The following is a 56,685-nucleotide window of genomic DNA, read 5'->3' on the forward strand; positions in this document are numbered from 1 at the left end:
CATCGAGCGGTAGGCCATCGGGCGAAGGGAGCCCTAAACCCCTCCCCTCGAATCTCCCCTCCCCTCTGCGAATGAACTACAGATCCTTTGGCATGTAGAGATCGCCGCCAGCACGATATCTGACTGCCATCGCCTCCATGCCCTCTTGACGAGCAGCGTCGCGGATATCGTGGGAAATCCGCATGGAGCAGAATTTCGGACCGCACATGGAGCAGAAGTGCGCGACCTTGTGGGCTTCCTTCGGCAAGGTCTCGTCATGCATCGAACGGGCCGTTTCCGGATCGAGCGCGAGGTTGAACTGGTCCTCCCAGCGGAACTCGAAACGGGCGCGCGACAGGGCGTCGTCGCGGACCTTCGCTGCCGGATGACCCTTGGCGAGGTCGGCGGCATGGGCGGCGATCTTGTAGGTTATGACACCGGTCTTCACATCATTGCGGTCGGGAAGGCCGAGGTGTTCCTTCGGCGTGACGTAGCAGAGCATCGCCGTGCCGAACCAGCCAATCATCGCGGCACCGATGCCCGAGGTGATATGGTCGTAACCCGGCGCGATGTCGGTCGTCAGCGGTCCGAGCGTGTAGAACGGCGCCTCGCCGCAGACCGCAAGCTGCTTGTCCATGTTCTCCTTGATCTTGTGCATCGGCACATGACCAGGGCCTTCGATCATGACCTGGCAGTCTTTCGCCCAGGCGATCTTCGTCAGCTCTCCGAGCGTTTCCAGTTCGGCGAACTGCGCTGCGTCGTTGGCGTCGGCAATCGAGCCCGGACGCAAGCCGTCACCAAGTGAAAAGGAAACGTCGTAGGCACGGCAAATGTCGCAGATCTCCTCGAAATGCTCGTAAAGGAAGCTCTCCTTGTGATGATGCAGGCACCACTTGGCCATAATCGAACCGCCGCGCGATACGATGCCGGTAACGCGGTTGACGGTGAGCGGAATGTAGGAGAGCCGGACACCGGCATGGATGGTGAAATAGTCGACGCCCTGTTCGGCCTGCTCGATCAGCGTGTCGCGGAAGACTTCCCAGGTAAGGTCCTCGGCAATGCCGCCAACCTTTTCCAGCGCCTGGTAGAGCGGCACCGAGCCGATCGGAACCGGCGAATTCCGGATGATCCATTCACGAATGTTGTGGATGTTGCGCCCGGTCGATAGGTCCATGACGGTGTCGGCGCCCCAGCGAGTCGCCCAGACCATTTTCTCGACTTCCTCCGCCATCGACGAGGTGACGGCAGAGTTGCCGATATTGGCGTTGATCTTCACCAGGAAGTTCCGGCCAATGATCATCGGCTCCGCTTCCGGATGGTTGATATTGGCTGGGATGATCGCGCGCCCGCGGGCGACTTCCTCGCGGACGAAGTCCGGTGTAACAAAATCCGGGATCGCCGCGCCGAAGCTCTCTCCATCACGGGGAAGCTTTTCGTTTGCAGCCTTGCGACCAAGGTTTTCCCGGATGGCGATGAATTCCATCTCTGGCGTGATGATGCCGGCGCGGGCATAGGCGATCTGGGTGACGGTCTTGCCGTCTTTGGCGCGGCGCGGTTTCTGCAGGTTAGGGAATTGCAGTGTCAGGCGCTCGCCGGTGGCAAAGCCGTTGTCTTCCGGCTTGACCATGCGGCCCTCATATTCCTCCGTGTCACCGCGGGCGGCGATCCACTCGGCGCGAAGGCGCGGCAGTCCCATTTCAATATCGATCGCCTGGGTCGGGTCGGTATAGGGACCGGAGGCATCATAGACCGTGACGGGCGGTTCGCCGGCGGCCGGATGGACTGCGATCTCGCGCACTGGTACGCGGATATCGGGATGAATTTCGCCCGGCTTGTAAACCTTTGTAGAGGCAGGCAGCGGCCCCTTGGTGATTTCGGGCGTAATAGTCTTGGTGGCAATGTTCATTCTGAGGCTCCAATCTTTCAAGTTGGAGACCCAGTTCGAAGCCGGAATGATGGAAAGACGCCATGACGCTCCGGATTCTGGGCAACGTCGTACTGCAGCGCTTGCACCGTCCCTACGCCAGTATGAACTGGATCAGGTTCAACGGGTCACTGCGCTGCCATCAATCAACGGCCCAGCAGTATCTCAGCCCCTTGCCGGGGCACCCCTGGTAACGTTGCCATCGGCCATCATCCACGTGCGTTTGTCAATACAGAGATGCTTGGCTCGACGAGGAAGTGCTGTCACTTTGGCGGCAAAAGGTTGAAGGAAATGTGCCGGGTGACTCCAAAAAGTTGTCCGCGGACAACAATGCGAAGTTCTTGTCGAAACTAGGCTGAAAAATGCACTTGGTTAAGCGTTTGTAAATTGGTAACGAATCGGAGCATATTGTAACAGCGCAGTTTGAGGCGTAGTTTTCAAAAATGCGCAGTTCGAGGATTTTTCGAGATGGACACCAATCTTCTGGTTGAAGGTGCTGCTGAACACCTGCCAACGACACTTTCGGCGGACGCGAATGAGCTCGCTCATCAATTGCAGATACATCAACGAAAAATCTTTCCACCTGCTTCTCAAAAGACTATCCGAAGATTTTCGCCTGCAGAAGCAGCTAAATTGATTGGCATTAAGGAAGGCTATTTACGTCAGGTCGCCGCTGATGGGCATGGCCCCGAACCAAACGAGAACGGTAGGCGCACATATTCTGTCGAGGACATGGATCATATACGTCAGGTCTTGGACGAGAAAAATGGCACGCCAAAATATGTGCCGATCCGTCGGGGAGATGAAAAGCTTCAGGTTATCACTGTAATGAACTTCAAAGGTGGTTCCGGAAAAACCACCACATCTGCTCATTTGGCTCAGTTCTTGGCGTTGCGTGGATACCGCGTTTTAACAATTGACCTTGATCCACAAGCATCATTGTCAGCGATGTTCGGACATCAACCCGAACTAGATGTCGACGAGGGAGAAACGCTTTACGGTGCTATCCGTTATGAAGACCCTCGAGCCTTAAGCGAAATCATTCGATCCACATATACGCCAAACCTCCATATTGTTCCAGGCAATCTTGAATTGATGGAATTCGAGCATGAAACGCCCAAAGCAATGTCTGAAGGACGTTCAGCGTCCATGTTTTTCGCCCGAATAGGGGAGGTGCTGACAAGCGTTGAAAGCTATTACGACGTTGTAGTCATTGATTGCCCACCTCAGCTTGGCTTTCTAACGATGTCGGCCTTAAGTGCGGCCACAGGAGTATTGATCACCGTACATCCACAGATGTTGGACGTTATGTCTATGTCCCAATTTCTTTCTATGACAGCTGAATTGATGAGTGTTGTCGAAAAGGCCGGAGGGCGTACCAGCTATGATTGGATGCGTTACTTGGTTACTCGCTTCGAACCAAACGATGGACCACAAAGCCAGATGACCGGGTTTATGCGTTCAATATTTGGAAATCGCATGCTTCAACATGCGATGCTTAAATCTACTGCTATTTCTGATGCCGGTGTTACCAAGCAAACTTTGTATGAAGTCGAAAGAAGCCAATTTGTGCGCGGTACTTATGATCGCGCAATGGAATCTATGTCTCTCGTGAACCAGGAAATCGAAGACCTCTTAAACGTGACTTGGGGACGGAGGTAAGGGATGGCACGCAAAGACCTGATCAGTTTTTCGTCGGACGAGGATGGTGAAATCCAAGGGGATCCAAATAAATCGGATCGCCCACTGGCGGGCATCACGCCAAATAGACGGTCAAGTTCACCGGTTGGAGGCATCGCAAAAACTCTTGGCTCACTCTCAAGTCAGATGGACCGTGCTAGTGAATTAGAACGGCAACTGTTGGAAGGACAAAAGGTCGTTGAACTGGATCCCTCTCAAATAGACGATTCATTTGTTCGCGACCGTTTGGAAGCGGACCCGGAAGTCGAGAGGGACTTTGTTCAACAAATCGATGAGCACGGGCAATTAGTACCAATCCTTGTTCGTCCAAACCCGGCTCAAAAGGGTCGCATGCAGGTGGCATTCGGCCATCGTAGACTTCGGGCGGCCAGAAGCCTCAATCGAAAGGTCAAGGCTGTCGTTCGGGAGTTGAACGATGAGCAACTGGTCGTTCTTCAAGGGCAGGAAAACAGTGCCAGAACCAATCTTTCCTATATAGAACGTGCGTTGTTTGCAGCGCGATTGGAAGACCAAAAGTTCAAGCGGAATGTCATTATATCTGCGCTCAAAGTGGACAGAGCGGCTGTATCAAAAATGATCAAGCTGATCAGAGAATTGCCCGTCGAATTGATTGTTGCGATTGGCGCCGCTCCTGGTACAGGGCGACGAAAATGGATGGAACTTGCTGAGTTAGCAAAATTGGTTGATTGGAAGCCACTTCGAGAAATGTTGTCCGCGGACAACATCGCAGAGCTGACTTCGGACGAGCGTTTCGAATTCGTGCTTCGCAGCGCGAAGAAAGCAATAAAGCCGAAAAAACCAAAGATGGTGGTCCAACATGTTGAGCACGTACCGGTGACGATCAGATCGACCAAAAGCGGCACTACGTTCACCGTAAATGGAGCTAAAGCTCCAGGATTCGATGAGTTTTTGAAGGCTCAACTGAACAGTCTCTATGCGGATTACATGAAAGAGAGGGGGGAGTAAATGAGGCTCTAAACGAAAGAACCCGCCACAAGGGCGGGTCCAAACTTGAGATAAGCACGAGTGCCTATGCTCTATGTGTAGCAGCTAAAATCATAGAATCACTTGTAGCGCAACGCAAGTTCTGTCTTTGAGCAGAGCACGATTTCTTGCGTCTTTTTGCTTGTCTCGCATCTGAACACTCAGTGTCCGGTCGCGTTTATGCGCTTCCGGCAAAGGAGGACTTATGTCTTCGTCTCAGCAGATTGCGAGTTTTCGCAAGGTGTCTGCCGGGATCCTTGCGAGCGCGCATCTGGCGTCCCAGGAGGATCGGCCGAAGGTCACCAAAAAGGAAATCTCCCTGGTTCTGAAACGCGTCGCGCCGGCGCTTGGTATTGATGGCACGGCCTACCATGTCCTGGATATTCTCCTGGGCCTCGTCCAGGCGGACGACTTCCAGACAGGGAAACGGCCGGTGGTGGCGATCTCAAATCAACGGCTCGCCGAATACACACGGCGCACCACACGCACCGTCACCCGCTGCCTGAAGAAGCTCGTCGAAGCCGGAGTGCTTGCCTATCGGGACAGCCCGACTGGGCGCCGTTATATGTACCGCGGTTCAGACGGAGATTTCGCGCAGGCCTACGGGCTCGACTTCACGCCTGCATGCTTCAACTTGGAAGCCTTCAAGGCTCAGGCGGATGCGTTCCAGCGCCGGATTAAGGCAGAGCAGGAAGCCAAGCGGGCCGTCACGCGCTTTTCACGGGCGATCGCCGACGTGGTCGAATTGGAGCCTGCGGAGTTTCACGGCTTTGCAGCACGGGCCCATTCAGTTGTGAACCGGGATGAACTGACTGTCGTGGAAAAGGCGGGGATCCTGGAAACGATCTACACGGAAATTCTGGCTCTCCATGACGCCCACTCGTTGGAAATAAAGGATAAATTGTCATCCGCGGGTGACATTGATGTCAGCCCTTTATCTATTACAACCCAAACCGACTCTCTTAGAAGTAATTCTCAGCGGACTTGCTCTAACGAGCAAGACACTAAGTTTCCTTCTGACAACGGCTTCGCCGTTGAAATGGCTCTTGAAAAAGAGCCTTGCGGCGGTCGCTCGGAAACACAACGGCCGAAATCGCAAGCGGGCAGGGCAGGACCAAGCAAATTACCCGAAACCAACCTGGATGGCGTTTCCATAGGACTCATCCAGTCGGCATGTTCATCGGTACAGGCAGAAACCGGGATCAACTTGAACAGTTGGCCAGCCCTTTGTGGAGCTGCTGAACAGTTGCGCCTGCTGATCGGCCTAAGTCCAGCCGGATATCAGCTCGCTGTCGAGCGGCAAGGCAGATATCTGGCCGCGGCCTGCCTTGTGGTTGTCGCAGAGAAGGCGCTGCGGGATCCGGAGCACATTGCTTCGCCCGGCGGGTATTTCCGCGCCATGATTGACAGGGCAGGGGAGGGCAAACTCCACCTTCACAAGTCTCTGCATGGGCTGGTGTGAGGCGGTGGACGCGCGGACCGGGCGGCGAAAACTTGCGCTGACCACACGATAGACTTGGAAATCGATGAAGAAAATGCTATCTAGCTAGATAGCTAGCCAGTTAGTGAGGGCGAGATGATTTCTCTTCAAGATGCAAAGAACAGATTCAGCGCTGTGGTTGAAGCCGCAATGGCTGGCCGGCCTCAGGAAGTGTCCCGCAGAGGCAAACCAGCTGTCGTCGTTATTTCCTCGGAAGAGTATCGCCGGCTTCTCAGAGAAGCGAAGGGGCGGCGCGAGAGCTTTGCAGACCATGTCCTCAGCTTCCCGGGAGAGGGCATTGAGCGATCAAAGGTAACGCCCCGGGATGTCGAATTTTGATCTATGTTCTGGATACAAACGTGATTACTGCCGCAAGGCGTGCGGAAAGAGCGCCCAAGGTCGCTGCCTGGTTGTCGGATAAGCCGGAGGAAACGCTCTATGTGAGCGTTGTCACGCTTGGCGAAATTGAAAGAGGAATCCGGCTTCAGGAACGGCGGAATATGGATTTTGCCAAGCATCTTCGTCAGTGGTTGGACCGGACGGTTTCAATGTTTGGAGACCGGTTGTTGGAGTTTACCGCATCAGATGCCTTATGTTGGGGTGAGCTCTCCGCGAGAATTGGTCACAACGGCGCTGATCTGATGATTGCTGCTCAGGCTTTGACCCGTAACGGATGGGTCGTTACCGGGAACGCGTCTGATTTTGAACCGACAGGCGTGCAACTTGTCGATCCATTCGTTTGATTGGAAGTCTTGATTGCCAGATCCGCGTTCGGTGACGAAATCCGGGATAAGCTTTGCCGATCGCTCGCTTGCAAGGCCGGACCTTCGGTAGATGAACGGCAAACACGCTCGGCATTCGCCTTCGACAGCCAAAAATGCTATTATAGGTTAGAGAGTTAGGAACTTTTCCCGGTTCAGGCTCTCTATGGCGTCAGTTGCTAGGTCCGTAGTTTGGAGACTACCCCATGAACGTTCATTCCTCCCGTCCAGATCGTTCCCCGGAAGCCGTGGAACAGCGCCGCAGAGCCATTGAGCAAGCCACCGCAGCGAACAAACGGCAGGGCTATGTTCATGATCCGGTTCTGGAAAACGCCAACGCTCGCTATGTCGCCGGCGACATAACGATTGAAGAGCACCGCGCCGAGATGATGGCCCGCTTTCAAAAGTCCTGAATTCCCTTCAGAGAAGGTCCAGGCCGCCCCGGAATGGGCGGCTTATTTTTGTGAGGAATTCTGTTTGAGCAACGAACAAAAAGGCTCTTACACCTATCCGGACGTTCCAGGGGATCCGGAGCGCTCAGGCGTCCTGCGGAACAAGTTGAACCTCAGAACCCGAAGTGATCTGACGACCGCCGAATACGCGCTAACGACCTCGCGGATGGCAGAAGTCGTTCAAGGCCGTGGCCCCTCGGGCAACTTCGACGCTGCTCACTTAAAAGCCATACACCGCTTCATTTTTCAGGATGTCTACGAGTGGGCAGGGCATACCCGGAACGAATGCCCTGTCATTGATGGCGAGCGCGTTGAGCCGATCGGCGTCATATCGAAAGGCGGAACGTCCTTTTTGCACGGTTCCCGTCTGGAATTGGGCTTGAACGAAGCCTTGAAGCCGATTCAAGACCAGAGTGTCATGAAATCGGCCACCCCGGAAGAATTCGCCAGACGGGCGGCCCTGGCGCTGTCGGAGCTCAACTACGTTCACCCCTTTCGGGAAGGCAATGGCCGCGCCCAGGAAGCCTTCATTACGATGCTCGGTCAGCACTATGGCCGCGAGGTGGATTTATCCGTCATCACCAAGGCACGCATGATCGAGGCCTCCATCGAGACGACCCACGATCCGAAAAGCCCGTTGATGCAACATCTCCTCGAGGACTCCCTAAATCCCAATCGGCGGGAGGCCATCCGGGGCGCACTCTCGGATCTGGAACGGCTTGGAGAGAACCCGTTCGACTACAATGTACGCGCATCCCGTCCAGGCGAAACCCTGACCGGTCAAATCCTGGGACACAGCGACCGCGTTGCCAGCCTGTTGACCGAAAAGGGCATCGTCGCGCTGGACCGGGCGGACCTTCCTGTCAGGTTGCCGGCAGGCGATGCAGAAATCACGATCACGGTCCAATCGGATTTTTCCATTCTGGGCCAGCCGCCGGCACAGAATGCCGAACGTGTTCTTAGCTCCACCAAGGAGCGCCTTGAATCTCTCGTTTATGAAGCCGCCGGCGTCATGGTGCCGGAAAAGGTGCTCAGCCCCGAGGTGACGAGAGAGGAGCTGCAGGACCGGCTTGCGGTTTCAAAAGCTGCCATCAAATCGACCGAGAGCCTGGAGCGCCATCTCAAGGTCGTCTTCGCGGATCCTCAAAAGGTTATCAATCGGGTGAAAGACGCCGCAGAACTGGGCAAACTTGGCGATGCCTCGCTGGCTTATGAATTGAAGGACGGTCCCGAGAAATTCGGCAAACTCGCAGGGCGAGGCGGCATAACTTCCAGCCGCGAAGAGCGGCTTGCGCGCCGGAATGCCCTTGCCGGTACCGTGAACCTGCGTGCCATCGTGGAAACCCACATCAACGTGGTGCACGGGATCCGCAAGACGATGGCCCAGGAGCGCCGCGCCGTTGTCGACCAGGCGCGGGTTGAGGTCAGCGCGCCAAGCCAATCGCTGATGAAAGCCATTCAGGAAACCATGCCGTTGACCGAGGCGCACAAGGCCGAGCTCCGGCAGGTGATGGCCACGCTGGAAAAACGCTTCGGCACGGACTTGAGGGAGATCCGTGCGCACATGAAGCCTGAAAGGCATGCGGAGCTCTCCCAGAAACACGGCCTCGATCCCAAACAGATAGAGCGGGTGAAGAGCACCTTGAAAGTGCTGGACAAGGGGCAGGTTCGTGTTCGACAGGAAGCCCGCAAGCTGGAACAAGCGAAGTCGGCGGAGCGAGGCAAGGGCGGGCCAGTCCGCTAGCCAGGCGAAACAGATTGCGGAGAGGGCAGGGGGCCGGTCATCTTCCGGTTCCCATTGGAGCTATCCGAATATGCCGACGATTGGACAATACGGCCTTGAGCTCGTCCTCAACCTTGGGCGCAAAGAATTTCCCCGCCGGTTCCCGGCTCCTCGCTACCCAAATTCTTCCCGCCCTGCGGTCCTGCACTGGCGTTGCGGTCCCTTCGGGGTGCGGCCCGCGCTCTTGGCGGCCGTTCTTTTTGTCCATCGGCAATTCGAACAAAAGGAACCGGAAGATGACCGACAACCTCACCAACTACATCCAGTTCGCCGGTGACAAGCTCACAGGCAACATTGCAACTCTGGCCTTCGACGTCGATGTGACCGGCGAAGCCTTGCACAGCGACAACGAGAAAGCCCCCAAGTTCCGGCTCTATGCCAAGAGCCCAGCCGGCAAGCGCATCGATATCGGTGGCATCTGGGAGCGAAACAACGCCAACGGCGATCCGTACTTTTCGCTCACCATCAACACGGGCCACTCGAAGTTCTACGCGAACCTCGGCCGGTATCCGGATCAGGATGACGATGCACTTCAGGCCGTCATTCCGAATGACTATCTGAACAGCGATCGCCGGGGTTAATCCCCCGGCCTTCGGGCCGATGAAAGGCCCAATTGATCTCCGGGCTTCGCCCTGCGCGCTCCGCTTGCCGATGAGGCATCACCCAGCCGGGAGGTTTATGCTTCTTCTGTGAAAGCCCATCGTACTCCAACTCCTCACGAGTAAAGGATGAGCGGTTCCCCCAATTTTCACGCGGCCACGCTGCGCGCGTCCACGAGAAAATCGGCTCCCCCACTCACCGGCTCCGCCGGCCGCTGCGCGGTCCTTGACTCCCTCGTCGTGCAGAAGTGGGGACCTTTCGTCAGAAAAACGAAAGGACAAATCAATGATCAATCAAGTCAACACCATCGACGGCGGCAGTGCAGCTTACTGGGCCGAGCTCCGCGAGGCTTATCAAGTGATCGCCAGCGTGCAGTTTCGACTAGACGCTCTTAAAACGGAACCGCAGTACTGCGGATTTGTCGATGCTTACGGCGAACAGGAAGTCTTTGAAAACGTTGAACCGTGGGATCGTCTAGCCGCCGCTCAAGAGGCACTGAAGGCCAACCCGCGCGCCCTTGCCATTCTGGAGGCGTCAGGCCGGACAGCCGCATTTCTCGATATTGGCTTTTGAAACGTTCAATCGCGAGAGGGCGAAAGCCCTCTCGCAGTCTTCATCATGGTGACAGCCTGGCGCGCATCGAGCGCGCCAGACCGTCTTGGTAGGGTATCGCCGAACTTCTATCCCCAGGGACCTACCCCGATAGGACGTTTGATAATCCTGCTTTTCATCAGTTCTTCGCCTGGCTTGAGTTGCCAAACCGGGACGCGCCGACTTTCTCGGTCATGTCGTTCCGTCGGAAGAACATGGCCCGGCCGCAACGCAGTGGTTCGTTGCCGCTGGTGAAGATGATCTGTTCGTCGGATCGCATTTGCAGAACTTCATGCGGCTGGATGAGAGGACGCTGAGAGAGCTGGCGGGACCGGTTACGGGTGACATGACCACCGCGCGAGGAGCGGCTGACCTGTTCCACCTCGATTGTCGTCATGCCGCAGCGGTCGGAAATGTACCGGGCCGTGTCCGGATCGTTGATCGCGGAGAAGGAGACCCAGGACGCGGATTCGAACCACTTGGACGTGGCATCTTTCCCGCCGAAGGCTTCCCGCATCTGTCCGAGAGACTGAAATAGCATCAAGAGCGAGATGCAGTATTTGCGACCGGCATCACGGGCCGTCTCGATGATGCGCATGTAGCCGAGGCGCGCAGCCTCATCCAGCATGAAGAGCACCCGGCCGTTGACGTTGCCGTCCCGGTTATAGACAGCCTTCAAGAACGCACCGATGATCACACGGGCCATGCCGGGATGATTTTCCAGAGTGGACAGATCGATGTTGAGAAAGATCGTCGTCCGACCGTTGGTAATCGTATCCGTTCCAAACGTGTTGCCGGATACCAGCGCCGCATAGTTGTCATAGGAAAGCCAGTGCGTTTCCTTGGCCGCGGTCGCATAGACGCCCGAGAAGGTCTGAGGCGTCATGTTGATGAACGGACCGACAAGCTCTTTCACGAACTCGGTCGGAGCCGTGTCGTGGATGTCGGCCAGGAACTCTTTCAGGTTCTCCTCCGGTTTCGTCAGAATGCTCCGCACGGCGCGCAGCGACCGACTTCCCGTGGCGTTCTCTTGATCGGAAAAGACCACATGCGCGATTACGCTGGTAATGAGCTGTTCCGCATTGGTGCGGAAGAAGTCATCGGCGCCGGATGCAAGCCGCGGCTTTTCCGACATGAGCCAGGCCGCGACCGTCGCAATGTCCTCTTCGATTGACGAGCCGAACTGTCCGACCCAATCGAGGACATTGAAACCGACGTCAGATTCCTTTGGATCGAGACAGATAACCTTCTGTCCCATCGCGCTGCGGCTCTCAGATACCATCGGCGCTATCTCTGTCGATGGATCGAGGACGACCATCGAACCAGGATATTTAAGGCAGGTCGGAATGACTACCGATGTCGTCTTGTAGCCGCCCGATCCGGCAAAGACGATGCCGTGGGTTGATCCAAACCCCTGATCGAATGCAACGAGGGGAGCCTTGCCGCCTTTGCCCCAGGTCTCCTTATGGCGCGGATCGAAATTGACCTCCGTCACGCTATCCTTATCGACCCGGTAGCGCTCACCCAGGACAATTCCGCCTTGCTCCGGAAAGATCCTTGCAGCCATCGCGTTGTCCATCCAGTCGCTTTCGCCATGGATGGCCCGTCGGCCGGAAACGCGTTTCGGCCGATTGACGCCGAACGCCGTGTTTCCTTTCAGGGGTCGAGTCCGGCTGAGTGCAGAATAGGGCGTTAAGCCCGGATTGGGCTTATGTAGTCGAGCTCAGGCTGCGTTTTCGGTGAGATAGCGATAGATGGTGGCCTTAGAGAGGCTGTATTCAGCCATGAGGTCTTTGATCAGCGTACCTTGAGCACGTTTTTCGCGGAGCTCTGCGATCTGTTCATTGGTTAGCGCAGGCCGCTTGCCGAACTGAACGCCGCGATCTTTCGCCTTCTTGATTCCGTCCATTTGCCGTTCGGCCCGGATCTCAGTCTCGAATTGGCCGATAGCACCCAGCATGTTGAACAACAGACGACCAGATGCATCGGATGTGTCGATGTTCTGGTCGAGGACGACAAGATCGACGCCCTTTTCGCGCAGCGTCTCCGCGACCTGACATAGGTGCAAAGTGGATCGGGCCAGTCGGTCGATGCGCGTTACAATCAGCTGGTCGCCTTCACGGACATAATTCAGACATTGCTTGAGCTGAGGGCGGGCATCGGTGGTGCCGCTGCGCTTTTCTTCGAACAGTTTGTCACAATCACTCAGCTTTTCACGCTGCACGTCCAGAGATTGTCCGACTGAACTGACACGGGCATATCCAACTTTGGCCATTGGGTCTCATATAAACTAAGGGTTCATGCGACAACCATGTTGAGACATTGAAAAAGACATGGCAAGCCTGATGTCTCAATATGTCTACTTTCAAAGACCACATCTCCTAACGAAAGAGCAATCCGATGGCACACCGAGCGGTTCTGACCGCGCGACAACGCGCGGCACTTTTTGATCTCCCTACAGACGAGATGGCGTTACTGCGGCATTACACTCTGGATGATGAGGACATTGAACATATCCGCACACGGCGACGGCCAGAGAACCAGATCGGCTTTGCGCTTCAGCTTTGTGCCTTTCGTTTTCCGGGCCGTTTGCTGAAGGCTGGCGAAGTCATACCGGAACCTGTGTCCCGGTTCATAGCCGCTCAAATTGGACTGAAACCAGATGACCTGCTGCAATATGCCGCCCGTGAGAAGACACGACGAGAACATCTCGGCTCACTGCGTAAGATGTACGGTTACAAGATGTTTGCCGGTAAACATGCCAAGAAAATGCAGAGGTGGTTGGACCAGCAAGCCGAGGCGGCTCAATCGAGTGAGGGTTTGGTTCGCGGGTTTGTGGAGGAATGCCGCGGACGACAGATTGTTCTGCCCGGCCTGTCGGTCATAGAACGACACTGTGCGGATGCATTGGTTGCGGCCGAACAACGGATCGAGGCTCGCATTGCGGCACGTATCGACCTCGAAATGAAAGCCAAACTTAACGGTTTGCTCAATGAAGACGCTGATAGCCGGATCAGCCGCTTCATCTGGTTGCGACAGTTTGAAGTGGGCAAGAACTCAGCCGATATCAACCGCCAGCTCGACCGGCTGGAATTCCTGCAGGGGATCGCGTTGTCGCCAACAATACTGGACGACATTCCCGCACATCGGGTCGCACGCCTTCGCCGTCAGGGCGAACGTTACTTCACGGATGGATTGCGCGACATCACCAGTGATCGGCGACTGGCCATCCTTGCCGCCTGCGTCGTGGAATGGGCAGCCGCAATCGCAGATACCGTTGTCGAAACACATGACCGGATCGTTGGCTCAATCTGGCGGGAGGCAAAGAGGGTTTGCGATGCCCGTGTTACCGCGGCGCAATCGGAGATCGCGGCGACCCTGGCCGGGTTTGAGACTTTGGGCACGACATTATTGATCGCCAAGGGAGATGAGGTGGCTGTCGCCGGTGCCGTGGATGCTTCTTGTGGCTGGGATGCTCTGGAAAACCTCGTTGCAACAGCAGGGTCACTCAGTAAGACCGTCAAGGCGGATGCACTGGCTTATGTCGAGCAGGGGTATCATAGGTTCAAGCTCTATGCCCCCCGAATGCTGGCAACATTGGACATCACAGGGGCCAGTGTGGCTCAGCCTTTGCTTGCCGCGGCCGATGTGATCCGCGACAGGCAAGATATTCCAAGCCGCTCTGCGCCATTTCTTCAGCCTCGATCAAAATGGCGAGGGCATCTTCGCGACCCCGAAACAAACCGGGACCGTCTCTGGGTTGTCGCGGTGCTGTTCCATCTGCGTGAGGCCTTCAGATCCGGTGATGTCTGGCTTGCTCATTCTCGCCGCTACAGCGACCTGAAACAGGCTCTGGTTCCGGTCGGGGCCGCGCAGACTATGGGATTGTCGATGCCATTGGAGCCGGAAGTCTGGCTTGCAGATCGAAAACAACGGCTGGAAGACGGACTGCACAGGCTTGCCAAGGCAGTCAGGAACGGCGCCCTCCCAAGCGGGATCATCGAGGATGGGCGATTGCGCGTCGAACGCCTTGAAGCTGACGTTCCCGCTGAAGCCGACAACCTCATACTCGATCTTTATCGCCGTCTGCCAGAAGCGCGGGTCACAGACATTCTCATGGACGTAGCCAATGAGACAGGGTTCACCGACGCATTTGCACATCTGCGCACTGGAGCACCATGTAAAGACAGGCTTGGATTGTTGAACGTCATTCTGGCTGAAGGTCTGAATCTGGGTCTGAGCAAAATGGCCGGGGCAAGCAGTACCCATAACTTTAAGCAATTGGCCCGGCTCTCAAACTGGCACGTGGAAAGTGAAGCCATCAATCGGGCACTGGCTATGGTGATTGATGCACAGGCGTGGTTGCCAATGGCAAAATACTGGGGTGCTGGTGAAACCGCTTCCAGTGACGGTCAGTTCTTTCCCACCACACGCCAGGGCGAGGCAATGAATCTGATCAATGCGAAGTACGGCCATGAGCCAGGCCTGAAAGCCTATACCCATGTATCAGATCAATATGGCCCCTTCGCCACACAAGTCATCCCAGCTACAGTGAACGAGGCACCGTACATTCTGGACGGTTTGCTGATGAACCCGAGCGGCAAACGGATCAAAGAACAATACGCAGATACGGGCGGCTTCACAGACCTCGTCTTTGCGGCCACCTCGTTACTCGGCTACCGGTTCATCCCGCGCATCAAGGACTTACCTTCAAAGCGGCTGCATGTCTTTGATCGTCATGGGGTCCCGAACGAACTAAAAGGCCTGATCGGTGACCACATCCGCGAAAACACGATCATCGCCAACTGGCCGGACGTGTTGCGCTGCATCGCGACGATGCTCTCCGGGAAAATGCAGCCCAGTCAGCTTCTGAAGAAACTGGCAGCACGGCCACGGCAACATGATCTGGCCATTGCCCTTCGCGAAATCGGACGTATCGAGCGGACACTGTTTATCATTGATTGGCTACTCGATACCGATATGCAGCGTCGCGCACAGATTGGCCTCAACAAAGGGGAAGCACATCATGCCCTGAAGAACGCACTGCGCATCGGTCGGCAAGGCGAAATCCGCGACCGTACAACTGAGGGCCAGCATTTCCGCATCGCAGGGCTGAACCTGCTCACCGCCATCATCATCTATTGGAACACCAAGCAACTCGGTTTTGCGGTCGCCGCGCGACAAAAGGCTGGGCTCGATACACCCGCATATCTTCTCTCACATATCTCGCCCCTCGGATGGGCACATATTATCCTCACAGGTGAATATCGGTGGAGGCAGATGGCGGAAAACTTATGAAACCTCGTGCAGCGACACCACTGGTCATTCATCAGCAGCCAGCGAAATCTGACTCCAAGCCCACTTTGACCAATGCTGCGATCTGCATGGATGGCGGCTTCAGCGAAACGGGCAGGATCAAGATCCGTGCTGACCAACCGCCAACGAGTGATTGCTTTGCAGTACAAAGATCAAATGTAGTCGTGCGCCAGTTTGCGGGTCGGTCTTAGCCTGTCAGAAAGCGGGACAGCTTTGTTGCGATTTCGTCGTCGCTGATTGTCTTCAAGCGGGCTGTGAAGAATGTCTTCTTCATCGCTATTCCTTTGATGGAAATACCGATCAATGCGCCGGTATCAATTTCATGGGTCACAGCTTCGGCGAGAATGATCGAGGCCCCCAAGCCGGACATGACAGCCTGTTTGACGGCTTCGGTCGATCCGACATTCGCGCGCGTGCGCAGTTCGCTGGCCCTGTCACCCAGCACATCGCGCAGGAGCGTGCCGGTGCCGGATCCACTTTCGCCCCCGATCATTTCAAGTGTGAGGAACTCCTCGACGGTGATCTCGCGGCGGCCCGCCCAAGGATGGTCGGTGGGCAGGATCACGATCATCTCCGCGCTGCGCCACCGCTCTGCCGCGACATCCGGGTGTGAAAGGGGCCATTCCATTGCCGCAATGTCGATCTCCCGGCTCAGTAGCATCTCGGCGATGCGGGGATTGGGTGCCGAGGTGATTTCCCACCGGCCTCGCCACTCCTCCGCGTCCAGAAACCCTTTGAACGCCTTGGCCATATAGTAGCTGGCGATATTGCCACTGCACCCAACGATCAGACTGTCGTCGCGCGCGATGGTCTCGGCGCGTGCAGCAGATTTCAACAGATGGCGCGCATGAGGCAGGAAGCGTTCGCCATGCCGTGTCGGACGGCTGCCAGCATGACTACGCTCGATCAGTGGAACGCCTAAATCCTCTTCAAGCTTTTGCAAATGCTGTGAAATTGTCGGTTGTGCGATCTTCAAGCGGGTCGCAGCGCCATGGAAACTACCCGCTTCGACAAGACCGACAAAGCTGCGCACAAGGCTCAGGTTCAGCATCACACTTATCCTTTCAGGACTTGGGGGTTCAGCGCTGTCTCGGGTAGGTCGCCTTTGAGTGTTGTGATAATGCTGTCCGCCGCCGAGGCTGCGATGGCGCGCCGCACCTCAACCACAGCCGATCCGATATGCGGTGTCAGAACGGTTTTCTCCGAAGCCAACAGGGCGGGGTGGACGTGCTGTGGATGGTCGGGCCTGGCCCAGTCTTCCATCTCATAGGTGTCGGCAGCGTATCCACCCAGATGGCCGGTTTCGAGCGCGGATGCGACGGCGGCTTCATTGACCAGGCTGCCGCGCGCAGGATTTATCAGGCAGGCCCCTGGTTTCATGCGGGAGATAAATGCGGCATCGACCATCCCAAGCGTCACCTCGGTCAAAGGAACCGCCAGAACAACGAAATCCGATGTGGCCACGATTTCGTCCAGCGCAGCCTTGCGCGCGCTCAGCGCTTTCTCGGTTGTCGGATCCAGTGGCGTCACATCGTGATAAAGCCGCGTTCCCCGAAAGCCGGATAGCAATCGCAGTGTTTCGCGCCCGACAGCCCCCGCGCCGATGACGCCGACCACAGCGCCTTGCAATGTGCCCCCGTAAAAGCGCGCGCGCCATCCAGCGTAGGTGCCCGTGCGCATATGCGCGTCGCCGTCCCGCATCTTCCGGGTCAGAGCGATCATTAGCCCAAGCGTCAGTTCCGCCGTCGGTTCGGTCAGCAGATCGGGCACGATCGTGACCAACACGCCATGATCGGTGCAGGCGGTGACATCAATGTTGTCAAAGCCTTTCAGTGCCCCTGCCACGATCTTCAGATGCGGGCAGGCTTCGAGAAATGGGCGGTCCACCGCTTCCGTCATGAAGGCCATCAGTGCAGTTGCATCCGCACAAACCTCTTTCAGCCTTTCGAACGATAACGGCTCTCTGCTGTCATTCGAAATGACCTCGCCGACCATTCGTAGGGTGGCCAGTGTCTCGTCCTCGATCCAGTTCGGCACAATGATCTTTTCGTGCATTGCGGGCGTCCCTCTCTTTTTACGCATTGCTATCAAGGCAAGATGATAATCGCAATATGTAATATTTCTGTTGCTTTGATTGCATATCACAAAATCTAGAGAAGAGGAATCGGTCGATATGGGACAGCAGCAGATGGCTTTTGATCGAAATGATACGAAGACGGATGCGGCACCAATCCTGTGCCTGGACCAGGTCGAAGTGATCTATCCGAACGGCACGGTCGCATTGCAGCCGACGACCGTTGATTTCGAAGACGGCGAATTGACGGTGTTGCTGGGTCCTTCAGGCGCGGGCAAATCCACTTTGCTGCGCACCTTGAATCTGCTCGTGCGGCCCACATCTGGGGCGGTCCTGTCACGGGAGATCGGAACGCTGGATGCGACTCAATCCATCCGGGCGCATCGCCGCGATACGGCGATGATCTTCCAGCAACACCAGCTTATCGGCCGGATGGGGGCAATGCACAATGTTCTCTTGTCGCGGCTTGGCCGTCATTCATTCTGGCGCACTTTGATTGGCTTTTCGGAAGAGGAACGACGGCTGGCCCTTGATTGCCTGACACGCGTGGGCCTTTTCGAAAAAGCGCTGACGCGCTGCGACAGCCTGTCGGGTGGCCAGCAGCAGCGCGTCGGTATCGCGCGTGCACTGGCTCAGGAGCCCAAGATGATCCTCGCGGACGAGCCTGTGGCGTCGCTTGATCCGGCCTCCTCCGAGCGCGTGCTGAACGTCTTGCGCACGATCTGCAAGGAAGACCGCATTCCGGTGATCGTCAGCTTGCACCAGCTTGACTACGCCAAGGCCTTCGCGGACCGGATCATCGGTCTGGCCGGGGGGTGCATCGTGTTTGACGGCCCGCCCTTACGGCTTTCCGACACTGTCCTGACACGCATCTACGGATCGTCCGGACAAGACGCCAACTGACTTCATCGCAACAGGAGATTCAAAGATGAAACTGACCACCTACGCACTCGCCGCGACCCTGCTCGCGGGCACCGCCTTCGCCGCCGGGGAGCATGATCCAGACACGCTGCGCGTGGCTCTTCTTCCGGACGAGAACAACGCGACCGTGATTCAGGACAATGAACCGCTTGCCGCACATCTCGAAGAAACGCTTGGCAAAGACATCGAACTGATCGTGACCACCGATTACTCTTCCATGATTGAGGCCATGCGGTTTGGTCGCATCGACGTCGCCTATTTCGGCCCCGCCTCCTACACGATCGCCAAAGATCGTATGGACGGCAGCGACCTGGATATCGAGCCTTTCGCGGCCCGGATCAGCGGTGGCAGCACGACCTATCAGGCAGTCCTCATCGCCAACGCGGAGGCGGGCATCAGTTCCATCGCGGATATCGAAGGGTCCGGCGTGGACGTCGCCTTTGGCGATCAGGCATCGACATCAAGCCACTTCGCCCCGAAATACACGATGCTGCTTGAAGATGTCGTGACGGGCGAGGATTACAACGAAAACTTCACCGGCGCCCATGATGCCGTGGCACGCAACGTCGAACTCGGCAACGCCCAGGTCGGTGGCCTTAGCCGTCCAATCTTTGAACGCCTCGTCGAACGCGGTACGGTGAACCCCGCCAATTTGGTAATCCTGGGATATTCCGCCGATATTCCGCAATACCCCTGGGTCATGCGCACCGATATGACGCAGGAGTTGCAGGACAGCATACGCAACGCCTTTCTTGATCTTGAACCCGGTACCGAGGTTGGCGATGCGGTGCTTGGCCCGTTCAAGGCGGACGGTTTCGCCGCGATCACGGATGCCGATTACGACATCATCCGCGATATCCGCAGCAATCTGCAAACCGACTGATCCCAAAAAGAGGAGACGCCGCGATGACCCTTGCCCAGACCAATACGCCCCAAACCGCCGACACCATTCTTGCGGCGGATCGCAAAGGGCGGCGGCGTCTCCTTCTCCAGATCGGAGGCATAGTGGCGATCATTGTCCTCTGTCTTTGGCTGACCGGAATGCTCGATGGCGGGCGGCTGGCCGACGGTCTGCCCGCTATCGGAACCCTCTTTGCCGAGATGGTGCCGCTCGATTTCACCCGCTGGCGTCAATGGGTCGAACCAATGATCGAAACGCTCGCCATGTCGGTTGCTGGCACCGCACTGGCCGTTGTCCTGTCGATTCCGCTTGGCTTTCTGGCGGCGCGGAACACGACGCCGAACAAGTGGGCCTATCAGGCTGCCCGCCTGGTGCTGAACACGCTGCGCTCTATCCCAGAACTCATCATGGGCATCATTTTCGTTGCCGCCGTTGGCTTTGGAATGCTGCCGGGCGTGCTGGCCCTGGGCCTGCATTCGATTGGCATGGTCGGCAAGTTCTTCGCCGAAGCCATCGAACACGCTCATCCCGCGCCCATCGAAGCCGCCGAAGCCTCTGGCGCCACGTCTCTTCAAGTTATCTCCCATGGTGTAATGCCCCAGGTCTTTCCGCAATTCGCTGACGTCACAATGTATCGGTGGGAATACAATTTCCGCGCCTCGACCGTCATGGGCATGGTCGGTGCAGGCGGGATCGGAACCGAACTCGTCGGATCGCTGCGCCTGCTGGACTATCCCCAGGTGTCGGCCGTTCTGATCGTCATCTTGGCTACCGTGACAATCGTTGACGCACTCAGCAACATGCTGCGGAAACGGTTCCAGTAGGTCACAGCGACACGGAAAAGCGAACCTTCGACAGCCTGACGCGAGAGGCAGTAGAGGCCCGCATCTCACCAGTTCGAGCATCGCGCAGCGAAGGGTCATTATGCTGGCAATCCGGGCTAAAAACTCTTAGCGCCCTATTCTGCACTCAGCCGGACTCGACCCCTTTCAGGCCGACCTTCAATCCGAACAGGCCGACGAAGAGCGCGCCGGTTGCACCACTGAGCGAATAGAGATCGGCATATTGCAGGATTGTCCCAGGCTGCACCTGAGACGAAAATGAATTCAGCCGCAGCACCTCATGGAGCGCCGCGATGGTGAACACCATCAGGCCGCCGATGAGTACGCCCACGCCAGCCCAGCTAACGTCGAGGCTGCCGCGCGCTGAAAAGAGAACAATGAGACCGAGGCCGGCAGCGACGAGGGAGGGGAGGGTGAGCCCGATCCTGCCGAGCATCATGTAGGCTTTTTGATTTGTGGCGAGCGCGGCCATCTTCGTCTCAATCCCGCTCAAGCCCCACACCGCCGCCAGCATGAGGGCTATCGGGATCAGCATCAACATTGCCCTTTTGACTGTCATCCTTGAACGCCGCCTTTCCGATCGCGCGCCATCTGTCGCGCTGATTTGTATCGCCAAGCTGTTTCGCGGCATCGGTGAGGATGCCGAGAAGGATGGCCTTGTCGGTTTCGCGAAGTCCGGCTTTGACGATGAGGCCGCCGAGCTGGATCTTCTCTCTTGCGTCTTTCTTGCGGTCCATGAACCGAGCCCGCTTTATCCGATTTTCGAGAGTTCGGAATTGCCCCTCAATTTTGCGGAGCCGGAGTGTGAGCTTGTGGAGTGGCCGGGTTTTGAAATCGGGCAGCAACATCTTTCAGAGCTTTGGAGAGCTCTGCCTCGTCAATGTCGAGATCGGCCAGGCCGCTCTCCATGACGAGCTTGGCAACGCGCTCGGACTGCTTCTTGAGCACTTCCTTTTTGCGCTGCTGCAGTTTCGCAATCTGTGCTTCGATGTCGTCGATCTGTTCGGAGGCGGTTTTGGCAGTGCGTGGAGCCATGAAATAATCCTCTTCAAGTGAATGGTTGCCGGTGCGGCATGGTTCGCTCTTAACGGGTCGGGGACTCCGTGTCGAGACGGGTTGCAGCGGGAGCCGTTCGTTCAACCCATGCGGAGTCCGCTCAGGTAAAAAGAGATGGGCCTATCGGTTTCGAAATGCGGGTTTTGAGGATCTGGTTTTCCAGCCCGAAGGGCCGCAGTCCGGTTTTGAGGAAAACCGGACGGAGCGGGCGGAGGCTTGAACGCGCTCCCCATCAAGCGCCGAAGAGAAAGCCGTAGCCTGTGGTAAACCAGATCCGGGCGGGAGGTCGGTTAGACAGTCAACCAATCCGGAAGAGGCAACGATTTTTGAAATTCGCTCTCTTTGGAAAAGCGCCAGTTGACGCCGAGCAGACCGGTGATGCGATCCGATATGAGATCCTGGAGACGGCCGTCATCAAGCATATTGACTTTCGCCTTTCTGACTACAAGTTCCCAATTGCGAACCAGCCTTAGATCAAGATCCCAGGTGATCGCAGATCGCCGTTGCCAGATCTTTTGAACGATACGGGAATAGGCGGCAGTCTGTTCGCCCGTCCAGCGGTTTGCCCAGGCAATGCGCTCCCACACTTCGTCAGACTGGCCGTGCGCATCAGCGCGACACGGATGAAACATCCGGTGACAAGCCTTGCATAAGGAAAGCAACGCTACGAGAGTTTGAACGCCGCGCGTATCCGATACAGCGTCGCGGCGTTTCGGAGTGTGATACTCCCACAGCTCATGACACTCGATTGATTGGGGCTTGTCACCGCAGACCTGACAACAGCCGCCGCTTCGCGCGGTAGCCTCAAGCCGCAACGCGTTCCAGCTCCCTTGCGTAAGGATGTTTGCGAGGGATGCGCCGAAGGAGGTTTCGGGGATCATGTCAATCATGAGTGGCTGGATTTCGCTTTTGGCGAAGAGCGGCAAGAAGAGATCCAGCTCGGCAGGGATCTTATCGACCTTCCTCAGATCGATGAGAGCGCTTTCATTCTCTACCTGCGCTCCCGCCTCCTGGGCGTCGGCTTGTTCCGTCGTCCGGATGGGCAGATTGATTTCCAGTGTTTCCGCTCCCCACGTGCCGGGAAAGAGCGCAATCGATCCATTCGGCAAAGGACGTTTGGTGAAATAGTGAAGCGGGAAGCTGTCAGGCAAATCGTCGTGGCTGACCTTAAAGCCCATCGCATTCTGAAGCCTGACCCTCTCCAGTGAAAAAGAGCGTGTTTCGGTCTTCAGTGTCGAGGCCGCCTTTGGGTTGGCTTCGACTTTTGGAGCTTGTCGTTCAGAGGTGGGGGCGGGTGGAGTGACCTGTGTTTGCGCTTTTCTGCGAATGAGCCAGCCAAACATGTTTGGAAATGCCTTTTTCAGAAAATGAGCTTCGCGACTTGAAACCGAAGAGATGGGCTTGCGCCCAGCCGCCGCATGGCGGCTGCTCATTAAGAGGACTGCTTTCAAGCAGAACTTACCAATGCGCACTTATAGGATTGCATCTGCAATCCTGCGCTGGTACGAGAGTTGAATTGCAACCACTGGGCTGCAATCTCCGCCTTCGCTGTCCTGGCGCCTTGTTTCCTCACCGTCCTGTTTCTTCGACTTAACCTGCCTTTTCACATCCGGGATCCCTGCCCTCGATGGCCATCTACCATTTTCATGTCCAGGTGATCTCCCGGAGCGGAGGCCGGTCTAGTGTTGCGGCTGCTGCTTACCGGCATCGTGCACAAATGACGGTGTCGAACGACTCCGATCACAAGACATTCGACTACGCCCTCAGGGACGGCGATCTGGTCCATGAGGAACTGGCGCTGCCGGATCAGACGCCGGAATGGTTCCGGACGCTGATCGATGGTCGGAGTGTGGCGGGTGCCAGTGAAGCGCTCTGGAATGCGGTCGAGGCGCACGAGACGCGTATCAATGCACAGCTTGCCCGGGAGATTGTTTTGGCGCTTCCGTCTGAACTCAGCCGGGAGGAGAACATCGCCCTGGTGCAGGGTTATGTTGGGCAAGCCTTTACATCGCGGGGCATGGTTGCGGATTGGGTCTATCACGACAAGGAAAACAATCCGCACGTCCATGTGATGCTGACGATGGCGCCGCTCACCGAGAAGGGCTTCGGGTCGAAGTGGGAAACTCTTCTCGATGAGAATGGCGAGCCTGTCCGGAAGGGCGGCAAAATTCAGTATCGAGCCTGGGCGGGCGACAAGGAAACGCTGAAACAGTGGCGTGAGCTTTGGTCGATCCATGCAAACAAGAGCCTGGAGCTTGCCGGGCACGATGCGCGGATTGATCATCGCAGCTATGAGGCCCAGGGCATTGAACTGCTGCCCACATCGAAGATCGGTGTGCAGGCGCGCAACATTTCTAGCCAGGCAAAAGTGCAAGGGCGCGAACCCGGCTTGGAACGCTCGGTCTGGCATGCGGAAAGCCGTCTTGAAAATGTCAGGCGGATCACGCGCCGGCCGGAAATCGTCATTGATGCTATCACGCGCGAGAAGAGCGTTTTCGATGAGCGGGATATTGCAAAATACCTTCACCGCTACGTGGACGATGAGGCTAAGTTCCAGGATCTGCTTGCACGCGTTCTGAATTCCCCAGACGTTGTGATACTTGCTGTCGAAGCAGTTGATCCGGAGACAGACGAAATGGAACCGGCGAAGTTTACCAGCCGGGAGATGATGCGGCTTGAGGCAGAGATGGCGCGGCGGGCGGATCATCTTGTGTCCGTTTCTTCGCATGGTGTGGACGCGCGTTTGCGCGACCGAATGCTTTCGAGCGTCCAAAAACTTTCCGATGAGCAGCGCGTTGCGATCGAGCGCATCACGGGTGAGGAGCGCATGGCGTCGGTCGTTGGCCGGGCAGGGGCGGGCAAAACCACGATGATGAAAGCCGCGCGCGAGGTATGGGAGGCAAACGGCTATCAGGTCGTCGGCGCCGCACTTGCGGGCAAGGCGGCCGAGGGTCTCGAGAAAGAAGCCGGGATCGCATCGCGCACTTTGGCGTCTTGGCAATTGTCCTGGGGACGGGGAGAGGGGCTCCCTGACAAAAAGTCCGTCTTCGTGATCGATGAAGCCGGCATGGTCGACAGCCGACAGATGAGCGTCTTTGTCGAAACGATCGCCAAGGCCGGAGCCAAGCTTGTTCTGGTCGGAGATGCGGAACAGCTGCAGCCGATTGAAGCGGGCGCTGCCTTCCGGTCGTTGACCGATCGAACCGGATACGCGGAACTCGGCACGATCTACCGGCAGCGTGAACAATGGATGCGCGATGCGTCCATGGATCTTGCGCGCGGCGATGTCGTAACCGCGATCCGTGCCTACCAGTCCAATGGTCATGTCATCAACATGCCGCTCAAGGATCAGGTTTTCGGGAAGCTGATCGACGACTGGTCACGCGACTACGATCCGTCGAAGTCGATGCTGATGCTGGCGCATTTGCGGGAAGATGTGTACCGGCTCAACCGGATGGCTCGGCTAGTGTTGATCGAGCGCGGCGTGATCGAAACGGGAGAAAAATTCCGCACTGAAGAGGGCTATCGGTTCTTTGCCGTCGGCGACCAGATCGTGTTCTTGAAAAACGACCGTGACATGAACGTGAAAAACGGAATGCTCGGGCGTGTCATCGAGGCGGGCGAAGGGCGCATCCTCGCGGAGATCGGTGATATCGGTTCCGATCAGATCCGGCGCGTCGAGGTCAACCAGAAGACCTATCGCAATGTCGATCATGGCTACGCGACAACGATACACAAATCGCAAGGCGCCACGGTCGACAAGGTGAAGGTGCTGGCAACGCTCTCCCTCGACCGGCACTTGACCTATGTGGCGATGACCAGGCACCGGGAGGACGTAAAGCTCTATCATGGGGCCTTGTCCTTCGCGAAGAACGGTGGATTGACAGAAGTGCTTTCCAGGAAGGGTGCAAAGGATACCACGCTCGATTACGCGGGTTCGGAGCTTTACGCCCAGGCTCTCAGCTACGCAAATAGCCGGGGGCTCTATGGACTACGGGTTGCCAGGGCGATGGTCCAGAACCAGCGTCGCTGGTTTGCCGAGCAGAAGGCAAAACTCTCGGAGCTCGGTGAGCGGCTATTGTCCCTCGGTGAAAAGCTGGGGATTGGCTTGACCGGCCTTGAGCGAGGTCTTGCTGAGGAGACGAATACCGTCCAAAGACAGTCGCGCGAACATCCTGCCACATCACAACCCTGGATCGCGGGAGTGAAAATGTGGGCCATGTCCATTCCTGACGCTGTGGAGACCAGGTTGCAGTCGGATGCCACGTTGACAACTCATTGGGCCGAAGTTCAGAACCGCGCCCGGCTCGTTTACGAGCGGCCGGAACAGGCCGTCAAGGCGATGCGGATCAAGGACATCTTGAAGCTGGACGGCGAAGCGCAAACCACGGCTCGCGACCGGCTCACAGAAGATTTGGCCAATACACCTGAGCAGTTCGGTGCGCTACGCGGCAAGACTGGCATGTTGGCAGGCAGGACCGCCCGCGAGGACCGCGAGCAAGCATTAAACAATGTTCCGCAGCTCAGCGATGATGTGAAAACCTATATACGTCTCAGGGCCGAGATCGGTGATTTGCGTACCGTGGAACTGGAGCGCGAACGCGATCTGTCACGTATCGACATACCGGCGCTGTCACCGGTGGCCGAGACGGTCTTGTCGCGAATCCGCGATGCCATCGACCGGAACGATCTTAATGCGGGCCTGTCCTTCCTTCTGGCGGACAAAATGGTCGAGGCCGAGCTGGGGGAAGTTGCCGTCAAGCTGGATCAGCGGTTTGGGGAGAGGGCGTTTGTCGGCATGGCCAAGCCGGAGGGAATTGCCTTTGAGAAGGTGGCTGCCCGGGTTGCCGATGAAGACCGGGCCAGGCTTGCCGACGCATGGCCGACGTTCAATGCCATCCAGAAGATCAACGCCAAAAGGCAATCTCTGGAGCAAGCTCAGGCGCAGGCCTTGAAAAAGGATCTGTCCAAGGATCAGGGCATGATCCGGTGATAAACGGGGTGAGGCGGAAGGACAGGCGACGGATTCTGCTCATCCTGTCTCTTGGCGGAATGGTGATTGGCGGCATTGCCGCAGCCGGAACCTTCGGAGGATACCGGATCAACACAACACCGAGCTTTCCGCTCGGACTTTGGCGGATCGAGACATTGCCTCGCGAAGTGCGTTTGGGCGATACCCTATTCATCTGTCCGCCGGCAAATGCGCCGGCGATCGAACTGGCGCGAGAACGGCTCTACCTTCCGGCAGGCCTGTGTGATGGCGGCATGGCACCGCTCATCAAAACCGTCGTCGCCCTGCCCGGACAAACCATCGCTATCGAGGGCGACCAGGTTTCCATCGACGGGGAACGCCTGGCGCATTCTTCCATTCAAGCGAAGGACGGGCAGGGGCGCACCTTGACCGCCTATGCCGGGGGCGTCGTTCCCGCCGGCGCACTCTTTGTACATTCCGATTACATGGCTTCTTATGATTCAAGATATTTTGGACCCATCCCGGCGAGCGGCATTCTCGGCCTGGCGCGAGAAGTGTTCACCTTCCAGCCTTAAATTTGCGCGCAGTCTGTTTTGTATTCTGGGAGGCATGGCGACCGGCACAATCGGCTGGTCCGGGAACGTGCTCCTGTTGCCGGCCGGAATGCTGTTTCCGGCTTTCTGGGCTTACGCTCCGTCCCGATCCGTGGCGGCACTGGTAGCCGCCGCGCACTTCCTGGGAGCGTCACGGGGATTGCCTCAGGGCGCCAGCATCTTCTTCGGGTCCCAATATGCCATCGGCCTGGGGCTGTGGTTCGGGGCATCGCTCGTCTTTGTCGCCGTTCACTCTGCGCTTTGGACGCGAGGATCCGGATGGCCACGAATGCTGCGCTACCTGATCGCAAGTGTTTTGATGAGTCTGCCGCCCTTCGGGATATTGGGTTGGGCCAGCCCGATTACCGCGGCCGGTGTGCTCTTTCCGGGATGGGGCTGGTTGGGGCTGGCAGCAACCGCGATCCTGTTGCTCATGATGACCACAAGCCTTTGGCGGATCGCGGTTCCGGTGGTGGCCGGCTTTGCTGCCTGGTCCGCCGCATTCTGGACGCAACCAAAGGTAATTGAGGGCTGGACCGGCATCAACACCACTTTCGGTTACGAAGGGGCGGGACAGCCTGCCGGCTACAAGCAGCAGCGGGAAACCATTGCCATGGTCCGCGAGGCTGCCGCGCAGGGCGTGAAAGTCGCCGTCCTGCCCGAGAGTGCGCTCGGACTATGGACCCCGACGACGGAACGGCTTTGGAAAGACGCTTTGTCAGAACTGCCGGTGACTGTGATCGGGGGTGCGGCTGTTGTTCAAAAGAGCGGCTACGACACGGTGATGGTGGAGGTGTCAGGGAAGGGATCGCGAATTCTCTATCGCGAGCGCATGCCGGTCCCTGTCTCGATGTGGCAGCCCTGGCGGCGGTTCACAGGGGACGGAGGCGGCGCGAACGCCTATTTCTTCGACAATCCCGTCATGCAGGTCGCGGGCAGCCACGCCGCGCCTCTGATCTGCTACGAACAGCTCCTCGTCTGGCCCATCCTGCAATCCATGGCCATGGGCTCAGACGTCATCGTTGCGATCGGCAACGGCTGGTGGACGGGTGAAAGCAACATCACCGACATTCAACGCGCCAGCGTCACAGCATGGGCAAAGCTGTTCGATGTTCCGCTGGTGATCGCATTCAACGAGTGAATCCATGATAGACGCTGCCCTGATTGACCAATGTGCCGACCCTTCCCTGCAACCCGCCATCGTTGAGGAGTTCATCGCAGCGGTGGGTTCTGAGGATCCGCTAAGTGTGACCGTGCGTTCCGGGTCGAAGACGTTTCTGGTGCCAGGGGCAAAATCTCCGCAAGGGGCCGCGAAGCTAGTTCAGGATTATCTCGGCAAAGCCGTCGTGCGCGTCGGAATCACGCAATATCCGGTTGGCATTGGCATCTCGGACAAGTCGCAGGTCACCGCGGATGTGTTCGACGCCTGCAACAACATCAAGATCGGGACCGCGCTGTTTGCCCGTGTCTACAGGATTGTGACGAAGTGGTACGACACGCCGGTGCCGGAAGCCTTTCAAGACGCCATCGAGGCATACCTGTCGGGGTATTTCGACGGGGAGTATGTGTTCACAGCGGAAAATCAAAGTGAGAGCGATGACTTGGCAGCTCCGAGTCAAGCAGCCTTGGAGGAAAGTGCGCATGTACCAGAACATGAAAGTGCGGAGCCGTATCCAAAGAGTAAGCTTCGAAAACAACTATGGGCACTGGATCCGAACCAGGCGGATATTGGCGTCGATCTGTCTGAGATCGGGGACTTCAACAGAGAATGACCAGCCACATCGTTGTTGCCGTGTATCTCTGTGCTGCGACATGCCAGCCACAGCAATTGCGCGTTTGGGACGGTGACAGTTTCCTGATCGGCATGAAGCACGGCTCGGAGCGTGTGCGGGTTCTCGGCCTGGATACCGCCGAGATCGACGGAAAATGTTCCTATGAAATCCAGATGGCAAAGAAGGCCAAGCGCCGGCTCGCCGAGTTGGCGAACGGACAACGCATTCAGATCCTCCGAAATGGCAAGGACAAGTATGGCCGCACCCTCGCAAGGGTCTTGGTCAACGGCAACGACGTAAGCCAAATTCTCATCAACGAGGGGCTTGCCCGGCCGTGGCACGGACATCGCGAGCCGTGGTGCTAATCTTTCGGCTTCTTGATCCGTCGAAGAAACTCCATCGGATCCACGTTGAGCGCCAATGAAATCTGATAGATTGTAATAACGGTTGGGTTCCGTTTTCCGCGTTCCAGGCTGCTCAGATATTGCTGACTGATGCCACTGATCGCCGCAATTTCCTTTTGCGTCATGTTCCCGCTATTCTGTAAGCGAAGTCTGCGCCCCACGTGGCTTCAGTTTGACGGCGTTAAGTTGCATGGCAGGAATTCGTCGATCCGGATTTTCGGATGGCCGCCGGCGATGGCCTTGAGGGGCGTCTTGAGATAGGCGAAGAGCTCCACGCCGTTAATTTTCGCGGTCTCGATGAGGGATGCGATGCGGCCACCTTCGTCATGGCCGGCGGAAAAGGCTTTCTTCCTGTTCAATGCAATTGGCCGGATCAAATTCCCGACGCTGTTGCAATCGATCTCGACACGGCCAACGTGAAGGAAGGTCTGTAAGCCGTCCCAGTGACGATGAATATAGGCGAACTTCTCACCGAGACGAGACTTGGCGGAGACCCGGAGGCGTTGCTCTTGCAACTATTGTCCGAAGGCAGTGAGGGGAGGCGCGGTGCGGGCCTGTCTGGCCGAGAGCCGCTACCCGGACGCCGTGCCTCGGATATCAGCTTCGACCCTGTAGAACTCGGCGATTCGGCGCAAGCCCTCGGCGGCGATCTCGGAGACATCGCGGTCGAACACTTCCTTCAGTTTCCGTCGTGCGTGCGCCCAGCATTGCGCGACGCGTATATTATTCGGGACCTCATGCCTGCTGATTTTAAGTATGCGGGTCGCGTAAATTCTATTGAAAGAACGCTACTCTGTTTCAGCTGGAACCAGCATGTCGAGCGGCCAACCACGGAGAAAGAAGTAACAATCCTAAGCCGCCAACCACGAAAACATCGGCCATATTGAAGGACGGCCAATGTGCTGCGCCAAAGTAGAAGTCAAGAAAGTCAGTCACTGCGCGATATCGCAGCCGATCCGTGACATTTCCGAGAGCACCACCAATGATCATTCCGTAAGCCAAGGCCTCGAACTTGCTCGCGGCACTGATCAAAAGCACCGACAGCCAGACGCAGACGGCAAACGCCAGCACGACAAGAACAAACCAATGCACTTCACCCAGCAGTCCAAATGACACGCCGCTGTTCTGCAAGTAAGTAAGATTGAGACCAGGAAAGACGGAGACACTGGGAGTCAAACTGGCTTTGTTTGCGACGATGATTGACTTCGATACCTGATCGACAAAGAACGCAGTTGCAACGCCTGCCAACCCGATCGTCAGAATTGGTCTCATCATTGCCATCCTTTTGGTGCGCTCAATTACTCGCATAACTCGCGAACACTTCCGTCGAACCGTCCCGCCGAATCAGGAAGACATCATAGGCTTCTCGCATGTCGCTCTGATCCATGCCCGGTGAGCCGAGCGGCATCTCGGGCAAGGCGAGACCAATCGCGTCTGGACGTTCTGATAGGAGACGCCGAATATCGGTCGCCGGGACATGACCCTCGATTACATAGCCGTCAACAAGTGCCGTATGGCAAGAGGCCATTCGCTGGGGCACGCCATTGTCGATCTTGAACCGCGTCAACGGTCCGGCAAACATGTCTTCGCCGGTCGTATTGAAACCATTTTCCTCAAGATGCTCCATCCAAGCCAGGCAACAGCCGCAACCGTTGGTCTTGCGGACCTCGACTAGACTTTGGTCAGCGAATGCCTGCGTAGATGACGACAATGCAAGAGTGAACATGAGAGCAGTGAGACATTTTTTCATGGAGCAGAGCCTTTTCGTTATGGATCGAATGCACTTACAGCCAAGAAGCGGTGATGCGGTTTGGGGATGCCGGTACTGTTCGCTTGCAGCCCGGGGAGCATCCGTTAAGACGCTCCTTGAGTATGGATCAGTTTGGCGAGTGGACCGTTGAAGCCACACCGACATTCATCAGATACCTTTTGCTCATTGAGGCACTTCCTCTTTTTCAGTCATTGCGCGGCGAATTTTGGGCACTGCGGTTTCTCGAGTCTCGTGGTAGTCGATAGCCCCAGCAAACTGCCCGTTTGTTTTGAACAAGAAGACGCTCGCGGTATGGTTCATGGTGTAGTCTTCACCATCTGTCGGTACCTTTTCATAGGTGACCCGGAACATATCTGCCGCTACCGCGATCTGCTCATTCGTTCCGCTCCAACCCCGGATGTTCGCGTCAAAGTAACCCACATACTCAGCCATCGCGTCGACGGTATCGCGTTCGGGGTCAACTGTAATGAAAATCACATTCAGTGCGTCCGAGTCATCGCCCATCATCTCAAGCCAACTCGATATGTCCGAAAGCGTGGTGGGGCAAACGTCGGGACAGAAAGTGAAACCGAAAAACACCATCGTCGCGCGACCGGTGAGGACTTCAGGGCCCACCGCGTTTCCTGCGTGGTCAGTGAGCCGAAACTCCATAGCGGGAAGATCAAGGGGACGCCGAATGAAAGGTTCCGGTGCACCCGGACCATCGACACGCCACCAGCCGACAAAAAGAATAAAGCTGATTGCCACGACGCCAAATACGCCATACTGAAGCAAACGCCGTTGCCGCATCAGTTCTCGGGTCCACGTGCCGCGATGCCAAGGATCGGAATTTCGACTGCCACTTCACCACCATCGGAGAAAACCAGGGTCATAAAAAAACTCTCACCCTCTTTCATTTTCCGTTGCAGCCCCATCAACATCGCATGAAGTCCTCCGGGTTCCAGCGTAACTGTTTCTCCCGGAGCAATTTCGATTTCACCGACTGGCGCCATAGAACTCACGCCTTGGTTATTCGTTGAAGTCCTGTGAATTTGAGTTTTCAGCGCAATATCCGTACTAATGCCTATTAGCGTTACTACAACGTCGCCGGTATTACGGATTTTCATGTAGGCGACGCCGGGACGACTGGTACCGATGGAGGTGCGAGACCATGCATCCTCAATTAGCACTTTGTCTGAGCCTGCTACGGAGGCTTCACAGAACCCTATGATTATCACGAGTGCCACCAGCGTTTGGCGCAGTACCTTTCTCATTTACATTCTTCCTTTGTAGATCGCTGTTCAGTTCTGAACCGCGGCAACTTCCGCCGAGACCAGGCGCCGCAGCTCAACATCACCGAATGGATCCAACGGTTTTCCGTTTACGAAGAATGTTGGCGTCTGCCGCACCCCAACAGCTTCGACGTCCGCACGGTCTTGGTTGAGGATCCCAACGACGTCGGGTGCAAGCATTTGTGTACGCGCGGCCTCTGCATCAAGACCCGCGGCAGCGGCAATGCCGAGTATCAAACCTGGCTGTGGTGAGCCGTGCGAAGCCCACCTGGGCTGTTCGCGTAAAACAGCCTCCAGCACAGGCTCGAAGACACCTTGCATTCGTGCGGCTTCGAGGATTCGGATCGCTTCTTCAGATGCCGCACCGTGAAATGCCGTGTAACGCATCACGACACGAACCACGGGTTCATGCTGCGCCAAGAGGTCTTTCACAATTGGATGAAACGCGCGACAGGCCTCACAGGCGGGGTCAAAGAACTCTACAATTGTGACAGGTGCGTTTTCTGGCCCAAGGATTGGTGAATAGGGCCGAACAAGGACCTCGTTGCCTTCTGAGACGAGAGGTTGGGCACTCTCCAAAGGCGCTTGGCGGTTCACATACCAGGCGGCACCGACGAAGCTGGCACTCGCAGGTGCGAGCACAGACAAGATCAAGGTGCGGCGGTTCATTTATGTGTCTCCTTGAGTGACAGGGCGGACAATAGGCTGATGAGTGCGAACGCGACGAACGCCATCAAAGGGATCGGAATGCCAAGGATCAATTGGTTGGAATCCGTGCAGGAAGGACCAATTGCAGAGCATGGCTGAATGGGCTCGGGAATCAGGCCTGCGTAAAGGCCTAGGTGCCAGAGTGCAACGGCACCGCCTCCAAGTGCCAACACTAGACCATAGCGACCAACTCGGCGGTCATGCCACCAAAGACCAAAACCAAGGACAATGACCAACGGAAACATGAAGGCCCGCTGAAACCAACAGAGCACGCAAGGCGTTTGGCCCAACACTTCGCCGATGAATAATACAGCGAGTGTAGCGACGAGTGATACGATCCAGGCAAGGACTAGGGCCATTTCTCCGGAAAAGCGGGCCATAAAGTCAGATCCCCTCTTCTAGTGTGGTGAAAACTGCTTCGCCGGGCATGTCGTTGTACCAACTACTCTCCCTCACAAGTGGCCGTAAATCATTTGTCAGGTTTACAGACGCGTTCCGGTCAGCGCCGGTAGAGGTGTGAATTGTTTTCATTTTGGTCAAATCCAATGCGAGGATGTCTATTGTGGCGTGGGTTTCCGGTAGAGCAGCAAAACTGGTTGCCAAAAAACACGACCACCAGTATCCGGCGCGTCCTAAAAACCTCAGAGTTCGTACACGTTTGGAGATCAAACAGTTCGAATGTGGCAGTAACTGACTACTGAATTACCTTTTTCGGAACACGTATAATTCCTAAAGCCACTAGAGGTTCAAGCTCAAATTTGCGGACGTGCTTGATTGTCGCGCGGAAGCAAATAGCTTAGGTTCGGCGCTGCTGAAAGTCCATTTCGCTCCGTACAATTTTGTATTTGGATAACTAATTCATGCTCACGATCGGCGGTCTTGCAAAGAAAACAGGCACGAAAGTGCAGACTATTCGCTATTATGAACAGATCGGGCTTCTACCAGAACCGGACCGTACTGAGGGGGGACAGAGACGCTATAGTAATGAGCAACTCGACAAACTTTCATTTATTCGCCATTCGCGGCAGCTTGGTTTTTCATTGGAAGAAATCCGGGAGCTCCTGGACCTCTGCGATCATCCCGACCGGCCCTGCGGCAAGGCTGACACGATTGCACGTCGGCAGCTTAAGCAGGTCGAACAGCGCATCGCGCGTTTGCAGGCGCTTCGCACAGAACTAAAGCGCATGGTCCGTGAATGCAGCGGTGGCCGCACAGCTGACTGTCGGGTATTAGAGGTACTCCGAGACCACTCCGAGTGTTTAACTGATCACGATGAGATAGGTGCTTAGGCACTACTTTGACGGTCATTGCTTCGATTTTCCCCGCCTATTACTTGCTTGGCTCTGATGATGGATCATGTCTTAAACTTTATGGCCGTCTTCGGTTCGGAAATAAATCGGGGCGGCGGCATCGCAAATTAGATTCTGAAAATCAAACAACCCACATGTTCCCTTTGCGGGTGAGATAGTACAGAAACCAGAGTAATGGGCCTTGTCGGAATTTCGTTCGCAGACAGGGAGCAACAGCTGCCCTTCAGAGTCTAAATTTTTTGGGTGGCCACCTCTTAAACCTCTAGCGACTATAGAAACTACATACATACTCGGTCGATACGAGGAACAATCACATGCCCGATGCTGCCCCCCTTCTTGCCGCCACGCAGTTACTCGATTACCGCGCACCATCCGTTGTCCGTCTGACTGAAGATCGGAAATGGCTCCGACTGCCTCAGTACGATCGCATAGGCGCAATCTACGACTTTGTTCGAAACGAAATCGCCTTCGGCTACAATCGGGCGGACAACATTCCCGCGTCTGAAGTACTTCGAGATGGGTACGGCCAGTGCAACACCAAGGGAACGCTCCTAATGGCGCTATTGCGCGGTGTAGGTATCAAGTGCCGCCTGCGAGGGTTCACGATTCACAAGGAGCTACAACGTGGTGTCGTCCCGGATTTGATCTTTCCGATCGCACCACAAGAAATTCTTCATTCCTGGGTTGAGGTCGAGTTCGACGGCAAATGGATTAATCTCGAAGGATTCATTCTAGATGAAAAATTCTTGAGCGTTCTCCAGCAGACCTTTTTCGGAAACAAGAGCTTGTGTGGTTTCGGTGCGGGCACCGATTGCCTTGACGCGCCACCGGTTCGCTGGGAGGGGCATGACACCTACATTCAAGAGACGGGCATCGAGCAGGACTTTGGTGTGTTTGAAACGCCGGATCAATTCTATTCAGAGCACATGCAAAAATTCGGACGAGTGAGGGGCTGGCTTTACCGGTTCATCATACGTCACTGGATGAACACTCGCGTCCGTGCCATTCGATCAGGTCGATTAAAGCCCAGTAGGTCTGCAATCCATGATCACGGAGGTATCGCAGATGCCGCATGACCACCACGGGCATAGTCACGTGCACCTCGATCCTCAAAGCGGCGACCGCAGAGTCGGCGTGGCAATTTGGGCTAATGGCCTTCTGACGATCGCACAAATAGTGGGCGGCCTCTTTGCCGGAAGCCTTGCACTGATTGCAGACGCCTTGCACAATTTTTCAGACATGGCCGCGCTGATTATTGCCTTCGCTGCCCGCAAGATTGCGCGGCGCCCTGCGGATGAACGTATGACATTCGGCTACGGACGCATAGAAACAGTAGCTGCGCTCATCAATTATACGACCCTTATTATCGTCGGCCTTTACCTAATTTATGAAGGAGGAATGCGCCTGATTGAACCACCGGACGTCCAGGGCTGGACGGTCGTGATTATCGCAGGGTTTGCTCTCGGCGTAGATGCTTTGACAGCAGCACTGACCTGGTCGATGCAAAAGGGAAGTCAGAACATTCGTGCCCTGTTCTTGCACAACCTATCGGATGCACTGGCGTCCGTTGCGGTAATCGTCGGCGGGACCTTGATCATCCTATTCGATATGCGATGGGTCGACCCCGCTGTTACCATCGGCATTGCGGGATACATCCTCTATCTGGCAGTGACGGAGATTGGCGGACCGGTCAGAACGTTGATGCTGGGGAGTCCCCCGGACATCGAAGGACATGATGTCGTCGATCTACTGCGCGCAACATCTGGGGTTCGCGAGGTACATCATGTACACCTATGGCAGATGGAAGAGAACGCTCCAGCGTTGGACGCTCATGTAGTCGTCGAAGAAGTTGACTGGAAACAGTTGGAGGCAATCAAGTTGGAGCTGAAAGAAAAACTATCAGATTCCTTCGGCATCGTTCATACCACTCTGGAGTTTGAGCGCGAGGGTGTGTGCGAAAACGATGTTCCGTTGTTTGGGCATGATCGGTCTTATAAGCAAACGTGACATGCCGTGTCGTCCGTCAGCGCCACTGGGACAGATTAGATTAATTGCATAACGGAGGATTTCAGGCTCATCGTAACCGTCAAGGAGTGCAGATGAGAATGAAATCCGGGAAGCAAAAACAGTCGGCCGAGAATGCTGTCAGAGACATCAGGCGCAAGACCCGTCGGCAGTTCAACGCCGAAGAGAAGATACGGATCGTGCTCGAAGGCTTGCGCGGCGAAGAAAGCATCGCCGAACTGTGCCGTCGCGAGGGTATTGCCCAGAGCCTCTATTACAGTTGGTCAAAGGAATTTCTAGAAGCCGGGAAACGGCGCCTTGCAGGAGATACGAGCCGACAGGCAACGGCACCGGAGGTGAAGGAGCTTCGGGCTGAAGCATCGGCGTTGAAGGAGGCCGTTGCCGATCTGACCCTGGAGAACCGACTACTCAAAAAAAGCATGACCGGCGATGGGGAAGACGACGAATGAGATATCCGGCATCCGAGAAGCTCGATATCATTCGCATCGTCGAACAGTCACATCTTCCGGCAAAGCGAACCCTGGACATGCTGGGCATCCCGCGGACGACTTTCTATCGCTGGTATGACCGGTATCTGTCGCTTGGCGAGGCCGGGCTTGCGGACCGGTCGTCACGACCGGGTCGGGTCTGGAACCGCATCCCTGATGCCGTGCGCCGACAGATCGTCGATCTGGCGTTGGAAGAACCTGATCTATCGCCCAGAGAACTGGCGGTCCGGTTTACCGATACAGAGCGCTATTTTGTCTCCGAGGCCAGTGTCTATAGGCTTCTGTAAGCGCAGGACCTGATCCCGAGCCCGTCATACATCACCATCAAGGCAGCAGATGAGTTCCATGAGAAGACCGTTCGGCCAAACCAGCTTTGGCAAACCGACTTCACCTATCTCAAGGTTGTCGGTTGGGGTTGGTTCTATCTCTCGACAATCCTGGATGACTACAGCCGCTACGTTGTTGCCTGGCGGCTTTGTGCGACCATGAAAGCCGGAGACGTCACTGCTACCCTTGAGGAGGCCTTGATTGCTTCAGGCTGCAACAGCGTCACCGTCACCCACCGGCCGCGCCTGCTCAGTGACAATGGCAGCAGTTATATCTCCGGCGACCTGGCTGATTGGCTCGAGGATCAGGGCATGGACCATGTCCGCGGCGCCCCCAATCATCCACAGACACAGGGGAAGATCGAGCGTTGGCACCAGACGCTCAAGAACCGCATCCTGCTCGAAAACTACTACCTGCCTGGCGCACTCGAACAGGCAATCGGCGCGTTCATCGAGCACTATAATCATCAGCGCTATCATGAAAGCCTCGGCAATCTAACACCAGCCGATGTTTACTTTGGCAGGGGCGAAACAATCCTCAGACGAAGAAAGGAGATCAAAGAACGGACAATCCACAGACGCCGCTTGCTGCACCGTCAGAGCACAGCGTAAACTAAAAGAAAAATGAGCCAGATCCTCCGTGACCGATCAGGCAATCCTGCCCCAAATCATCTGACGACGGACAACATGCCGCAGCTAACGCATGGTGCGATCAAATCGGATTGCCGCGATGTTTGGTTACTGCGGCCTTGTGAGCTGTTAAGGCCGTGCGGCCGAACAATCGATCCCAGAGTTATAAGGGACAATTTGACAATTCGCCGTACATCGTCCCCGTAACCAGCTGAATTTACCGATTGTCGGTTCACGACAATACTACAATCGGTGACCCGACAGGCACCCGTCCAAAAAGATCGATTATGTCTTGGTTCATCAATCTGACGCAGCCGCTGGAAACCGCGGTGCCAATTGTCCAATATTCAGAAGTTCCATGTAAGCGATAGAGCGTGTCGCGATTTCCCTGAAAAATATAAAGCGCTCTCGCTCCTAGAGGATTTTCCAACCCGGGAGGCATTCCACCGTTCCGCCAACTCCATTTCTCGAGTTCCGGTTCCCGCTCGATCATTTCCTCTGGTGGTGTCCATTTGGGCCACTCAGTCTTGCGCGCAATCCGAGCCCGTCCTGACCATTCGAATCCGGCCCGACCAAGCCCCACTCCATATCGCATTGCCTTTTTGTTTTCCTGAACCAGGTAGAGATAAAAGTTTTGCGTGTCGACAACAAGTGTGCCCACTTTTTCAGGAGTGTTGTAATCAACTTGCTGGCGGTAGAAACGCTCTGGTACTTTTTTCAAGTTAATTGCCGGTAGCGGAAACCGCTCGGTTGGCATAGCGCCATACATCGATATGTAGGCTGGGTCTTCAGAATATGGCACTGGTTTTATATGTGCCTTGTCAGAGGCACATCCGCTAACAACGACGCTAGCAAAGCATGCCGATCCTGAAAGAAAGGATCTTCTTGAGAGGTAAGTCATTCAGATACTACTTGTTTGTTTGGGGAAATAGCCAAGACCTTTCAGATCAACCAAATAATGCTTTTTCTCTCCATACGTAAAAGTCGATCAAAGCGGTCAGATGAAACGCTCGACAAATGATCGTCCAAAGCTCGTACTTGGGTTTCTGTCTTCTTGGGCTAATGCAGCTCTCATTTGTAAAGGCACGCGCCGGATGCAGCCACGTGCCTGACCAGAGTTTTCGGCTATTGGGTACTCACAAAACGACCACTCTTGTGCCTAAAGGCACGCGTTCATAGAGATCTTCAACATGAGCATTGATCATCCGAACGCAGCCGTTAGAGACGGATCGACCGATAGAGGAAGGTTCGGTGGTTCCATGGATCCGGTACATGGTGTCCCGACCGTTTCGATAAAGGTAAAGCGCTCTTGATCCAAGAGGGTTATTCGGTCCACCAGGGACACCATTTGCGTATTTCCGATATTTGCCGGGGTTACGACGTATCATGTTTGCGGTGGGACGCCAGCTTGGCCACTCCGCCTTGCGTTTTATTACCGCCTCCCCTTTCAGCGACAATCCCGCTTTGCCGACACCAATTCCATAGCGGCGCGCCCTGCCGAAACTCTGAACGAGGTAGAGGAAATGATTTTTCGTATCGACAACTATCGTCCCAGGAGGATAGGAAAAGTATCGTACGGATTGCGGTTCGAATTTGGGGTCGATCTTGAACTGTTTCTTGTCATGTGCATAAGCAGGCATGACAAAGGCTCCAACTGCTCCGACGGAGCCAATGAGTAAATTACGACGAGTAATCATCGCTTTTCTCCAAAAAATTACTAACGATCGCAGGAAGCTTTGCAGCGATAAAGCTGCCACGTGTCAGTAAATTCTTGGAGGCCTGTCTTCTGGCTTTGGATCTTTGGAAAAAAGGCCAAGCAATACAGTATCTTCCAAAACCAATTCCGCCTTCAAAAATCTCGGTTCCAACGAACCCGCAATTGACACGCAATCGACTCCACACTTGGCTAGTTTTTGAGACTTTGCTTGGTTGCTCGTTCGATTGCAGCACCTGAGGTTATGCGACGTGAGTGTTTCGGACACGATCGAGGCGTTTTGAACTGCTTTTTGGTCTGGAAGCACCGGCTCCCCGGCTGTCTGGGCAGCACCAATTGCGGCGGCGGAATGAAGCCCCGTATAAAACACAATCAGTATGGTTAAGACCCACTTACGCATTCGCAATACGTACAGATAAATTCTCAAGAAATCCATAACTGCGAAAACGGAAAATGAAATTTGAAACGCCAGCACTTTGACAAAGCTGTGAAATTGAAAAAAATCGCCTGCGTCACTTGAAGCTCTAGTTACTAGAGAGGCTATCTTGCAGAGAGAAAGTGCAAGAGGCCGCAAATGACTATACACCCCGACAGTTCAAAACTAATAGTCCGTTTCAGAGTCGAAGGCATGGATTGTGCCTCATGCGCTTCAAAGATCGACACCGCTTTACGCCGCTTGCCGGGGATTGAGGAGGTGGCAGTATCCGTGCCCGGAGCCAGTTTGTCGATCAGCCATGACGGTACGGTTTCCAAAAACCAGGTCATGCAGCGGGTAAGGCACCTCGGTTTTGGCATCGCGCCGGCCGAACCCATGTCGCAAAACCATGCGAGCCATGTTGCGGATCAACCATGGTGGAGGACACGCAAGGCTCTGTTGACGATTTCGTGCGGCATGGCACTCATCAGTGCTTTTTTGATTGGCCAACTAATTCCGGAAGCGGCGTATTGGGCGTTCTTGATTGCTATGCTAGTCGGTCTCGTTCCGGTGGCGCGCCGTGCGTTTGTGGCCGCCACATTGGGCAGCCCGTTTTCAATAGAAACGCTGATGACTGTCGCGGCGGTTGGTGCGGTGCTGATAGGGGCAACCGAAGAAGCTGCTGTTGTAGTCTTTCTCTTTCTGGTTGGTGAAATGTTGGAGGGTGTTGCTGCTGAGCGTGCGCGGGCCAGTATTGCGGGCCTCGCCGATTTGATTCCAAAGACTGCCTATCTGGAACAAGGAAATACCATCTCGGAAGTGCCCGCAGATAGGCTTTCTGTTGGCGACGTCATCGTTGTGAGGCCGGGTGATCGTATTGCCGCAGATGGGGAAATCACTGAAGGTTCGTCCGAGATAAACGAAGCACCTGTGACCGGCGAGAGTGTCCCCAGACGTAAGTCACAGGGGGACACAGTATATGCAGGAACCATTAGTCTAGACGGAGTTTTGCGCATCAGAGTGACTGCTGCCGCCGACGATAATACGATCGCCCGCGTGGTCCGTCTGGTCGAAGAGGCACAATCTAGTAAGGCACCGACCGAGCGGTTCATTGACCGGTTCTCACGCTACTATACGCCAGGGGTTCTTGTGTTGGGAGCTCTTATTGCGACGGTGCCGCCAGTCTTTGCTGGCGCTGACTGGAGCGAATGGATCTACAAGGGACTTGCCATTCTCTTGATTGGCTGCCCTTGCGCCCTGGTTATTTCCACACCGGCGGCAGTTGCCGCCGGTCTGGCGAGCGGGGCTCGGCGCGGCCTCCTAATGAAGGGGGGCGCCGTGCTTGAGGGTTTTTCAGCGATAACGGCGGTGGCTTTCGACAAAACCGGAACTCTCACAGAAGGACGGCCGGTGGTTACCGATATCAGGTCATTTGGGAGCAGCGATCAGCGGTTGCTGAGCCTTGCGGCAGCATTGGAGCAGGGATCGAACCATCCACTTGCTCTCGCAGTTTTGCAAAAGGCTGCCTCGGAGAATGCACCCATTCCGCCTGCATCCGAAGCACGCGCGGTCACCGGGAAAGGCGTCGAAGGGCGGGTTGGCGGTGTGCCGGTTTTTCTTGGATCCGCGACCGCTGCTCGCGACCGGGTCAGCATGACTGAAAATCAGATTGCGGTTGTAGATGCGTTCAATGCCGAGGGCAAAACTGTTTCTGTGCTGCTTGTAGACAACAAGGTTTCCGCTCTTTTCGCCATGCGTGACGAACCAAGGACAGATGCGATAGACGGTCTCGCTTCCTTAAAGACGAAGGGAATCCGCACGCTGATGCTGACGGGCGATAACACCCGAACTGCCACGGCGATTGCAGACACGCTTGGCATCGAGCCGCGTGCGGACCTTCTACCGCAAGACAAGCAACGGGTCGTGAATGAACTACGCGCGGACGGCCTGAAAGTTGCCAAGGTGGGAGACGGCATCAACGACGCGCCGGCTCTGGCCGCCGCGGATATCGGCATCGCCATGGGAGGGGGCACGGATGTGGCACTTGAAACTGCCGACGCTGCCATATTGCATGGGCGGGTGATGGACGTTGCCAAGATGATAAACCTGTCTCATGCGGTGATGAGGAACATTAAACTGAACGTGGGGATGGCTCTGGGCCTGAAAACTTTGTTTTTGGTGACGACCGTTTTGGGTGTAACCGGTCTTTGGCCAGCAATCCTTGCCGACACAGGCGCAACAGTACTCGTCACCGCAAATGCTATGCGGCTCCTGGCATGGAAAGGGGAAACCTGAATTCAAGCGGGTTGGGGCTGGATGCGCAGCGTTTTCAACAAGTGAAACAGCTCTAATCGACATTACCGAGACTAAATGAACGCCTTCCAGGATTTCAGACCAAACAAAACCGCCGAAGAAAACTTTGCGACAAAACTGTATCTTTGGCCACCGTCAGGTGCTTGGTGCACTTTGACGACCCAGTATGGTTAAGCATTCGTAGCCAATATTGATCGGGATATTTCAGCACCATTCGTTCACTTGGAATTTAGAGCCGGTCCGCCAAACTGGGTTTGCAGGTCTTCCCGGTTAGAACAATGATGTACCAATCACGTTTTCTGTGGCCGAAAGAGGTTTAACTGCCCGCGAGATGATTAGTTCAGGCAATGATCACGAAAGTCTATCAAATCAGCGAATTTTGCTGATCGATACCGTTCGCGGTGTTGCTATTTTTGGCGTTGTGCTTTTTCACTTTGTTTGGGATCTCGAGTTTTCAGGTTTAATCGACGGAATCGCGTTCCATCCTGTTTGGCTTGCATTCGGCCGCCTGCTCGCCGGAACTTTCATGTTTCTGGTTGGCGTGAGCCTTGTCCTTGCGCACGGTAAAGGACTCAAACTAAATAGATTTGTAACACGTGTGGCGATGATCGGTGCAGCTGCGATTTCGATTTCATTCGTCACGTGGATCGCATTTCCGCAGACCTACATTTTTTTCGGCATCTTGCACGCGATTGCGGTTTCTTCTCTTTTGGGTGTTCTGTTTCTAAATTTGCCCGCCCTGGTCTCACTAATCTCGGGAGCTGGCTTACTCATCCTGCCGCAGTTCTTAAAATTGGAACTGTTCAACACCCGGTGGCTCGCATGGATTGGCGTGTCTAGTTCCCCCCCACCCAGCAACGATTTCGTTCCAATTCTGCCATGGGCCGGATTGACCTTGATCGGCGTTTTTCTAGCCAAGATTTTTTACAAAAAGAGCGGCGATTCACGCTCATTTCCCGATCTGCACAATACCAAACTGACCAGGATCCTATCCTGGATGGGGCGCAACAGTTTATTGATATACTTGGTTCACCAGCCATTGCTCCTCGTTATCATTCTGCCCGTCGCGCGAATGCTTCGCTAAGGCAGAGGCTCCAATTAAATTTCACAACACCAAAAAAATTCATTGCTGAGACAACAAAGGTTTGTATGGGTCGGACAGCGCTGCTTTTGGTCTGCTAACCGGTACGGCGCTACTCGATGTTTTCCTCGCGAGGAATTCAGCTCCCCTTTCCAAAAGAACATTTCGAAACCTAGAGTGCATTCCACCGTCGGCGTAAGAACTTACGATATTGCCGCCCCCTTCCCGAAGTTGTTCAACTGAGCTTAGGTCAGCAGCAATCTTTTCTGAAACTCTTTGCGGTGGTTGTTCCAACTGCGGGCACTGTCCAAGTGGGCCGTAGTCAGCTCCTGGGTCCTTCGCTGCTCCAAAACGATATCTTCCTTCGCAAAATCGGAATTCTGGCGGACGCCGCAGGACTTCGAACGTGGTGGAAGCTTCTTTGAGGTCCAGCCAGAAACTGAGGTTTGGATTGTCGTAGTGCCTCGCAAGATTTTCAGGTGTCATGCGAAAAGGGAGTGATTGCACCTGCACGGAAGGTTGCCCGGCGCGCAATGCGTCCCGAACTAGAGCATACACTTCGGTGATTTGCTCGTCTGTGATTGCGAAGCACCCGGAAGACGAGCAGGCTCCGTGGACCATGAGCGCAGTTCCAGAGTAACCCTTCGCGCGCTCGAGTTTGTTCGGATACCCCAAATCAAATGAAAGGAAATACTTGGAGTTGGGGTTTAGCCTCCCGAGCGTGACTTCATATATGCCTTCAGGTGCCTGGCGATCACCTTCTGCTCGTTTGGGACCCAGATCGCCGGACCAACGACACATCTCGTATGTTTTTAGGAGGACATAATCGCCGGCGCGTCTTTTTTTCCAAACCTCAAGCTCACTTTCCTGTTTAAAAATTCGGATAAAAACGGGATCCGATCCCTTGACCCCTTTGTTGCGCATCAACGCCGTGACCTTGTATGGAATTGCAATTTCTCCGCGTGATTCCATTTCGAGTGACGAACCTACACATCCCGCGAGCAGAAGCGTGAAAATTGTCATGCTCACACTCAGCACCCTACGGGCGATTTGTGCCTGTTTAAACATCTCCAAATGCATAACTACCTGACACTTCGTTAGGAGACTCACATCTCGGGAGAGCTGTGTTCATTATTCGATTTCCGCGCTGTACGAATTCGTCGAGAGCTTTTGGCTCTCTCGCAACTCAGAAAGAACAGAGCTGTTACATATACAAGCACAGTAGCTGCACATTTAATTATCGGGAAAAGTGGTTATTATTTGTTTTTGACACTAGGGGGTTCGTAATCCCTTTTGCGCACTCGTCAAATTATTGCGATAGACAAGCCACACCAAACTTGCGAATACCCCTAGCGCGACAACGCTAAGCCAGCCCCAGTTACGTTCTACAGTCTCTACTATCGCAACACCAAACACATATCCAAACGCAACTAGCAACATGGTCCACAAGGCAGCGGATCCTGCGTTGAAAACAGTGAAACGCAACCAGGACATATTGCTTAACCCGACCGGAAATGCGCCGATCGTTCGCATACCTTTTGGATATCGGTACAAAAAAATGTATTTGGCTCCGTGCCTCGCAAGCAAGCCTTCAGCTCGTTTGACAATCACACCTAATCTTGGCAGCCGGCTTGTCAAATAGTCACCATATCGCCGCGCAAGATAAAACCGTGCTTCATCACCTAAGTATCCGCCAAGAAAGGATGCCGCAGATACTGCAAATATCGAAAGATCATCAGTGCTGGCAAAGATAGCAGCAAACAGCGGCAGAGCCCCACTTTTCATCGCACAATAAAAAAATAGTATCCCGTATACCAAGTACGAATTTACTCTGATCCATTCTTCAAGTGCGTCCATCGACTATACCCAGCCAACATATCGGTACTGTACATACGACGTTGGAACTGTGTTGGATTGTTTTTCCAAGGTAGCAGTGAGAGGCCCTCTGCGAGGGCCGTCTTTTTCGGCCGTAAGGCCATTCTCAAAAAGGTTGAATTGTCACGAGCGGGATCAGGCCGCCTGTAGTTGTTGGACGTATGCTGTGGAACCTCGTTTGGTCGCGGCGATCCAATCAATGGGTTGCTCTGCCTTCAAAAAACTTGCCGAAATATTCACCTGAATTGCCTTCTGGATTTCTTTTTAAGCTCTCGATTGTCAGGGTGCACGCCAAATCCTCCTTTATTTAATTCAAGGACCATCAACGGAAGAAATGTAAGCATATCAGTTTGTTGCAGGAGAAAGATAAAATTTTAGACAAGTCTAATTAGAATTATAGTAAAATGTAATTCAAATATTAGTTTATATTTCTTTTTATTTGACTCAATACTTACTGAGAAGCTTTTATTAAAATAAAATTCAAGATGACATCGTGAAGCCAGCCTTAAGGGAGGGCTTTGGGATGAAAAGACTACAAAATATACTTCTGCCAACAACTTTTCTGGCATTGTTGGTAACTTCTTCCGCGTCTGCGTCAGCCGATACCGGGCGCTTTATGGACATGAAACAAGACGTCAAAGCACCCATCGGATACGTACAGTTTTGCCGAGACAACATTGGTGCTTGTTCAAATGAACGCTATGAGCCGGTCGTCGTAAAATTGACGGAAGAAAGATGGCAGGAATTGCTCGCGATTAACACGGATGTAAATCGTCGTGTTCGGCCAATGACCGATGACGATCTCTATGGCAAACCAGAGTATTGGACCTACCCAGACGACGGATATGGAGATTGTGAGGAATATGTCCTTGAAAAGCAACGAGAGCTTCTAAATGCGGGATGGCCGCGCAGCACTCTGCTAATCACCGTCGCAAAGGACCTCCAGAATGGTGGTCATGCTGTGCTGACAGTCCGCACGGACTACGGGGACATGATATTGGACAACCAAGCTGAAACAGTTCTGCCTTGGTATTCGACGCCGTACCGATACATTAAACGTCAATCTCCGTATTCCGCCGCGCTTTGGACCGGGATTGACGACGCCCGCGTGACCACTGTTGCCAGCGTACCAAGGAAGTAACGGTTTACTCTAGACGTCCTGGAGCCTTCCTCTGGGACCGCGGTCTTAATTGATGCGCAGAACAGTGAGGAAGGAGCCCGCTGATTAGGCTTCGGAATTAGTTGCGTTTTTAGGGTCGCAGCTTCTTTGGACATCATGATCAGTTCGAAAAGCTGCACATCTAATCAGGAGAAGCGTTTCTGCAAAGCGGTGTTCACGGCTTCTGATAGCAGCACAAGAATGATGATCGCCAGCGTCACCGTCGCTGCCTTGTCGTACTGAAACGAGCGGACGTAGGTCTGAATATATAGACCGATGCCGCCTGCGCCGACGACGCCGAGGATCAGGCTCTCGCGCAAATTCAGTTCGAACCGGAAGACGGTATCGCGCAGAACCAGCGGCGCCATTTGCGGCCAGATCCCCCAGCGCAGTTGCTGTAATCTGTTGGCGCCCGCGCTTTCCAGTGCCTTCACCGGTTCGGGCGAGACGGTATCGATCGCCTCTGCGTAAAATTTCGCCAGCATGCCCGTTGCGTGAAATGTCACTGCCAGGATACCGGGCAACGGTCCAAGGCCGACTGCACCGACCATCAGCATGGCAACCAGGATCAGCGGAATTGCCCGCACGATCGCAAGCAGCGATCGGACGGGCCGCCAGATTGCCGGCGGAACCAGTGTTTCCGCTGCCAAAATGCCAAGAACGACGGAAAACAGGACGGCGAAGAAAGTTCCCAGAATGGCAATGCGCAGGGTCTCCGCCAGACCTTGCAAAACTTCCGGCCAAATGGACATGTCTGGCGGCAGCATCCGGCCGAAAAATTCGCCCAGGCGCGCCTTTGCGCCGGGGAGCTTTTCCAATCCCATATCTGCGCTTCCCAGTGACCACAAGATGGCAGCGGCCAGCACAAGCCAGGTCACGGTGCGCGACATCAACTCACCACACGCAGTTCGGCGCTCGGAGACGCGCCATGATAAAGCTCCGAAATATCGGCAGCGCTTACCTGCCCCGAAGGCCGGTCGAAGAGCAGTTTGCCGTCGCGCAGGCCGATGATGCGATCGGCGAAACGCTGTGACAGCTCCGGCTGATGCGAGCTGAAGACGACGGTGATGCCGCGTTTGCGGGCAGCACCTGTAATCAGGCCGAGAATTTTCTCGGCATTGGCCGGGTCGAGATTGCTGACCGGTTCGTCTGCCAGGATCAGTTTCGGTTCCTGGGCCAGACACCGGGCGATGGCGGTGCGTTGCCGTTGTCCGCCGGAGAGTTTGTCCGCGCGGCGCGCGGCCAGATCGGTCAATCCGGTATCCTCCAGAACACCGGAGACGACAAGGTGATCGCGTTCACCGAAGCGGCTCCAGAGCGATTGCCAGGTCCGCATCCGGCCAAGCCTTCCGTTCATCACGTTCTGGTAAACGCTCAACCGGTCAACCAGCGCGAATTCCTGGAAAATGAAGCCTACCTCCGATCTTGCATCTCTCGGGGGACGTGCTGTCGCCGAGTAAGGTGTCTCCAGAACTTCTGCCGTACCGCGCCAGTTCCGCAACCGCCCGTCGAGAAGTGCCAGCAGGGTTGACTTTCCCGCCCCTGACGGCCCCAGAAACGCAACGGTCTCTCCTTCCTTCAGGGTCAGGGAGATATTCGACAGGGCTGGATGCTCATCGAACTGATGCGTAACATCGCAAAGGGCGGCGGCAACACTCATTTCAGGAAACCATAGCGCCGCGCGGTTTCGCGAACGCCTTCATAGACTTCCGGGTCGGCGGTAACGTAACCGTCCGGGCCGTAGAGATAGGCCAGCAGGTAGCGGTTTTCCGGATCGTTCAGGCTGAGCATCACCTTAACGAACTTTGCCTGCAATCCGGCATCAAGGCCGGGGCGTGCAATGACCGCATGACTCGGGATCTGTTCCGATTCCGCCAGAACCCTGACTTCTGCCTGCTGGTCCGGTGTTAAAAAGAGGTCCGCATATTGGCTCGCTCCGGAGGCATCGACCAATCCGTTTGCCATGGCCTGCATCGCCTGCTGGTATCCACCGGCAAAGAATTTCCTGCCGAAGAAGCTGTCGGCATCCGCCGCATCGGCAATCAGGCCCTCGCGGACAAACAGATCCAGCGGATAGATATAACCGGATTCCGATACAGGGTCTGCGAAGGCAATGTCACGCCCCTTGAGATCGGCAAGGGTTTCAATGCCGCTGTCCTTGCGGACGAAGACTCGTCCGGAGTAGCTGGGCTGACCCCGGTAGACTTCCGACAAAAGCGGTACCGCTCCGAGCTGATCTTCCGCGAGAACAAATGGCAGGGCGCCCATGAAGGAAATGTCAGCATCGCCGTTTCGAAGCGCCTCGACGGCGGCTGCATGGTCAAAAGTGACGAAACCGGTGACGGGGACGCTCATTTGCTCCGAAAGCCAGCCGGTGATGACTTTGATATCTCCCAGAAGCTTTTCCGGGTTCTCCTGCGGTATGAAGGCCAAGGTCAGACCCTCCTCGGCGGCAAAAGCCGGCAGGACGAAGCTGGCGGAGGCAGCGGCCAAGAACGTACGGCGGTTCAGCATCAAAACATCCTCTCGTCAATTGCGGCCTGCATGGTCTTGAACTTTTGCCATTGCTGTTCCGCGTCGCCCCAGTCACCTTCAGCGCTGGCATCGCCCACGGCCCTCAGGATGGCGCTGAGTTCATAGATTTCGGATTTTGCCGCCTGATTGGTCATCACGCTGGCGTCGGCTGCAAGATCCGGCGCAACCGTATCGATGAGCAACGCGATATTCTGGACATCGCGGGCGGGCAGAAGAGTGTCCAGGGTTGACGCGAAAGTAGTCAGCTCTTCCCAGGACAGGCGGAAGACACTGTCACGGCCTTCAAAGCGCTGATAGGGCTCTTCGCCATCGCCGATGGCTTCCAGATACGCCGTCAGGTCTGCTCGTTGCTCTTCGTCCAACCCAAGATTCCTGGTGTCGTTGAACCAATCCACAACGCTGGCCAGCGTCGGCAGCGAACCATCATGCATATAGGGGGCGGTGAAGTTAATGTTGCGCAGCGTTGGCGTTTCGAAGGCGGTAGCCGTGCCTCCGGGGAAGGGTGGCTCCGAGCTGCCGATATCGTGTGTCAGTCCATCGGTGAAATTCTGATCCGGCGTGTGGCAGGACGCGCAGGACTTGCCGTTCAGTCCTGGAAAATCAGTGTTGAAGATGGCTTCACCCTGCTTTGCCGCGTCGGAGGCCTTGTCGGTCAACCGGCCTGCCCGGTCGATTTGCGGATTCGGCAGCCAGTCGAACTCACGGACATAGGCGACTAGCGCATCAAGCTGGAACGGGGTCGGCTCCTTGCCGGCAAATTCGGTAACGATCACGTTGCGGATGAAACGGCGCAGACTGGGTTCGCGTCCGTCACGGCCATAAGGCGCGGTGAACCGTATACCGCGCATCGACGGCGTATCGAGGTGATCGTCCTTCCGGTCATTGAACATCGGATTGAAGAAGGCACCGTCGACATCCATTCCCCCGGGGCGATAGCTGAGGCCCGGAATGAAGAACTCCCTGTTGATGTCGGATCTGTTATGGCAGGTGGAACAGGCAATCCCGAGTTCCTGCGCAGGACCGCCGAAGATCTCAGGACTGTCAAACAGCATGTCGCCATAAGCGACAAGCGGCAGGTTGGCTTCGTCTTCACCGGCTTCCTCGAGTTGAAGAATAAGGCGCGGCAGCTCGCTTTGATCGGCGATGTTTGATCCCGGAGGCAATGTTGCAGGCAGTTTCACTTCCTGTCCAGAAAGGAAAACCGTTTCCGGAACAGGAGCCAGCTTGTCACGGGTTGCAAATTCTGCCGGCAGGTAGTTGGTACGAATGTAATCGGAAACATCTTTGCGGGCGTTTGCGAATTCTGACTTGTTGCTTTCCTGTCCGCCTTGGCCCAGAACGCCGCCACTGCCTAGGGACGAGTTCAGGATGAGCCATGCCCTGCCAAGCTGGCGAGCGGCAGGCTCATCGACGGTGCGAATAGCATCTTCAAAGGCGCGGTAAAGCGTTTCGGCCTTGGCCAACTCAGTGGCTGCTTCCGGAGTTCCGAGCCCGGCATCCGCATTTTCCAGGTGACGCAGTATCCCCTGAGCAACGATGACCGTTGCCGCTTCAAACAGCGCCTGCCTGTCCTGCACCTGAAGAGCACTGTTAAGAGCAGCGGCTTCCTCGTCACTTGCCCGGGAAACCGCGGCATCCGGAAGTGAGCTGCCTGGAACGGCACGGTTCCAGCTGGCTTCGATTTTCTCCCAGGGGACTGGGGAAAGGTTTCCCAGAAACAAGGTGTGCCGATAGGCGGCTGCACGTGGAGCCCAGAGGGCTTCTTTGATTGCGGTGGCTTGCGCGATGACCGGAACAAGGCAGATCACCGCGCTGGCAAGGAGAGTTTTCATAGCTACGCCTATTAAGTTTAGCTCTGGCAAATTTTCTTAGGGTAATCTAACACATTGTCAAGTGGCAAATTTCGCGGCATACACAATCACAATGAAAACAAAGAGGATGTGTTCCATTCATGACCGGTCCTTCACCCAAGGTGTCCGATAGAAGTGTCGATGAACAGGCCAGCGGGTTCGAGGCTGTGCGCACCGCGCACCAGAGTGAAATGGTCGAGGACTATGTGGAACTCATCGCGGAACTGATTCACCTGAACGGGTCTGCGCGTCCGGTCGAAATTGCCGAGCGGCTCGGTGTTGCGCAGCCGACGGTATCGAAAAATCTTGCTAGGCTGAAGCGAGAAGGACTTATCCTTCAGGAGCGCTACCGCGATATCCGCTTGACCGAGGCGGGCCGCCAACTGGCGGAAGCCTGCCGCAAGCGGCACAGGATTGTCGTCGATTTCCTGATTACACTAGGAATTTCCGCGGAAGTGGCCGAGCAAGACGCGGAAGGTATCGAGCATCATGTCAGCGAAGAGACGCTGAAAGTGTTTCAGGATTTCGTGAAAAGAAACGCGTCCGGCGCCGACTGAGCACCGCTCGAGTTGGCGGCAACTTTTCGTCAAATCAATCTTCTAAACCCAGCAAAGAGCATATTGAGTGGAATGGGACCAACCTGTGCACTCAACGCGAAGCCGCAAAACTAAATGAAACCCCGCTGTGGGTCGTGCAGCGACTTATCCTTGATCGGCCAGAAACTCTAATCGCAAGTTGTACAGCTGGCGAAGCAAGATCAGCTCCAAGGAAGAAGGCCAGCGCGAGCAATCGACCTTCGAATGAACCGGATTTAGGCATCCAACAACAGGTTGACGGTTAACCCAGAACGTTGGCTTGAACACGTCTCCGGTTTGTTCGAGCTGGCGGCATTTTGACACCTGTGAAACACCTCGGACACCTTCTAGATGCTCAGGATCAGTCCTCGAAATTCGTTCAAAATGGCGGCGATGAAGAACAAAGTTCCTAATGAAAACGGCCGGAAGCCGATTCTAAAAAAGCTGACCGACTCCTGTGTTTCACATCCGATGATTTCGGTCGGGTTGTATGTCTGTGCCGTGTCGCTGTTTTTCTTTATCTTTCCCGGTGCCGATATTTGGTCGACCGGATTGTTTTATTCAGAAGTTTTCGGTTTCTGGGCGAAGAACATGGCGTTTCTCAGAGACGTAAGGTATCTCGGCATATTTCTCGTTCAGGTGGTTGCGACTACTTGTGTTGCTGTGTTCGTTCTGAAGTTGCTTATCCCCGATCGTCCACCGCTCAGTACCCCTCCGGTGAAGGCCGTCTTGCTGGCGTAGGCTGAAGACTGCCAGTCCTAGTGATAGCACTAGACCGTATGTTCGTTGGCGAGGGCCGCTTACCCACGCTGTAGATTGTGTGGGCTCTGGAATTGGCCAGGGCGACCTACCGACCAGCGAGGGAAGACATGACAAACGAGCACGCAGCTTTCATCGGCCTAGACACATCAAAGTTGAAGATTTCGGTGGCGATTGCCGACGGCGAGCGCAATGGCGAGGTACGGTTTCTGGGCGACATATCCTCGGAACCATCTTCGGTAGCAGCAATGGTCAAGAAATTGGCTAAGCGTGGGGCAAAGCTCCACTTCTGCTATGAAGCCGGCCCTACCGGGTATGGGCTCTATAGGCAAATCGTTGAATTGGGTCACGAATGCAGTGTTGTCGCGCCGTCATTGGTACCAAAGCGTGCCGGTGATCGCGTAAAAACCAATCGTCGCGATGCTATCAGTCTTGCGAGGCTCCATCGAGCTGGCGAGTTGACACCTGTCTGGGTGCCGGATGAAGCGCATGAAGCAGTTCGCGACCTCGTCCGTGCCCGCGACGCGGCTTTCGAGGCACAAAAACAGGCGCGACAACAACTCAATTCGTTCTTACTCCGCCATGGCCGATACTATGCAGGACGGAAAGCCTGGACCCGCGCGCATGGACGGTGGCTGGCATCTCAAGCGTTCGATCATCCCGCGCATCAAATATTGCTCGCCGAATATTGTCAGACCGTTGAGGACGCCGGAGTTCGTCTTGATCGACTGAACAAACTGATTGGAGAAACTTCTTCCTCGTGGTCAATGGCCCCAGTGGTCGCCGCGTACCAGGCGATGCGCGGGGTGGCGTTCATGACAGCCGTTACGTTGGTGGTCGAAATTGGAGATGTCCGTCGGTTCGACAGCCCACGGCAGTTGATGGCTTATCTCGGACTCGTCCCTACAGAAAGTTCAACGGGCGATCGCGTCAGACGCGGAGGGATCACTAAAGCAGGCAATGCTCGGGCGCGCCGAGCGCTGATTGAGGGGGCCTGGACATACCGTTATCCAGCACGGATCAGCCCCACAATCAGCGCGAGACTGGCAGGCCTGCCGAAGTCGGTCTGCGTGATTGCTTGGAAAGGGCAAGTGAGGCTGTGCACTCGATATCGAAGACTGATAAGTGCCGGCAAGGCCAAGACAGTCGCCGTGACAGCCATCGCGCGAGAAATGGCCGCCTTCATATGGGCGATCGGGCAAGAAGTAGAGCCCCTCAGTAAACCTTGAAACAGGCCTGCTGCACGTCCGATCAGGTCCTCTTGGAAAACATTATCTGTTGATCAAAGTTGGAGGCAGGGCCGCGGTGGGGAACCCTCGATACTCCTATGTGGCAGATTTATTCTACGCCCGACACTAGACCGAGGCAGCCCCAGACGAACAAACGGAAATGCGGTAATCAACCCGCGAATAAGAGTATGCCAACCGTCGTCGAAATGCCTTGCCTCCTGCTTTGTTCAACGGTGTTGATTAGCCGCATCCGCCTCAAGGCGGCGGGGAAGTTGTGTCTCCACCTCTTGTAAACGAACATAAGAGGAGTAGTCATATGACCAATCAGCATATTGAGGTGATCACGTCGGTGGAGCGCCGCCGGCGGTGGTCGCAGGAAGATAAGGAGCGGCTTGTCGCGGCGTGCCTTGAACCTGGAGCAAGCGTGTCGGAGATTGCCCGGGCGGCGGGTTGCCACGTGAGCCAGTTATTTAGGTGGCGCAAACAACTCTGCACGATCTCCGACGGTCGGGCGTCGACGGACCGTGCAACACCCGCACCTTCGCCTGCTCCGCAATTTATCCCGGTGACAATTTCCGATGCGCGGTCTCTGTTGGCTCCGGATCAGTCGCCGGAACCGACACCGCCGCAACGTGCGCGTCGCAAGCCGAGCGTTGTAACGATCGATCTGGGCCGGGGTAAACGGGTCCGGGTCGACAGTGATATCGACACGGAAGCTCTGGGACGCATTCTCGATCTCCTGGAGCGGCGATGATCCCGGTCCCGAGCGGTGTGAAGGTCTGGCTCGCGACAGGCCATACGGATATGCGCAGAGGCTTTCCCGGCCTGTCGCTGATGGTTCAGGAGACACTGAGGCATGATCCTATGAGCGGCCACCTGTTTGTCTTCCGCGGCCGGAGCGGCGGCTTGATCAAGGTGATCTGGCACGATGGACAAGGGGCCTGCCTGTTCACGAAGAAGCTGGAACGCGGCCGGTTCATCTGGCCATCGGCGACGGACGGCACGGTGTCCATCACCCCGGCCCAACTCGGATATCTGCTGGAAGGCATCGATTGGCGGATGCCGCAAAAAACCTGGCGGCCGAGCTCGGCCGGATAGTGGAAAGCGCTGGCGTGGTGGGTACGAATGTGATTCCATCCAGCCATGCTCGATGCGGCCGAAGACCTTCCCGACGACCTTGCCAGTGCACACGCGATGATCCTCGCAGAGCGTGCGGCTCGCCGTGAAGCTGAGGCACTCGCCACCCGTGCGCAGGCGGTGAACTCGCACTCGGAAGTCCTGATCGCCCGGCTGAAGCTGGAGATCGAGAAGCTCAAGCGGGAGATCCACGGACACCGTTCTGAGCGCAAGGCCCGTCTTCTGGAACAGTTGGAATTACAGCTCGAAGAGCTGGAGGCCGATGCAGCCCAGGACGAGCTGGCGGCTGAGGTCTCGGCGCGAACATCGACCATCAAAGCGTTTGAACGCCGACGTCCGTCAAAGAAACCGTTTCCGGAGCATCTGCCGCGCGAGCGTGTTGTTGTCGCCGCACCGGAGAGTTGCCCGTGCTGCGGGTCCGCAAAGCTGGCGAAGCTCGGTGAGGATGTCACCGAGACGCTGGAAGTGATCCCGCGCCAGTGGAAGGTGATCCAGACCGTGCGGGAGAAGTTCACCTGCCGGGAGTGCGAGAAGATCACCCAGCCACCGGCTCCGTTCCATGTGACGCCGCGCGGCTTTGCCGGTCCGAACCTCCTGGCGATGATCTTGTTTGAGAAGTTTGCACAGCATCAGCCGCTGAACCGGCAAAGTGAGCGTTATTGGCGCGAGGGCATCGATCTCAGCCTGTCGACGCTGGCCGACCAGGTCGGCGCCTGCGCGGGGGCACTCAAGCCGATCCATTCGCTGATCGAAGCGCATGTGCTGAGTGCCGAGAGGTTGCACGGCGACGACACCACCGTGCCGATCCTGGCCAAGGGCAAGGCCGATACCGGCCGCATCTGGACCTATGTCCGCGACGATCGCCCATTCGGCGGCCCGAATGCCAAAGGGACGGCTCCGCCGGCAGCCCTTTATTATGCCTCTCGCAACCGGCGCCAGGAACATCCCGAGCGCCATCTGAAGAGCTTCACCGGTATTCTGCAAGCTGACGCCTACAGCGGCTACAATCCGCTGTTCAAGGTGGACCGTGATCCTGGTCCGCTGACCCAGGCGCTGTGTTGGTCACATGCGCGCCGCAAGTTCTTCGTGCTTGCCGATATCGCCGCCAACGCCAGGCGCAGGAAGAACGCTGCACCGATCTCACCGATAGCGCTGGAGGCGGTCAAGCGCATCGATGCCCTGTTCGACATCGAGCGCGAGATCAACGGGCTCAACGCAGGCGAACGCCTGGAGCGGCGGCGCGGGGACAGCGTTCCGCTTGCTGAAGGTCTTGAGGAATGGCTGCGGTCTGAGCGGAGCAAGCTGTCGCGCAGCTCCTCGGTTGCCGAGGCAATTGATTACATACTCAAGCGTTGGGACGGCTTCACCACCTTCCTTCACGACGGCCGGATCTGCCTGACGAACAATGCGGCCGAACGGGCCTTGCGAGGCTTTGCCCTCGGAAGGAAGTCATGGCTGTTCGCGGGATCGGATCGCGGTGCCGACCGCGCCGCCTTCATGGCGACGCTGCTCAACACGGCAAAGCTCAACGATGTCGACCCGCAAGCCTGGCTTGCCGATGTCCTCGGCCGCATCGCCGAAACGCCCGTATCCCAGGTCGAGGAACTGCTACCCTGGAACTGGCAGACGAAATCTGCGAGATCGGCGGCATGAGCAAATCACCAAAAACCGCCGCATCCGACAGCATAAACGAGATCGCAACGGTCCGCATCGAATTGCAGGACACCGATCCCCTGATCTGGCGCGAGGTCGAAGTGCCGACCTCAATCACCCTGAAAGTGCTGCACGACGTTATCCAGGCCGTGATGGGCTGGTTCGACCACCATCTCTGGGAGTTCACCGTCGACAAGCAAAGATACGGCCTGCCGATGGACGAAAATTGGGGAACGGAGCCACGCAGGGAGGCGGCCACGGTGCGTCTGCGCGACATACTGAAGCCTCGCAAGACGACGATCAATTACCTCTATGACTTCGGTGACAGCTGGGAGCATCGGCTCACGGTGACCGACGTCCGGAGCGGCAATCCGGCGACCCCCTATCCGTGCTATGTCGGCGGCGGTAGAAACGCACCACCAGAGGATTGCGGCGGAATTCCTGGCTTCTATGGCATGCTTGACGCGCTGGCCGATCCGAGCCATCCCAATCACGCCGACGCAACTGAATGGGCCGACGAGTACGACCCGGACACCATCGACGAACTTCCGATCAAATATGCGCTTTTGCGCATCGCAAACCGCCGCAATGCCGCCAAAGTGCGATTGACAAAGAATACCCGCTCGAAATCCGACAATTGATCAAACCGCCATCGCCGCGGTGTTCACCGGACGGTTACACCGCTCATGCCACTCCGCCAACCCTTGTTTCTGCTGTCGACTCTGGTTCTTGGCCCCGGCGTGCTCGTAAATTTG

At 55.9% G+C, this 56,685-nt stretch carries 56 protein-coding genes, 4 pseudogenes and 1 riboswitch (1 of these 61 only partly in view); of the genes and pseudogenes, 34 read left to right on the top strand and 26 right to left on the bottom strand.

Annotated features, from left to right (window positions below):
• Positions 1-76 precede the first annotated feature (76 nt).
• Positions 77-1,885, bottom strand: coding sequence for a phosphomethylpyrimidine synthase ThiC (gene thiC / locus FIU93_RS30920; RefSeq protein ID WP_152508056.1), 1,809 nt, complete (start codon positions 1,883-1,885; stop codon positions 77-79).
• Positions 1,886-1,976: 91 nt separating this feature from the next.
• A riboswitch (TPP riboswitch) is annotated at positions 1,977-2,102 on the bottom strand.
• 269 nt (positions 2,103-2,371) lie between these two features.
• On the opposite strand from thiC, the gene repA reads away from it, so the two are divergent.
• The 10 genes and pseudogenes from repA (at position 2,372) to FIU93_RS30965 (ending at position 10,237) form a co-directional block, all read left to right on the top strand.
• The gene (repA, locus tag FIU93_RS30925) at positions 2,372-3,565 is read left to right on the top strand and encodes a plasmid partitioning protein RepA (protein WP_088665297.1); all 1,194 of its coding nucleotides are present in this window, start codon (positions 2,372-2,374) and stop codon (positions 3,563-3,565) included.
• Positions 3,566-3,568: 3 nt separating this feature from the next.
• Positions 3,569-4,570 (top strand): plasmid partitioning protein RepB, encoded by a 1,002-nt coding sequence (gene repB / locus FIU93_RS30930; RefSeq protein WP_152508057.1) that lies wholly within the window; start codon positions 3,569-3,571, stop codon positions 4,568-4,570.
• 223 nt (positions 4,571-4,793) lie between these two features.
• Entirely contained in the window at positions 4,794-6,050 is a 1,257-nt protein-coding gene (repC, locus tag FIU93_RS30935; RefSeq protein WP_062492133.1) for a plasmid replication protein RepC, read from the top strand.
• Positions 6,051-6,164: 114 nt separating this feature from the next.
• Positions 6,165-6,407, top strand: coding sequence for a type II toxin-antitoxin system Phd/YefM family antitoxin (locus tag FIU93_RS30940; protein ID WP_082809967.1), 243 nt, complete (start codon positions 6,165-6,167; stop codon positions 6,405-6,407).
• Positions 6,404-6,811: a type II toxin-antitoxin system VapC family toxin gene (locus tag FIU93_RS30945; protein ID WP_062492135.1), complete on the top strand. Its 408-nt coding sequence runs from the start codon at positions 6,404-6,406 to the stop codon at positions 6,809-6,811. Before FIU93_RS30940 ends, FIU93_RS30945 begins: the two co-directional genes overlap by 4 nt.
• Before the next feature lie 224 nt (positions 6,812-7,035).
• The gene (locus tag FIU93_RS30950; protein ID WP_062492137.1) at positions 7,036-7,242 is read left to right on the top strand and encodes an antitoxin VbhA family protein; all 207 of its coding nucleotides are present in this window, start codon (positions 7,036-7,038) and stop codon (positions 7,240-7,242) included.
• 64 nt (positions 7,243-7,306) lie between these two features.
• A pseudogene (locus FIU93_RS31835) lies at positions 7,307-8,197 on the top strand (Fic family protein); the annotation flags it as partial.
• A 96-nt stretch (positions 8,198-8,293) separates the two neighbouring features.
• Positions 8,294-9,025 carry a BID domain-containing protein gene (locus FIU93_RS31840; protein ID WP_228148177.1) on the top strand — a complete coding sequence of 244 codons (732 nt, stop codon included), beginning with the start codon at positions 8,294-8,296 and terminating at the stop codon, positions 9,023-9,025.
• A gap of 275 nt (positions 9,026-9,300) precedes the next feature.
• Entirely contained in the window at positions 9,301-9,645 is a 345-nt protein-coding gene (locus FIU93_RS30960) for a DUF736 family protein (protein WP_062492226.1), read from the top strand.
• A gap of 304 nt (positions 9,646-9,949) precedes the next feature.
• Positions 9,950-10,237 (top strand): hypothetical protein, encoded by a 288-nt coding sequence (locus FIU93_RS30965; RefSeq protein WP_062492139.1) that lies wholly within the window; start codon positions 9,950-9,952, stop codon positions 10,235-10,237.
• A 157-nt stretch (positions 10,238-10,394) separates the two neighbouring features.
• Here FIU93_RS30965 and traG read toward each other — a convergent pair.
• Together traG and FIU93_RS30975 are read right to left on the bottom strand one after the other, a co-directional pair.
• A pseudogene (gene traG / locus FIU93_RS30970) lies at positions 10,395-11,915 on the bottom strand (Ti-type conjugative transfer system protein TraG); the annotation flags it as partial.
• 63 nt (positions 11,916-11,978) lie between these two features.
• Positions 11,979-12,530, bottom strand: coding sequence for a recombinase family protein (locus FIU93_RS30975; protein WP_152508059.1), 552 nt, complete (start codon positions 12,528-12,530; stop codon positions 11,979-11,981).
• 125 nt (positions 12,531-12,655) lie between these two features.
• Here FIU93_RS30975 and FIU93_RS30980 point away from each other — a divergent pair, with 125 nt between their 5' ends.
• Positions 12,656-15,553 carry a Tn3 family transposase gene (locus FIU93_RS30980; RefSeq protein ID WP_152508060.1) on the top strand — a complete coding sequence of 966 codons (2,898 nt, stop codon included), beginning with the start codon at positions 12,656-12,658 and terminating at the stop codon, positions 15,551-15,553.
• Positions 15,554-15,758: 205 nt separating this feature from the next.
• Here FIU93_RS30980 and FIU93_RS30985 read toward each other — a convergent pair whose 3' ends face one another.
• Complete coding sequence (locus FIU93_RS30985; RefSeq protein WP_152508061.1) at positions 15,759-16,622, bottom strand: LysR family transcriptional regulator; 864 nt, start codon at positions 16,620-16,622, stop codon at positions 15,759-15,761.
• Between the two features lie 5 nt (positions 16,623-16,627).
• Complete coding sequence (locus FIU93_RS30990) at positions 16,628-17,626, bottom strand: NAD(P)-dependent oxidoreductase (protein WP_152508062.1); 999 nt, start codon at positions 17,624-17,626, stop codon at positions 16,628-16,630.
• A gap of 133 nt (positions 17,627-17,759) precedes the next feature.
• On the opposite strand from FIU93_RS30990, the gene phnC reads away from it, so the two are divergent.
• Genes phnC through phnE (FIU93_RS31005) form a run of 3 tightly spaced genes read left to right on the top strand, consistent with a single transcriptional unit; the run spans position 17,760 to position 20,291 of the window.
• Complete coding sequence (gene phnC / locus FIU93_RS30995; RefSeq protein ID WP_152508063.1) at positions 17,760-18,548, top strand: phosphonate ABC transporter ATP-binding protein; 789 nt, start codon at positions 17,760-17,762, stop codon at positions 18,546-18,548.
• A 25-nt stretch (positions 18,549-18,573) separates the two neighbouring features.
• A complete protein-coding gene (gene phnD / locus FIU93_RS31000) occupies positions 18,574-19,449 on the top strand; it encodes a phosphate/phosphite/phosphonate ABC transporter substrate-binding protein (RefSeq protein WP_152508064.1) in 876 nt (291 codons plus the stop codon).
• 23 nt (positions 19,450-19,472) lie between these two features.
• On the top strand, positions 19,473-20,291 hold the full coding sequence (phnE, locus tag FIU93_RS31005; RefSeq protein ID WP_152508065.1) for a phosphonate ABC transporter, permease protein PhnE: 819 nt from the start codon (positions 19,473-19,475) through the stop codon (positions 20,289-20,291).
• A gap of 145 nt (positions 20,292-20,436) precedes the next feature.
• Here the strand turns inward: phnE (FIU93_RS31005) and FIU93_RS31010 are convergent, their stop codons facing one another.
• From FIU93_RS31010 to FIU93_RS31025, 4 genes are all read right to left on the bottom strand, one after another.
• A complete protein-coding gene (locus FIU93_RS31010) occupies positions 20,437-20,844 on the bottom strand; it encodes a hypothetical protein (RefSeq protein ID WP_173017468.1) in 408 nt (135 codons plus the stop codon).
• Positions 20,789-21,046 (bottom strand): conjugal transfer protein TraD, encoded by a 258-nt coding sequence (gene traD / locus FIU93_RS31015; RefSeq protein WP_062492143.1) that lies wholly within the window; start codon positions 21,044-21,046, stop codon positions 20,789-20,791. Before traD ends, FIU93_RS31010 begins: the two co-directional genes overlap by 56 nt.
• A 46-nt stretch (positions 21,047-21,092) precedes the next feature.
• Entirely contained in the window at positions 21,093-21,344 is a 252-nt protein-coding gene (locus FIU93_RS31020) for a TraC family protein (RefSeq protein WP_062492145.1), read from the bottom strand.
• A gap of 311 nt (positions 21,345-21,655) precedes the next feature.
• Complete coding sequence (locus FIU93_RS31025) at positions 21,656-22,798, bottom strand: hypothetical protein (RefSeq protein ID WP_152508066.1); 1,143 nt, start codon at positions 22,796-22,798, stop codon at positions 21,656-21,658.
• A gap of 194 nt (positions 22,799-22,992) precedes the next feature.
• On the opposite strand from FIU93_RS31025, the gene traA reads away from it, so the two are divergent.
• The 5 genes from traA to FIU93_RS31050 are packed head-to-tail and all read left to right on the top strand — an operon-like array spanning position 22,993 to position 29,067.
• Entirely contained in the window at positions 22,993-26,358 is a 3,366-nt protein-coding gene (traA, locus tag FIU93_RS31030) for a Ti-type conjugative transfer relaxase TraA (RefSeq protein ID WP_040450269.1), read from the top strand.
• 59 nt (positions 26,359-26,417) lie between these two features.
• Entirely contained in the window at positions 26,418-26,912 is a 495-nt protein-coding gene (traF, locus tag FIU93_RS31035) for a conjugative transfer signal peptidase TraF (protein ID WP_008188292.1), read from the top strand.
• A complete protein-coding gene (locus FIU93_RS31040; protein WP_081450443.1) occupies positions 26,833-28,071 on the top strand; it encodes a conjugal transfer protein TraB in 1,239 nt (412 codons plus the stop codon). Before traF ends, FIU93_RS31040 begins: the two co-directional genes overlap by 80 nt.
• 4 nt (positions 28,072-28,075) lie before the next feature.
• Positions 28,076-28,702 carry a hypothetical protein gene (locus FIU93_RS31045; protein ID WP_008188277.1) on the top strand — a complete coding sequence of 209 codons (627 nt, stop codon included), beginning with the start codon at positions 28,076-28,078 and terminating at the stop codon, positions 28,700-28,702.
• Positions 28,699-29,067 (top strand): thermonuclease family protein, encoded by a 369-nt coding sequence (locus tag FIU93_RS31050; RefSeq protein ID WP_062492154.1) that lies wholly within the window; start codon positions 28,699-28,701, stop codon positions 29,065-29,067. Before FIU93_RS31045 ends, FIU93_RS31050 begins: the two co-directional genes overlap by 4 nt.
• Here the strand turns inward: FIU93_RS31050 and FIU93_RS31055 are convergent.
• The 9 genes and pseudogenes from FIU93_RS31055 to FIU93_RS31090 all read right to left on the bottom strand — a co-directional run bounded on the left by FIU93_RS31055 (position 29,064) and on the right by FIU93_RS31090 (position 33,236).
• Positions 29,064-29,267: a helix-turn-helix transcriptional regulator gene (locus FIU93_RS31055; RefSeq protein ID WP_286202479.1), complete on the bottom strand. Its 204-nt coding sequence runs from the start codon at positions 29,265-29,267 to the stop codon at positions 29,064-29,066. The genes FIU93_RS31050 and FIU93_RS31055 overlap by 4 nt on opposite strands.
• A 6-nt stretch (positions 29,268-29,273) precedes the next feature.
• Positions 29,274-29,483: a transposase domain-containing protein gene (locus tag FIU93_RS31845; RefSeq protein ID WP_353621972.1), complete on the bottom strand. Its 210-nt coding sequence runs from the start codon at positions 29,481-29,483 to the stop codon at positions 29,274-29,276.
• A pseudogene (locus FIU93_RS31850) lies at positions 29,478-29,780 on the bottom strand (transposase); the annotation flags it as partial. The pseudogene FIU93_RS31850 and the gene FIU93_RS31845, both read right to left, overlap by 6 nt.
• Positions 29,781-29,904: 124 nt before the next feature.
• Entirely contained in the window at positions 29,905-30,378 is a 474-nt protein-coding gene (gene lspA / locus FIU93_RS31065; RefSeq protein ID WP_040450310.1) for a signal peptidase II, read from the bottom strand.
• A 22-nt stretch (positions 30,379-30,400) separates the two neighbouring features.
• Positions 30,401-30,856, bottom strand: coding sequence for a DUF411 domain-containing protein (locus FIU93_RS31070; protein ID WP_040450265.1), 456 nt, complete (start codon positions 30,854-30,856; stop codon positions 30,401-30,403).
• Positions 30,857-31,039: 183 nt separating this feature from the next.
• On the bottom strand, positions 31,040-31,666 hold the full coding sequence (locus tag FIU93_RS31075) for an SCO family protein (protein WP_008188278.1): 627 nt from the start codon (positions 31,664-31,666) through the stop codon (positions 31,040-31,042).
• Positions 31,666-32,130 (bottom strand): copper chaperone PCu(A)C, encoded by a 465-nt coding sequence (locus FIU93_RS31080; RefSeq protein WP_040450263.1) that lies wholly within the window; start codon positions 32,128-32,130, stop codon positions 31,666-31,668. Before FIU93_RS31080 ends, FIU93_RS31075 begins: the two co-directional genes overlap by 1 nt.
• A 27-nt stretch (positions 32,131-32,157) precedes the next feature.
• Positions 32,158-32,817 carry a thioredoxin domain-containing protein gene (locus FIU93_RS31085; RefSeq protein WP_008188213.1) on the bottom strand — a complete coding sequence of 220 codons (660 nt, stop codon included), beginning with the start codon at positions 32,815-32,817 and terminating at the stop codon, positions 32,158-32,160.
• Positions 32,814-33,236: a disulfide bond formation protein B gene (locus tag FIU93_RS31090; RefSeq protein ID WP_008188234.1), complete on the bottom strand. Its 423-nt coding sequence runs from the start codon at positions 33,234-33,236 to the stop codon at positions 32,814-32,816. Before FIU93_RS31090 ends, FIU93_RS31085 begins: the two co-directional genes overlap by 4 nt.
• 480 nt (positions 33,237-33,716) lie before the next feature.
• Here FIU93_RS31090 and FIU93_RS31095 point away from each other — a divergent pair, with 480 nt between their 5' ends.
• From FIU93_RS31095 to FIU93_RS31110, 4 genes and pseudogenes are all read left to right on the top strand, one after another.
• Positions 33,717-34,145, top strand: coding sequence for a helix-turn-helix domain-containing protein (locus tag FIU93_RS31095; protein WP_008188248.1), 429 nt, complete (start codon positions 33,717-33,719; stop codon positions 34,143-34,145).
• A 335-nt stretch (positions 34,146-34,480) separates the two neighbouring features.
• On the top strand, positions 34,481-35,242 hold the full coding sequence (locus tag FIU93_RS31100; RefSeq protein ID WP_008188268.1) for a transglutaminase family protein: 762 nt from the start codon (positions 34,481-34,483) through the stop codon (positions 35,240-35,242).
• Complete coding sequence (locus FIU93_RS31105) at positions 35,232-36,173, top strand: cation diffusion facilitator family transporter (RefSeq protein WP_040450261.1); 942 nt, start codon at positions 35,232-35,234, stop codon at positions 36,171-36,173. The genes FIU93_RS31100 and FIU93_RS31105 overlap by 11 nt, the downstream gene beginning before the upstream one ends.
• A gap of 92 nt (positions 36,174-36,265) precedes the next feature.
• Positions 36,266-37,617 (top strand): annotated as a pseudogene (locus tag FIU93_RS31110) (IS3 family transposase).
• A gap of 250 nt (positions 37,618-37,867) precedes the next feature.
• Here FIU93_RS31110 and FIU93_RS31115 read toward each other — a convergent pair.
• Positions 37,868-38,536, bottom strand: a complete 669-nt coding sequence (locus FIU93_RS31115; RefSeq protein ID WP_134853287.1) for a L,D-transpeptidase — start codon at positions 38,534-38,536, stop codon at positions 37,868-37,870.
• A gap of 235 nt (positions 38,537-38,771) precedes the next feature.
• Positions 38,772-39,275 carry a L,D-transpeptidase gene (locus FIU93_RS31120; RefSeq protein ID WP_008188287.1) on the bottom strand — a complete coding sequence of 168 codons (504 nt, stop codon included), beginning with the start codon at positions 39,273-39,275 and terminating at the stop codon, positions 38,772-38,774.
• Between the two features lie 648 nt (positions 39,276-39,923).
• Here FIU93_RS31120 and FIU93_RS31125 point away from each other — a divergent pair.
• Together FIU93_RS31125 and FIU93_RS31130 are read left to right on the top strand one after the other, a co-directional pair.
• The gene (locus FIU93_RS31125) at positions 39,924-42,059 is read left to right on the top strand and encodes a heavy metal translocating P-type ATPase (protein ID WP_081450442.1); all 2,136 of its coding nucleotides are present in this window, start codon (positions 39,924-39,926) and stop codon (positions 42,057-42,059) included.
• A gap of 319 nt (positions 42,060-42,378) precedes the next feature.
• The gene (locus FIU93_RS31130) at positions 42,379-43,161 is read left to right on the top strand and encodes a heparan-alpha-glucosaminide N-acetyltransferase (protein WP_286202352.1); all 783 of its coding nucleotides are present in this window, start codon (positions 42,379-42,381) and stop codon (positions 43,159-43,161) included.
• A 39-nt stretch (positions 43,162-43,200) separates the two neighbouring features.
• Here the strand turns inward: FIU93_RS31130 and FIU93_RS31135 are convergent, their stop codons facing one another.
• Together FIU93_RS31135 and FIU93_RS31140 are read right to left on the bottom strand one after the other, a co-directional pair.
• Entirely contained in the window at positions 43,201-44,181 is a 981-nt protein-coding gene (locus tag FIU93_RS31135; RefSeq protein ID WP_040450304.1) for a murein L,D-transpeptidase family protein, read from the bottom strand.
• Between the two features lie 249 nt (positions 44,182-44,430).
• Positions 44,431-45,015: a DedA family protein gene (locus FIU93_RS31140; protein WP_152508050.1), complete on the bottom strand. Its 585-nt coding sequence runs from the start codon at positions 45,013-45,015 to the stop codon at positions 44,431-44,433.
• A 541-nt stretch (positions 45,016-45,556) separates the two neighbouring features.
• Between FIU93_RS31140 and FIU93_RS31145 the strand changes: the two genes are divergently transcribed.
• Positions 45,557-46,174, top strand: a complete 618-nt coding sequence (locus FIU93_RS31145; protein WP_152508051.1) for a transglutaminase-like cysteine peptidase — start codon at positions 45,557-45,559, stop codon at positions 46,172-46,174.
• Between the two features lie 164 nt (positions 46,175-46,338).
• On the opposite strand, the gene phnE (FIU93_RS31150) is transcribed toward FIU93_RS31145, so the two are convergent.
• The 4 genes from phnE (FIU93_RS31150) to FIU93_RS31165 are packed head-to-tail and all read right to left on the bottom strand — an operon-like array spanning position 46,339 to position 50,559.
• Positions 46,339-47,082, bottom strand: a complete 744-nt coding sequence (gene phnE / locus FIU93_RS31150) for a phosphonate ABC transporter, permease protein PhnE (protein WP_062492091.1) — start codon at positions 47,080-47,082, stop codon at positions 46,339-46,341.
• Positions 47,082-47,852 (bottom strand): ATP-binding cassette domain-containing protein, encoded by a 771-nt coding sequence (locus FIU93_RS31155; RefSeq protein WP_077294817.1) that lies wholly within the window; start codon positions 47,850-47,852, stop codon positions 47,082-47,084. The genes phnE (FIU93_RS31150) and FIU93_RS31155 overlap by 1 nt, the downstream gene beginning before the upstream one ends.
• A complete protein-coding gene (locus FIU93_RS31160; protein ID WP_062492093.1) occupies positions 47,849-48,706 on the bottom strand; it encodes a phosphate/phosphite/phosphonate ABC transporter substrate-binding protein in 858 nt (285 codons plus the stop codon). The genes FIU93_RS31155 and FIU93_RS31160 overlap by 4 nt, the downstream gene beginning before the upstream one ends.
• The gene (locus FIU93_RS31165; protein ID WP_077294814.1) at positions 48,706-50,559 is read right to left on the bottom strand and encodes a cytochrome c peroxidase; all 1,854 of its coding nucleotides are present in this window, start codon (positions 50,557-50,559) and stop codon (positions 48,706-48,708) included. Before FIU93_RS31165 ends, FIU93_RS31160 begins: the two co-directional genes overlap by 1 nt.
• Before the next feature lie 119 nt (positions 50,560-50,678).
• Here FIU93_RS31165 and mntR point away from each other — a divergent pair, with 119 nt between their 5' ends.
• The 8 genes from mntR to FIU93_RS31205 form a co-directional block, all read left to right on the top strand.
• Positions 50,679-51,134, top strand: coding sequence for a manganese-binding transcriptional regulator MntR (gene mntR / locus FIU93_RS31170; protein WP_062492097.1), 456 nt, complete (start codon positions 50,679-50,681; stop codon positions 51,132-51,134).
• 369 nt (positions 51,135-51,503) lie between these two features.
• Complete coding sequence (locus FIU93_RS31175) at positions 51,504-51,893, top strand: hypothetical protein (protein WP_209010120.1); 390 nt, start codon at positions 51,504-51,506, stop codon at positions 51,891-51,893.
• Positions 51,894-52,021: 128 nt separating this feature from the next.
• Positions 52,022-53,140: an IS110 family transposase gene (locus tag FIU93_RS31180; protein WP_152508068.1), complete on the top strand. Its 1,119-nt coding sequence runs from the start codon at positions 52,022-52,024 to the stop codon at positions 53,138-53,140.
• A 316-nt stretch (positions 53,141-53,456) separates the two neighbouring features.
• Positions 53,457-53,894 (top strand): transposase, encoded by a 438-nt coding sequence (locus FIU93_RS31185; RefSeq protein ID WP_152508069.1) that lies wholly within the window; start codon positions 53,457-53,459, stop codon positions 53,892-53,894.
• Positions 53,891-54,238, top strand: coding sequence for an IS66 family insertion sequence element accessory protein TnpB (gene tnpB / locus FIU93_RS31190; protein WP_152508070.1), 348 nt, complete (start codon positions 53,891-53,893; stop codon positions 54,236-54,238). The genes FIU93_RS31185 and tnpB overlap by 4 nt, the downstream gene beginning before the upstream one ends.
• A 96-nt stretch (positions 54,239-54,334) precedes the next feature.
• Positions 54,335-55,930, top strand: coding sequence for an IS66 family transposase (locus FIU93_RS31195; protein ID WP_228866888.1), 1,596 nt, complete (start codon positions 54,335-54,337; stop codon positions 55,928-55,930).
• Complete coding sequence (locus FIU93_RS31200) at positions 55,927-56,571, top strand: plasmid pRiA4b ORF-3 family protein (RefSeq protein ID WP_152508072.1); 645 nt, start codon at positions 55,927-55,929, stop codon at positions 56,569-56,571. The genes FIU93_RS31195 and FIU93_RS31200 overlap by 4 nt, the downstream gene beginning before the upstream one ends.
• A gap of 45 nt (positions 56,572-56,616) precedes the next feature.
• Positions 56,617-56,685, top strand: the 5' portion of a protein-coding gene (locus tag FIU93_RS31205; protein ID WP_209171743.1) for a phosphatase PAP2 family protein. The gene runs 432 nt beyond the window's last position; 69 of the gene's 501 nt are visible here — the first part of the coding sequence; it begins with the start codon at positions 56,617-56,619; its stop codon lies off the right edge, out of view.

Origin of the sequence: Labrenzia sp. THAF35 (assembly GCF_009363595.1) — a bacterium.
GTDB lineage: Bacteria > Pseudomonadota > Alphaproteobacteria > Rhizobiales > Stappiaceae > Roseibium > Roseibium algicola.

Coding starts and splice junctions, on each gene's coding strand:
- FIU93_RS31045 (WP_008188277.1), top strand. CDS start 28,076: ATGATAGACGCTGCCCTGATTGACCAATGTGCCGACCCTTCCCTGCAA.
- mntR (WP_062492097.1), top strand. CDS start 50,679: ATGACCGGTCCTTCACCCAAGGTGTCCGATAGAAGTGTCGATGAACAG.
- FIU93_RS31075 (WP_008188278.1), bottom strand. CDS start 31,666: ATGCGGCAACGGCGTTTGCTTCAGTATGGCGTATTTGGCGTCGTGGCA.
- FIU93_RS31135 (WP_040450304.1), bottom strand. CDS start 44,181: ATGACAATTTTCACGCTTCTGCTCGCGGGATGTGTAGGTTCGTCACTC.
- FIU93_RS30965 (WP_062492139.1), top strand. CDS start 9,950: ATGATCAATCAAGTCAACACCATCGACGGCGGCAGTGCAGCTTACTGG.
- FIU93_RS30990 (WP_152508062.1), bottom strand. CDS start 17,626: ATGCACGAAAAGATCATTGTGCCGAACTGGATCGAGGACGAGACACTG.
- FIU93_RS30980 (WP_152508060.1), top strand. CDS start 12,656: ATGGCACACCGAGCGGTTCTGACCGCGCGACAACGCGCGGCACTTTTT.
- FIU93_RS31155 (WP_077294817.1), bottom strand. CDS start 47,852: ATGAGTGTTGCCGCCGCCCTTTGCGATGTTACGCATCAGTTCGATGAG.
- FIU93_RS31140 (WP_152508050.1), bottom strand. CDS start 45,015: ATGGACGCACTTGAAGAATGGATCAGAGTAAATTCGTACTTGGTATAC.
- tnpB (WP_152508070.1), top strand. CDS start 53,891: ATGATCCCGGTCCCGAGCGGTGTGAAGGTCTGGCTCGCGACAGGCCAT.
- FIU93_RS31175 (WP_209010120.1), top strand. CDS start 51,504: ATGCTCAGGATCAGTCCTCGAAATTCGTTCAAAATGGCGGCGATGAAG.
- FIU93_RS31115 (WP_134853287.1), bottom strand. CDS start 38,536: ATGACTTACCTCTCAAGAAGATCCTTTCTTTCAGGATCGGCATGCTTT.
- FIU93_RS31165 (WP_077294814.1), bottom strand. CDS start 50,559: ATGAAAACTCTCCTTGCCAGCGCGGTGATCTGCCTTGTTCCGGTCATC.
- FIU93_RS31020 (WP_062492145.1), bottom strand. CDS start 21,344: ATGGCTCCACGCACTGCCAAAACCGCCTCCGAACAGATCGACGACATC.
- FIU93_RS30960 (WP_062492226.1), top strand. CDS start 9,301: ATGACCGACAACCTCACCAACTACATCCAGTTCGCCGGTGACAAGCTC.
- FIU93_RS31160 (WP_062492093.1), bottom strand. CDS start 48,706: ATGCTGAACCGCCGTACGTTCTTGGCCGCTGCCTCCGCCAGCTTCGTC.
- FIU93_RS31025 (WP_152508066.1), bottom strand. CDS start 22,798: ATGAGCAGCCGCCATGCGGCGGCTGGGCGCAAGCCCATCTCTTCGGTT.
- repB (WP_152508057.1), top strand. CDS start 3,569: ATGGCACGCAAAGACCTGATCAGTTTTTCGTCGGACGAGGATGGTGAA.
- FIU93_RS31085 (WP_008188213.1), bottom strand. CDS start 32,817: ATGAACCGCCGCACCTTGATCTTGTCTGTGCTCGCACCTGCGAGTGCC.
- traD (WP_062492143.1), bottom strand. CDS start 21,046: ATGGACCGCAAGAAAGACGCAAGAGAGAAGATCCAGCTCGGCGGCCTC.
- FIU93_RS31105 (WP_040450261.1), top strand. CDS start 35,232: ATGCCGCATGACCACCACGGGCATAGTCACGTGCACCTCGATCCTCAA.
- phnE (WP_152508065.1), top strand. CDS start 19,473: ATGACCCTTGCCCAGACCAATACGCCCCAAACCGCCGACACCATTCTT.
- FIU93_RS30975 (WP_152508059.1), bottom strand. CDS start 12,530: ATGGCCAAAGTTGGATATGCCCGTGTCAGTTCAGTCGGACAATCTCTG.
- FIU93_RS31185 (WP_152508069.1), top strand. CDS start 53,457: ATGACCAATCAGCATATTGAGGTGATCACGTCGGTGGAGCGCCGCCGG.
- FIU93_RS31070 (WP_040450265.1), bottom strand. CDS start 30,856: ATGAAAAAATGTCTCACTGCTCTCATGTTCACTCTTGCATTGTCGTCA.
- phnD (WP_152508064.1), top strand. CDS start 18,574: ATGAAACTGACCACCTACGCACTCGCCGCGACCCTGCTCGCGGGCACC.
- lspA (WP_040450310.1), bottom strand. CDS start 30,378: ATGAGACCAATTCTGACGATCGGGTTGGCAGGCGTTGCAACTGCGTTC.
- FIU93_RS31090 (WP_008188234.1), bottom strand. CDS start 33,236: ATGGCCCGCTTTTCCGGAGAAATGGCCCTAGTCCTTGCCTGGATCGTA.
- FIU93_RS31080 (WP_040450263.1), bottom strand. CDS start 32,130: ATGAGAAAGGTACTGCGCCAAACGCTGGTGGCACTCGTGATAATCATA.
- FIU93_RS31095 (WP_008188248.1), top strand. CDS start 33,717: ATGCTCACGATCGGCGGTCTTGCAAAGAAAACAGGCACGAAAGTGCAG.
- phnE (WP_062492091.1), bottom strand. CDS start 47,082: ATGTCGCGCACCGTGACCTGGCTTGTGCTGGCCGCTGCCATCTTGTGG.
- FIU93_RS30985 (WP_152508061.1), bottom strand. CDS start 16,622: ATGCTGAACCTGAGCCTTGTGCGCAGCTTTGTCGGTCTTGTCGAAGCG.
- traF (WP_008188292.1), top strand. CDS start 26,418: ATGGTGATTGGCGGCATTGCCGCAGCCGGAACCTTCGGAGGATACCGG.
- repA (WP_088665297.1), top strand. CDS start 2,372: ATGGACACCAATCTTCTGGTTGAAGGTGCTGCTGAACACCTGCCAACG.
- FIU93_RS31010 (WP_173017468.1), bottom strand. CDS start 20,844: ATGCTGATCCCGATAGCCCTCATGCTGGCGGCGGTGTGGGGCTTGAGC.
- FIU93_RS30950 (WP_062492137.1), top strand. CDS start 7,036: ATGAACGTTCATTCCTCCCGTCCAGATCGTTCCCCGGAAGCCGTGGAA.
- repC (WP_062492133.1), top strand. CDS start 4,794: ATGTCTTCGTCTCAGCAGATTGCGAGTTTTCGCAAGGTGTCTGCCGGG.
- FIU93_RS30940 (WP_082809967.1), top strand. CDS start 6,165: ATGATTTCTCTTCAAGATGCAAAGAACAGATTCAGCGCTGTGGTTGAA.
- FIU93_RS31125 (WP_081450442.1), top strand. CDS start 39,924: ATGACTATACACCCCGACAGTTCAAAACTAATAGTCCGTTTCAGAGTC.
- FIU93_RS31180 (WP_152508068.1), top strand. CDS start 52,022: ATGACAAACGAGCACGCAGCTTTCATCGGCCTAGACACATCAAAGTTG.
- FIU93_RS31120 (WP_008188287.1), bottom strand. CDS start 39,275: ATGCCTGCTTATGCACATGACAAGAAACAGTTCAAGATCGACCCCAAA.
- FIU93_RS31040 (WP_081450443.1), top strand. CDS start 26,833: ATGATTCAAGATATTTTGGACCCATCCCGGCGAGCGGCATTCTCGGCC.
- thiC (WP_152508056.1), bottom strand. CDS start 1,885: ATGAACATTGCCACCAAGACTATTACGCCCGAAATCACCAAGGGGCCG.
- FIU93_RS31050 (WP_062492154.1), top strand. CDS start 28,699: ATGACCAGCCACATCGTTGTTGCCGTGTATCTCTGTGCTGCGACATGC.
- FIU93_RS31195 (WP_228866888.1), top strand. CDS start 54,335: ATGATCCTCGCAGAGCGTGCGGCTCGCCGTGAAGCTGAGGCACTCGCC.
- traA (WP_040450269.1), top strand. CDS start 22,993: ATGGCCATCTACCATTTTCATGTCCAGGTGATCTCCCGGAGCGGAGGC.
- FIU93_RS31100 (WP_008188268.1), top strand. CDS start 34,481: ATGCCCGATGCTGCCCCCCTTCTTGCCGCCACGCAGTTACTCGATTAC.
- FIU93_RS31145 (WP_152508051.1), top strand. CDS start 45,557: ATGAAAAGACTACAAAATATACTTCTGCCAACAACTTTTCTGGCATTG.
- phnC (WP_152508063.1), top strand. CDS start 17,760: ATGGCTTTTGATCGAAATGATACGAAGACGGATGCGGCACCAATCCTG.
- FIU93_RS31840 (WP_228148177.1), top strand. CDS start 8,294: ATGGTGCCGGAAAAGGTGCTCAGCCCCGAGGTGACGAGAGAGGAGCTG.
- FIU93_RS31200 (WP_152508072.1), top strand. CDS start 55,927: ATGAGCAAATCACCAAAAACCGCCGCATCCGACAGCATAAACGAGATC.